Genomic DNA, 57,671 nt, shown 5'->3' on the forward strand with positions numbered 1-57,671 from the left:
ACCGAACTCATTTAGAGAAAGCTGCCTAATGAAATAACCGTGTCTAACTTTTGGGGGTCACTTCATACCTTGGGGCTTTTTTCGTTCTAAACGTATTATTCCACAATCAGACTGTATGCCGAAATCTTGTTAATTCTCCGCGCTGCCCACATGGATATAATGTAGGCGAATAACACGACGATCACACACAGAAGAACAATGGTCGGCAGATGAATATCAAGTTTGGAGTTGGTTACACCTACAGTATACAGAAGCATAGACAACAGCGGATTCGTACCCAATCCTCCGAGAACACCACCCAGCATCGCCCCGAAAGCCACAACAGGAACGAAGCTAAGCGCAATCTGTGTTTTCAGCTGATAAGCAGTATAACCTAAGGATTTGTAGATGCCAAGATCCATCTTTCGTTTCAAGATCATCGCATGAATGACAAGATACAGAATTAAAGTGACAACAATAACGGTTACGATTAGCACAACGGTCATCAGTAATTTGATAGCGCTGGTATAGGTGCCCAGCTGTGTATCGCTTAGATCACGATAATTTTGAACTTGAGCGATCCTCCCGTTATAATCCTGCTTCAACTGCCCTATAAAGGCCTCGACATCTTTAACCCCGTCCTCCAAATATAAATTTACAGCCTGGAGTTTAAAGTCAGGATCAATCAGATGCATACCGGACAGCGTCATGAATGCCTCTCTCCCACCGTTTCTCATCGTTTGCGTGAGGCCTGTGACCAGATATTTACCAACCACTCCATCCTGCTCAATTTCAAGCGTATCACCTATTTTTTTGCCCAATATATCAGATAACACACCTGTGATCACAATCTCATTATCATAACGCGGCATTCGTCCCTTATATGCAGACAAATTCTCCATCTGACTGTAATCATCCGAGACTTGGACAACCGAATCTTCCCCCGCCAAGCTTAAGATCACCATATCCAGTTGTGTTGTCTTGACAACCGACGCCTCATTCTTCAGATCCGAGAACAATTGGAATGTGTCTGTTTCCGGATGTGCATTCACCACTACATCGGCTATTTCACTACCTGCCATATTGTAAAGCGCGCTCTGATCCACCGCCATGTTGTAATACGTAATAACCGAGAATACCGAAGCAAAAGTAACTCCAGCCACAATGACCGCTACAATTCCGTTCTGCTTCATATTTGCTGCAATCGTTTTGAGGGCAGCACGAGTTGAAGTCCTCCTCGTGACTTGTCTAGTCGAAAATGGTTCCTGCGGAAACTATGCGTATTCACCCCGCCTCGAAGCGCAATGACCGGGGGTAATTTTTTGATGCGCCGACTGGCAATCAGCGTTACGATCAACACCAGCATCAGTACTGTCAAGACGCTGATCATATCGATACCAGGATGAAACGCGTTATCCCACCGAAGTCCGGCCAAGCTGGACATCATTCCACCCACCCAAGGAGATACAGCGTACGATAGCCCGATCCCAAGCACAGACCCTATGACGCCGAGCAGCATAAATTGAAGCACCATGGATGCCGTAATTTGTCTACTCGTATATCCCAGTGCTCCCAAAGCACCGATGTTAATCATCTGATCCTCTATACTATTGACGAGCCGGAATCGTATAACGATTAGCGCTACAATAACAATAATCAAGGCAAAAGCGGCGAGCAGCATAGCAAAGATGCTGATCATCATCGTGCTGGACATCGACATGCCCATAAAATCAATCACATTCGTCTTATATAAAGAATGGGTACCGGAAAGCGGCACATCGGTCTTCATTTTAAAATCACTCAGCAGATCGGATGATTGCTCCGGGTCGTTCATCCTAACGGATAACATGGTACTTCCAGCAAGCTCCCCAATCGCTGCCTCAAGTTTCTTATATCCTGCACCCGTCAGGAAAAACTTTAATGCTCCCGCATTCATCATACCGAATGAAGCAGATTCATAGTAACCTGCCACGGTAAATCGATATTCCTGATTTAAATACGTGACGGTATACGTATCTCCCAGCTCATACCCCGTACTCTTCAAGGAAATGGGTACGTATATAGCCTCTTCGGAAGGAACCTCAATCTGTTCAATCGGCTCGAACGGAGCAATCTGGCGTGGATGATCCAGGTTTAGAAAAGCAGTTCCCAGTCCAAGCTCACTACTGCCGACCCGGATACTCGCCTGCCCCATGTAAATCATACTCTCTGCTTCCACTTGCGTAACTTGGGGTTCATGATCCCAAAAGTCCTTGTATTCTGGTTTATATAGATCGTTACTGAGGATCACAATGGTGTGTGCCCCCTTCGTCTCTTCGACTTTATCAAGGAAAAATGGCTTTACCTTCACAAAAATCCCGAGACCCACGTTAAGCAGCATGGCAGCAATCAGAATTAGAACAGCAAGTGACACGGCTGAACCTTTATTTCTTCGGAGATTCGCGGCAGTCAGATTCAGAATCCTCATGCTTACCACCCCATCTCATCCAAAAACACATTCAGCTGCTCATGTCTGTCCGTTTCACTTCCTGATCCGAAAGGCGCAAGTCTCAGCTCACCACATACAATGCCATCCCTTAAATAGAGGATACGGTTTCCGCGCAAAGCGGTTTTGATATCATGGGTCACCATGACAATACTCTGCGCCCCTTGGTTAACTTCAGTCATGATATCCAGCACACTGCTGCTTGAAGCGGAATTTAAAGCTCCCGTCGGTTCGTCCGCGAACACGATAGCAGGCTCGTTAATCAATGCCCGAACAATGCCTGCCCTCTGCGCTTCCCCTCCAGAAAGCTGTGACGGGAACTTTACCCAAGCCCCTTCATCCAGACCAACCCGAGCAAGCAACTCCTTGGCCCGCTTGATGATGGCTTTCTTATTCCGACCCAGCAGCAAGCCGCTGGTCAGTACATTATCTAGCACACTCATGTTATCCAGCAGATAAATATGCTGGAATACGAACCCACAGTGATCCCGCCGGAAGACCGCCAACTGATCATTGCTTAGCTTGGCAATATTACGATCATTAAAATGAATATCTCCAAGCGTCGGCTTATCCATGCCTGAGAGCGCGTACAGCAGCGTCGATTTTCCCGAACCGGAGCTCCCCATGATGACAGTAAAGTCACCCTCCATAATTTGAAGATCCACATTTTTCAGCACATGCTGCTGGTGGCCTCCCCGGGAAAATGTTTTGCACAATTTTTGCGTGGATATCATAACTTTCGGCATACACTTACCACCCCTATATATAAAAATAAGACTGTAACGTTAATGACAGCCTTATCATACACAAACAGTTCTTAATGAAGCTTTGTCTAATCCTTAACCGTTCCTTAATTCTATTAGACCAACCGGATTTGAAGCTTAACGGTAAACCCGTCTTCCCGATTGTGACATGAAATGTCACCCTGCATTCGCTCCATCAGGTACTTGGAAATATACAGTCCGAGCCCTGATCCCCCAAGGCCCTCCGAATTGCTTCCCCTCTGGAACTTATTGAATAGCAGCGGCAATTCATCTGTAGGTACACCATCTCCAAAATCCATAATGCTCATCACCAGAAAATCTCCTGCCTCGCTCAATCGAAATTGAATATGCAGCTCCGTGTCCGCATACTTGTAGGCGTTACTGATGACATTATCGAACACCTGCTGTAAACGTCTCACATCGGTGAGCAGCATAACGTCCGGAATGATACCGCAATGGATCTTATCGTAGTGGTTAACGTTCTGAATCATATCAGAGAGCACCGTACTGTACACCTCGTTAACCGACACCTTCAACTCATCAAGCTCCTCCAGTGTCGTATGGAACATGTCGGTAACGAGCAGATCAATCTGCTCGGCCTTACTATGTATCATTCGCAGCTGCTTCTGCTGCTTCCCATCCTCCGCCAGCACCAGCATCAACTCACTCACTGCTTTAATAGAAGAAAGCGGCGTCTTGATATCATGGCTAAGGCTTGCAACCAGCTCCTTCTTACTTCGGTTCGCCTCATACTCGCTCTGCCGCGCCGCTGCCAGCTCCACTCGCATGATGTCGAAGCTTTCGCTAAATGCTCCAAACCAGTTATTTCTATTCATTTCAAGCGGTGTTTCCAGCTGACCACGAGCAACCTGCTGTGCAAAATGCTGGAGCTTCCGAAATGGACGGATAACCGTCCGATTCACGTACACAAGATATAGGACACACAGAAGCGCAATGGTGATGTAAATCAAGAGTGCCACTGTAAAAATCCACCTGCCGGATTCCTCAGCTACGCGGCGGCCGTCATTCGGTATAATCAATTTTCCAACAATCGTACTCCCCTGCTTAATATCAACAACCGTATCTCGATTTCGGATCGCATCATTTACAGTAGTCGCTCCACCTTCCGAACTGCTGAATAATACCTGCTCGTCCAGGCTTAACACAACAAACGGAAGCTTCAAGTCACGAAAGCTCGCCTGGTCTAGGTCATCCCACGAAGCTTCAATCTCTTTAACGGTTTCGTTGACAGCAATGATGTCTACGCCAGCGCCGCCCCATTCTGTCCGATTCATGAGCTGCCATGATAATAGAACGCCTCCGGCAAGAATGATGCACATGATGACAATGATCCGCTTCATCTTCATCAGTTCTGCTCCTCAAACACATACCCTGTTCCCCAGACGGTCTTGATATACTGCGGCTCGTTCGGGTTCTTCTCAATCTTCTCCCGCAAATGCCGGATGTGCACATTCAAGGTACCGTCACCTGTAATAACGTCACCCCATACATTTCGGAACAGCTCTTCCTTCGTCACCACCCGGTTCTTATGCTGAACCAGATACGAAAGCAGCTTGAACTCCAGCGGCTTCAACCGGATCTCTTCGCCATGTACACGAACACGGTATAAATCAGCATCCATAACGACAGCTTCTGTCTGCACGGACTCGGACCGATTATCCACTGTACTGGCCTGATACCGTTTCAGAACCGCTTTCACCTTGGCTAACAGCACGCTTAACGTATACGGCTTCCGAATATAATCGTCACCGCCAATATTCAAGGCGATAAGGATATCGTCGTCACTTGAACGGGCACTAATAAATAGTATAGGAACCTCCGTCGTCTGCCGCAGCTTCTTACATAGTTCGAATCCAGAATCACTGCCCAGATTGATATCTAGCAGAATTACGGAGGCTTCATTCTTCTTCCAAAAATCCATACAACCAGCCGCATCCGTCACGAAGGCCGATTTCACATCAAACATATTTAAATATTCGCATGTCGTTTCTGCGAGAATCGTCTCATCATCGACGATCAAACAATCATATTTCATGAACAGAATACTCCATTTCTAATTGAACTTATTCCGTACTGGGAACCATCGGATTATAGTTAATTACCATATTATTCATCATACAATATTTTCTATTGAAATCATGCCTTTCTCTACCAACTTATTTATATGGTGGTCTGGATATGGTAGATTAGAGTCCATAAAACTATTAGCTCTCAGGAGATGGATTTACCATGAACCTTATCCAGCCACTGGATGATATACAATGGCAGACACTTATACAAAATACAGCCGCATATTTCAGTGATTTAACGATCAAACGCGGATTTCAGTACTACAAACAGGGACGGGTGGGCCCTCTGCATCATACAAGTGATGACCATATCGAAGCGATCGTTCAAGGAACCGATGACTATCATGTCAACCTTGTTCCCGGTTCACTGGAGGATAGCCGCTGCACATGTCCTGTCAGACATAAGTGTAAACATATGGTTGCCGTCCTGCTGGACGCCGCAAACAAGCAGGGACGATCTGTTCACGCACTTGTAAATGCCCACTCAACAACACTCATAAGGTATGGTGAAATGTCTTCCGGAGAACCCGAGACTCGACTACATTCATCCCAGTCCAATAACAGACAATCGGGAGTCTTCGCAGCGATCAGGGAACAGGCCCGAAATCTGCCCGAAATGCCTATCTCCGCTTGGCACCAACTATTCGGTCAATGTGTCAGTACCCTTGAGGTCAACACCCTAAATTCCCTATACTCCAGAAATGCACTGGAAGCCCTCTACAGCATCAAGCCTTCTCTTACCGGAATCATGGATTTGCTGTTTGAGCTTCATACACGTTTATTTGTGCTCGACAAGCTGGTAAAGCAGCCTCCGAACCAAGGCATCGGTGCTGGTCTCTTTATCGGTTATCACGTTCAAATTGCTGCGGATGATATTCAAAAGGATATTAAACAGCAGCTTTCCTCTGGGCATTTCTTCATTCCCACAGAGGCCGAGCTTTCGCTGCGTGTAACCGAGACGCTGGATTATCTGCGGGAAAAAATGCTGACCGAGTCCCGGTATCATCCTTTCTTCTCTAATATATACAATCAGCTCTGGCTGTACGGATTCCATCAAGATGGTGGAAATATGGAGTTGTACGCTAGAGAGTTGCAGCATTTGAAAACAGCTGAAACGGAGCTTGGAAACGCCTATTCACGGGCTGCCGGCATGCTTGCCCAAAGCCTGATGCACTTCTATCTTGTACAGGATCAAGAAGCCTTTGATTTGCTCCGGGCCGCCGACAAAGCACTCTATATCCAGCCAGAACAGCTAATCCATTTCCTCGACATGCTCTCTGAGGCGGAAGATTGGCCTCGCTTAACCAAATGGCTGGCTGTGACCGGTCCTCTGCTTGCCAACTACCGGAATCATAAGCTGAATAGTTACATGGCTTACTGGGATCAAGCCGTACAGCAGCTGCCCGAAGCAGAGCAGTTCCTATGGGACACACTCGTTGACATGCTCCCTCACTCCAAGGACATCTATCAAGAAACTCTCCTTGCCCATGGGAAGTGGCAGCAATGGATGGATTATCAGCTGAGTACCGGAAGAGAGCCGCTGGAGTTTCGTGTTAGCGTCCTGCAACCTATTGAGAAACATGCACCAGAGCTGCTGCTGCCCTTTTACCATCAAGCTGTAGATCGGTATATTCTTCAAAAAAACAGATCCAGCTACAAATCAGCGGTCAAGCTGCTGAAGCGGCTGTCCAAGCTTTACAAAAAACTGAAGCGAGAACAACGTTTTGAAATCTTCATGGAAGGATTCGCCGGTCGCCATAGCCGGCTTCGTGCACTCCAAGAGGAGCTTCGGAAAGGGAAATTGATATCATGAGCCAACATACCGAAACTATCACCGTCCAGATTACCTTAAGTGCCCATGGGGATGCGCTCATTTACGGATCGACCCTGATGAAGGGTTATCTGCCCGGTCAAACACTGAAGCAATTGCTCTTCGCATGGCATGAAGTATCCTTTTACGGAACGGAACTGGAGATTCAGCGAGTTCAGGAGGTTGAGCTCGTTGTGCTGCCCGCAGAGCAGGTTATTCCTTTCTTCGCTGATTTAAAGCTGCTGAGTCATATCGAATGGTTGTGGGGTGAGGAAAGTGCTCCATTCATCCAGCTTGCGCCTATGCTTCATGAATGCATTGAGAACAGAGCATTCGTCCCGAGCTTTACCGCCTATCTAGATGGAAAGCTGCAATGGATCTGGGATTCCGAAGCCCTTGATCCGGAAACCCGAGCCAAACTGTCACAGCTGCAGCAAGACCCATTACTTGGCGAGGGCCTTAATGCCGCCTTCTCTGCATCTGTCTTTGAGCGCTGTTATGGAACAGAAGCCGAAGCCGTCGATTTAAGACGTGAATATCCGCTTCTCTTCACAAAAGACCGTTCAGCAGCTGCAGGAATGGATGCTCAGTCTTGGCTGATTGCGATGGGATGGAAAGCTGATACCGCTCCCTTCCGTCCTCTACTCCAGCTTATGGAGCCGGACGAAGAAGAAATGGAGTGGCGGCTGAAGCTCGTCCTTCAAGACAAGCGTGACCCGGCCCTGCTCTGCCCTGTTCGGCTGTCTCCGGATGGCGATGTTACCGGTTCATGGCCAGAATCATGGACATCCCATGTTCAGGAGAGAGCAGCCAGCTGGATAGAACGTCTCCGCGCTGCACTCCCAGCACGAATGCTCTCAAATGACGGACAAGACATGATCAGTTCAGCATTATCTGATGAGGCAGCCTGGCAGTTCCTAACCGTAGACAGTCAGAGACTGCTCCAGACCGGTTGGCAGGTACTCCTACCGGCTTGGTGGGAAGCAGCGACACGCAAGAAACCGAAGCTACGCGCCAAGGTCCGCTCTGGAGAAGGCAGTGGTCAGGAGCGCAGCATCGGAAACTCCCTGTTCGGGCTCGACTCTATCGTGAACTTCGATTGGCGAATCGCCATTGGCGATTCTACGCTTACAGAAGCCGAATTTGCTGACCTCGTGGCACGAAATGAGCGGCTCATCCGTTTCCGTGGACAATGGATAGCGCTCGACCCTGCACTCGTCGCTCAAATCCGTCAGGCCATGGAAGGGATGGATGCTTCGCAGGGGTTATCTTTTCAGGATATTCTTCACCTCCACTTGCTAGGAAACGAGGATAAGCAAGAGAACCAAGAGCAGGAAGACGAAGAAAAAGGTCCTGATCGCATTAAGTTAGAGGTTGAGCTTAATGAGCATTTGCTCGGTCTAATCAGCCAGCTTCAAAGACAGAGTGAATGGCCGGAGCTCCCTGTACCCGAAGGCCTTCGCGCGGAACTTCGAACTTATCAGCGTGAGGGATTCGCATGGCTTGCCTTCTTGCGGCGTTTCGGGCTCGGCGCCTGTCTCGCAGACGATATGGGTCTTGGCAAAACCGTACAATTCATCACGTATTTGCTCCATGTCAAAGAAACGACGGCGAATCAAGGAACAAGGCTCCCTTCTCTTCTGATCTGCCCAACTTCCGTACTCGGCAACTGGCAGAAGGAACTGAGCCGTTTCGCTCCGTCCATACAGGTTATGCTTCATTACGGAAGCAAACGGTACAGCAGTGAGGAGTTCCATGCGGAAGCAAGCCAGTCTGACATCGTCCTGACCTCTTATGCTACCGCTACTCTGGATCAGGAATTGCTTAAAGAGTTCAAATGGGAATCGATCTGCCTTGATGAAGCTCAAAATATTAAAAATGCCCAGACCAAGCAGTCCACAGCGGTTCGCAGCTTTCCGGCAAAGCATCGTATCGCGCTGACCGGTACGCCAATTGAAAACCGCCTGTCTGAATTATGGTCGATTTACGATTTCATCAATCCGGGATATCTCGGGAATTTGAGGGCCTTCACGAACCGCTTCATTCAAGCAATTGAGAAGGATCATGACGAGAAGAAAACGGCCGATCTGCAAAAACTCGTTAAGCCGTTTATGCTTCGGCGCAAGAAGAAAGACCCAGCGATTCAGCTGGATCTGCCAGAGAAGAATGAGATGAAGACGTATATTCATCTCACGACTGAGCAAGGTGCGCTCTATGATCAGAGCGTAAATCAGCTCATGGAGCGTATGCAGAAGCTGGAGGGAATTGAACGGAAAGGTGCCATTTTGTCGGCGCTCACGCAGTTAAAGCAGCTATGTGACCATCCGCTGCTCCTGACTAAAGAAGCTCTCCCGGAAGTAACGGGGCCTTCTGGCCGCATACTTGATACCGAGACGCTCATTAACCGTTCATCCAAGCTAGAACGTCTCCTAGCCATGGTAAAAGAGCTTCGGGAAGAGGACGAACGGTGCCTCATCTTCACCCAGTATATCGGTATGGGTGAGATGCTGCAGCAGGTGTTGCAGCAGGAACTTGGCGAGCCTGTACTTTATCTGAACGGCAGCACATCAAAGACCGCACGCGACCGCATGATCGACCAGTTTCAGTCGCGGACACTTCCAGCATCCGAGCAGCCTAACGTATTCATTCTGTCGATCAAAGCCGGCGGTGTCGGCCTGAATCTAACCGCAGCGAATCACGTCTTCCACTTCGACCGCTGGTGGAATCCGGCGGTAGAGAATCAGGCAACCGACCGCGCCTACCGTATGGGACAGACGAAAGATGTTCAGGTGCACAAATTTATCTCCCTCGGTACACTGGAGGAGCGCATCGATGAAATGCTAGAGAGCAAGCAGCAGCTCAGCGATAATGTCATCTCCAGCAGCGAAGGCTGGATTACTGAGCTATCGACGGATGAACTGAAGGATCTGTTCACCTTGAGAAGAGATTGGGCATAAGGGTCTACACCCTTATGCCTTTTCTTCCATCAACTGCCGCATCTTCGCCTCTGTATTCGTATCCGGCGCAGGTGTATAGATGCTGCAGCGTAAATCATCGCTTCCATATGCGTGAAGGGATGTAAGCTCAAATACCATTTTCCCGGCTTTAGCATGTCTGAATTCAAGATTCACTTCGGGAGCATAGCTCACCTGACTCTGCTCCCACATGCGAGTAAAGCCGGGATGATCTCTTTTCATTTCATCCAAAAATGATCCATACCATTTATCCTCCACATATTGTCCGTAATATGAACGGAACATCGCCAGAAATCCGCTGGCAAACTGGTCCCAGTTCACCGCCAAACGTTTAAATTCTCTCCGGGTGAAGAGCAACCGGATCATGTTTCGTTCTTCTGGGGGAATTTGTTCGAAATCCATGAACACTTGCGCTGCAGCGCTATTCCAGCCGACGATATTACACATGCGATCGGAGATAATAGCTGGACAGCAGCGGAGTTCTTTAATAATTTTTTGCAGGGAGGGGCTGATCTGGGCCGCTTCCTGTTTGTACGTGTAGGTGTTTGCACTTGATTCATAGGCTAGTGAGAACAAGTATTTTCGCTCATCCGCACTGAGTTGCAGCGCATTAGCTATGCAATCCAGCACGGACGAAGAGACTTGTATATCACGTCCTTGTTCTAGCCAGGTGTACCATGTTGTGCTTACGCCTGCTAGTTGTGCAACTTCCTCTCTCCGCAGTCCAGGCGTTCTTCTCCGGGTTCCTGCCGGTAATCCTACGGATTCCGGGGAGATTTTAGCCCGTTGGGATTTCAAAAATGCTGATAATGCTTGAAGTCTGGCCTGTGAGTTCATCATAATCTTCCTTTCGCAGTCCTATAGGATGGCAGTAATTATACTAGGATAAACCGTATCTTGTAATAGGATATTATACATGACATCATAACCCTAGGAATGACAAGTTATATATTCTAGGAGGTTGATCCTATGGAAAGAGTCGTCATCACCGGCATGGGCGTGATCTCGCCGCTCGGTAACGATGTAGAAACATTCTGGTCCCAATTGGTTCAGGGACATTCCGGTATTTCACATATAGAAGCATTTGATACAACGAAGCAGAAGGTGAAAATTGCGGGGGTCATCCGGGATTTTGATCCGGTTGAACGTTTTGGTGTGAAGGAAGCAAGGCGTATGGATCGATTCTGCCAATTCGCTCTAGCAGCGGCAGATGAGGCGTTTATCAGCTCTGGCCTCCAGCTTGAGCAGATTAATCCAGAACGCATGGGTGTATATATCGGCTCCGGGATTGGAGGCATCCAGACCTTGATGAATCAAAGTGTTGCTCTCGCCTCACGCGGACCGGAACGCGTCAGTCCCACACTCGTTCCGATGATGATTCCGAATATGGCGGCGGCCATGGTCGGTATTAAATACGGGGCTTTGGGCTCTTCCCTCTCACCAGTAACCGCTTGTTCGATCGGCAATACAGCGATCGGTGAGGCTTTCTTCAACATCCAGGCGGGAAGGTCCGATATCATTTTTGCTGGAGGAACCGAAGCTGCAATTACTGACATATCTCTAGCCAGCTTCGCCAATGCGACAGCCTTGTCCACCCGTAATGATAATCCGGCAAAAGCAAGTCGCCCCTTCGATGCAGGACGGGACGGGTTTGTTATGGCAGAAGGCGCAGGCATCCTCATACTCGAGTCTCTGACACACGCCCTGCGAAGAAATGCGGTGATCTTGGGTGAGGTGATCGGTTATGGTGCCAGCTCCGATGCTTACCACATGGTTGCAACACCAGCAGATGGTCACGGAGCAGCCCGGGCGATGAAATTGGCGCTTGCAGAAGCCCATCTCTCACCCGATCAAATCGATGTGATCAGTGCCCACGCAACGAGTACAGAGATTGGAGACCGTTCAGAAACCGCGGCGATCAAGCAAGTCTTTGGAGCGGACGCTTTGCGCATTCCCGTAACAGCCAACAAATCGATGACCGGTCATATGCTTGGTGCTTCCGGTGGTGTCGAGGCTATTGCCCTTGTGAAATCCTTGCAGGAGGGAATCATTCCACCTACCATCAACCTTGATACCCCAGATCCCGCCTGTGACCTGGATTATGTCCCGAATGAAGCCAGAAGAGCCAATTTACACATCGGCATGTCGAATTCATTTGGCTTCGGGGGACATAACTCCGCTATTGTGATAAAGAAGTTTGAGATGTAACTCTTCAGATAACCCTTAATCTACCTAAGCCCCTTCCCAGGGGCTTTTTTTATGTTCCATGTTGTGACCTATTTTTCGAGTAGTGACAAATCATATTTTAAGATTTATGCGATTCATATACGATAAGCATTACAATTGGAAGAAATCGGAGGTTTGGAGCAGTGAAAAAAATCGTCTTTTCTCTTTCTATAGTCGCTATCTTCGCATCCCTCATTGCTTTCGCTGTTTACAGCCAGTACCAGCTTCGTCAAGAACCTGTAGTATACAGCTTCGACATCCAAACGGAAGATTTCTCTATCAATGATATCGTGCTCGTGGCTTACCCTAATTCGTTATATGTAGCAGGAAACTATTATTTAGAGATGATCGGGGACAATAAACAGTTTGACGGAATTGGGTTTGAGTTGTCTATCCGTGAAAGATCTATTATGTCGCTCAGTCAGGCTGGCCACCAATTTGATTTACCTCATGCTGCTGCAGGGAAAATATACGTCGACAGCTATGGCGTGTTGAATGGCATTACCATTCGCAAAAATGATATTGTAGACGTGGATATTCGCTATAACATAAACGGCAGAGCCAAGAAGGTTGTCGGCGAAATCAAATTAATCGATGTTGTGAAGCCTTTTTCTTCAACGGGCGATAGGGCTCCAATAATTTTATAGACAATTCTCTAGACCTGTAACAAGTCTATTTTAGCTCCAGGCTATATGGGAGCCATAGAGTTTGTTATTCCGACGGAAGTGCTCGCGGATGTGCTCGTTAGCAGCGAATATATTAAGTAGCCATTCTGTATTAAATCAGCGGATCAGACAGATTTGATCAAATATAGCCCGCCATAATTCCTTTCCTGAGGAATCCGTAGCGGGCTTTATGCCGTTATTTGAACATGTTTTTGACAACCATCATTAAATTGGCGGGTTTCTCTGCCAGACGCCGTGTGTAGTATGGATACCACATCATGCCGTAAGGTGTATAACAGCGAATACGATACCCCTCACGAGCTAACTCAGCTTGATCATTCATGCGAAGTCCGTAGAGCATCTGGAATTCGAATGCGTCCTTCGGGATGCGATGACGTGCCGCATATTCCTTCACCCAGTTAATAATTCGGTCATCATGACTCGCTATTGCTGTATATTTCCCTTGGTCCAGATGCCGCTGAATCATTTTTTTATACCTGATTATAATATCGCTCATACGCTGTGATGCTATAGTCGCAGGCTCTTTGTATGCCCCCTTAACCAATCGTAGATTAACTCCGGCTTTCATCAACGCTTTTACATCATTGTCCGTGCGGAACAGGTACGCCTGAAGAACAGTACCCACATTGCTCATTCCTTCGGCATGAAGCCGTAAGGTCATATCAATTGTGGCCTGCGTAAAAGTCGAGTCCTCCATATCCAATCGCACAAAATTACCGAGCTCCTTCGCCCGTGCTGCAACCGACCGTACATTGGCATAACAAGCCTCCTGCTCCAGTGACAGTCCCATCTGTGTCGGCTTTAAAGATACGTTCGCATTGACTCGATGGCCGCTAATTCCCTCCAGCAGGTTGATGTATTGATTCTTATAGCCGGTCGCTTCATCTAATGAGGTGATCCCCTCCCCAAGATGATCCAAAGTCACCATGATGCCGAGCTGATTTAGACGTTTTGTCTCCTCCAACGCTTGTTCGAGTGTATCACCTGCAATAAATTTCCGGGCCATTTTCTTGCCATATTTAAGGGTTAACCGTTCCACCAGCCTGCTTCCGGACACCGTAAGCAGTACTTTTCGGTAGAGCTCTGTACCGTCCATCCCGTCCCCCCTTTTTCATCCCTTATATGGTTAAGAAATGCATTTCCCAAGGAAATATGCCGGAATTATCGTCTTTTACTTCGGATTTCATATCATCTCTCATATCCTATAGAAACGTATCCTTATTCGTCAGGATGTTGAATCATTGGTAATCGTGGCCTGACTCTACGTACATAAAAGGAGGAACCTTGGTCCATGAAAACACCTTTTCAAAATGAACCGTTCACTGACTTTTCTAATGAAGCGAACCGCAAAGCCTATGACACCGCACTTTCGGAGATTGAAGCCACCCTCGGTAAGACATACCCTCTAATCATAGGAGGGAAAAAGATCGATACAACGAACTCCAATCAATCCGTTAATCCCGCTAGAAAAGATCAAATTATCGGTATCGTGTCCCAAGCGGATACTGCCCTTGCCGAGCAGGCGATCCAAAGTGCCGCTGCCACCTTCGAAACGTGGAAACTAACAGATCCAAATGAGCGCGCACGATACCTGTTTAAAGCGGCAGCGATTATGCGCCGCCGAAAGTTCGAATTCTCCGCGCTGTTAACGCTTGAAGCTGGTAAGACCCGTGCTGAAGCCGATGCCGATACTGCGGAAGCCATCGACTTCCTTGAATTTTATGCCCGTGAGATGCAGCGGCTTAGTCAGCCACAGCCCCTGACCCGCTTGGACGGGGAAGATAACGAGCTCTATTACATTCCGCTCGGTGTAGGCATCGTCATCCCGCCGTGGAACTTTCCACTCGCCATCATGGCAGGGATGACAGCCGCTTCCATCGTCTGTGGTAACACCGTTGTCCTTAAACCAGCCAGCACCACACCCGTGATCGCTGCCAAATTCGTGGAACTGCTAGAGGAGGTCTCCTTGCCACCAGGCGTTGTGAACTTTCTGCCTGGACCTGGCAGCGAGGTCGGTGATTATCTGGTCGATCATCCACAGACCCGATTCATCAGCTTCACCGGTTCGCGTGATGTTGGTCTTCGGATTAATGAGCGTGCCGCACGAACGGCTCCCGGTCAACGCTGGATCAAACGGGTCATCGCTGAAATGGGCGGCAAAGATTCCATCATCGTTGATAATGATGCAGACCTTGATCTCGCAGCAGACGCGATCACGGCCTCAGCGTTCGGCTTCTCCGGCCAGAAATGCTCTGCTTGTTCAAGGGCCATCGTCCACGCAGAGGTATATGATTCTGTAATCGAGAAGGTCGTGGACCGGACGCGTAAGCTGGCAATCGGCGATCCTGCAGAAGCGGCAACACAAGTCGGGCCCGTGATCGATGAGAAAGCATATCGTAAGATTCAAGATTATGTGGAGATCGGGCAGCAGGAAGGCCGGCTGGTTCATGGTGGTGGCACCGGTGATCCAAACGGGTATTTCATCGAACCGACGATTTTCACTGATGTGGATGCCAGAGCGCGGATATCTCAAGAGGAGATCTTCGGGCCAGTGCTCACCTTTACCAAAGCACAATCTTTCGAGGAAGCGCTGGAGTTCGCCAATAACACCGATTACGGCTTAACAGGTGCGGTGATTTCGAACAACCGAGCTCATCTGGAAGACGCAAGGCGGCATTTTCATGTCGGCAATTTATACTTCAACCGCAAATGTACTGGTGCACTCGTGGGTACCCATCCCTTTGGCGGCTTCAATATGTCGGGCACCGACTCCAAGGCAGGCGGACGAGACTATCTCCTTCTGTTCACCCAAGCGAAGCTGGTATCGGAGAGATACTAATCCCCCTCGAATTTCTGTATAAATAGCAAATAGGCCGCGTAACCGCGGCCCTCTTTGTTTCAATAACATGAATATTTAATAGGATTAAATATTCACCTCTACTGTAATCGTCCATCTTAGATTCTTACTTACTTTTCAAAAATTGAGATTATTACCTAGGTCTTTCAATGGAAAAAATATCACCAATTGTCGCATAATCCGAGCCTGCTAAGCGACTAATCGCATTTAAGCCTCTAGGGTCGATTCGTCCATCTTCATAAATTGCTTCATCCACATGAAACCGTACAACTTCCCCAATAAACAGATCACTACCTGGTCCTTCTTCCCCCAGTGTAATAGCTTGCACAAGTCTGCATTCCATTCGAAATTTTGATTCTTTCACTCCCGGTACAGATACATTTTCGCTTGGTACAAGCGTTAGATTCGCCAACTCAATTTCACTTTCATTTGCAGGTAATGAGGCTGCGGTTTCATTGATTTTCGCCACATTCTCCTCATCCACAATATGCACTACAAATTGGCGATTTCTATAAATATTTCGAGCAGTATCTTTTAGGTGTTCATTAGGTCTTTGGATAGCTAGTGAAACCATCGGTGGGTTTGATGAAACAATATTGAAATAACTAAATGGTGCACCATTAACGATACCATCCTCGGATTCGGTAGTAACAAAGGCAATGGGTCTAGGGATTATAGAACCAATGAGAAGTTTATAATTATCCCGCTCACTATTTCGTTTTGGATCAATCGAAATCAATTTCTTCAACCCCCTTATTAGTCGATTGGACGCACTTGAATTGGAATAAGCGAATTAATTAGTTGCTCACGGTATTGTTCATATTGTACAGGTAACATCAACTGAGATCCCATTGTTTCCGCAGTTTCATCATGTGCAAACCCTGGTGGATCTGTTGCAATTTCAAATAGTATTTCCCCTGATTCTCGGAAGTACAGCGCGTTAAAATAATTACGATCTTTCAACTCAGTTACATGTTGACCATGATTCATTGCATGTTGTTGCCACTCAAGATGATCTGCATCATCTTTTGCACGCCATGCAATATGGTGAACGGTGCCAACCCCCATCGAGCCACGAACACCAGTGACCATTTTTAAATCTATCGTATTTCCGATAGCAGCTGGAGCTTTATAGCGTGTATAATCACCTTCAGTTCCAACCAATTCGAGCCCCATTACATTCGTTAGGGTCTGGGCAGTTTCTTCCGGTCTGCTTGAGTATAGTGTTGCACCGCCGAATCCTTTAATTGCGACTTCTGCCGTTACTCCGCCAAATGTCCAGTTATTTTGTTCACCTTCTGCACGTTCAACAAGTTCTAAATGTAAGCCATGTGGATCATCAAATTGAATTACTTTTTCTCCAAACCGCTCTGCTTTTTTAAATGGAATCGCAAGTGTTGCAAGACGATTGATCCAAAAAGGTAATGCTCCAGTTGGGACTGCATACGTTGTCACGCCAACTTGCCCGTCTCCGATTCGTCCTTTATAGGCATTCGCCCAAGGGAAAAATGTAATAATTGTGCCTGGCTCCCCTCCTTCATTTCCAAAATAGAGATGGTAGGTGCCGGGATCATCGAAGTTAACGGTTTGTTTAACTAAACGCAGTCCTAGTACTCCTGCATAAAAATCAATATTTTCCTGTGGATGACCTACGATTGCTGTAATATGGTGAATACCCGCGGTTTGTTTTTTCATTATGATATCTCCCCTTATCAATTATTCGATGGCGTACTCACGTAAGCATCGACGATTTAACTTTCATTTCCTTCAAAATATATAAAATCATACTATCTTTACATCACTATATCTTACTATCTTTAAATAAAGTATCTTTGTTTAGAGATAAATTTAACATGGGTTTACTGCAACTGTCAATACTTTAGTTATATATAGTGGAAGCGAGGTCACATTTACATTTTCAGATAAAAACACAATTCGTGTTTCATATTATTAGAAATAAGGGAATAATACCTTTAAACTCCAGCTTCTTTCAACGTGAAAAAATACACGTGCTATGATAAAATACAAAATTGCAAAGCATGCAACCTTAGGGAGGTTAATGAAAAACATCATGCTCATTATTGGTATAGCAGGTGGTACAGGCTCTGGTAAAACAACGGTAGCGCGGTCCGTCATTGATCGACTAGGACCCGGAAAAGTAACCTTTATCTCGCAGGATAATTATTATAAGGACAACCCTCACCTCACTTTCGAGGAACGGGAGAAGATCAACTATGATCATCCGTTTGCTTTTGACAACGGACTGTTAATCGAACATTTGGAGATTTTAAGATCAGGACAAGCTGCTTACGCTCCTGTGTATGACTTTACGGTCCACGCCCGCTCTAAAGACAAAACGCTGGAACTTAAACCTAGGAACATTGTCATCATTGAAGGGCTTCATGTTTTGTCTGACGAAAATCTCCGTAAACTACTCAATATTAAAGTATTCGTCGACACCGATCCCGATGTGCGAATACTCCGCCGGGTAGTCCGGGATATTGAGGAACGCGGCAGAACCATTCAATCCGTCCATGATCAATATTTGAGTACGGTAAAGCCTATGCACGAAGCATTTATCGAGCCATCCAAAAAATATGCGGACATCATTATTCCCGAAGGTGGGGAGAACGAGGTTGGCATCCAGCTCTTATCTGTGTTAACCGAGAAGTATTTAACGGGTGACCGAATTTAAGGCAGTCCTAAATGACAGCAAGAACCCACAGCATCTGAAAGCTGTGGGTTTCTTTATGATCTTTATTACTCCATTGTAAGCGTTAATCGTGTATCTATTCCAGCGCTATCTGAGACCGTTTGACCAGAATCATGATATAAGCCCGCAATCTCGAGAGCTGTCTTCCGTACCTCTGCTGCGATATGGGCAGGCTCCAGTATGAGCACATCGGTTTTCAATTGCAGCAAAAATCTTAAGACCCATTTCTCATGCGGCAAGGTGGCACGTACCAACAGCGATCCGTCCTCCATTCTCTCCATCTGATTCTCATCAAAATGATCTGCCGCATACACCCTCGCATCTCCTGAAATCTTGAGCACAAGCCGAATCATCTGGCGTCCTTCCGGCTTCACCCACCGCTCGTTCAGAACAGAAAGCGGCATCTCGCGGCGGTTGAAATCATCATTCAGTACCTGAAGGCCGCGTATCCGTGAAAGCTTGAATGTCCGATAATCCTCGCGTTCTAAACAATATCCGTGCAAATACCATGCGTATCCTTTCAGCACAAGACCCATCGGTTCAATGGTACGTTCCGTTTCGGCGCCTTGCGCATCAATATAATAAAAGGAAATTAACTTCGTATTCTTCACCGCTTGATGTACCGATTCATACTTGATTCGTTCAGCCTCGCTGTTTCTCCAAGGTGTAAAATCGATCTTTACTCGATCGCTATCAGCCAGCCGTCCTTGCTCTGCTTGTGCAACGAGTGCACCTACCTTCTCAAGCAGACGATCTATATTAGAGGGATCTAGCGCCTGAGTCGACTGAAGACCACGGAGCGCAGTAAATAGGGTTATCATCTCATCTAGTGACAGCATCTGCCGATCTAAACGGAAATTGTCCATTATTTCATAGCCGCCTTCCATTCCCGTATACGACACAATTGGAATCCCGGCAAGATTAAGTGACTCGAGGTCACGGTAAATGGTACGCAGTGAAACCTCCAGCTTATCTGCGAGCTCCTGTGCTTGCACGCGTCTACGGTTTAATAGAATCATTGTGATGGCCATGAGTCGTTCGAACTTCATTGATTTGCTCCCCCATTTTTGGAATCGATTTATTCCATCATAAACCATGTTTTCCTTTAGGGGGATGATGATCCGGACGCATTTGTATGGAGATATGATTGCTATCATGCATACTCCTGGACTGTCGTCAATGAGAAGCGGCGTAACCTTGTTGACCATAGTGTGGCAAGAATGAAATCGAATGGTTTCCTAATATATTCTTTTTCTTGTTGATAGACGCTACGCGTACGAATCATTCCTCCCATCGCTGTTGTTATCCAATTTCCTGAACTAATTTTAGTTAGATGTAGAAATTGGATAACAAAGGCGACCGCGTTCGCTTGTCCGGAAACGCTTCGTCCCCTCCGCTGCTTTGTGCAATATCTATCTCACAACAAATACCAAAAAGAAACCGCCCTTACATAGCATGGAAGTGTTCAAGCTACCATGTAGAAAGGAGCGGTTTCATTTGTATCACCAAACCCGTCGCCGGAATTATATAAGACCTTGCGAAAAAATGGGGTTAATCCTTACTTAATTGAATATAATGCAGCATCTTATCATTCAACGCCTTTACCTGAGCAAACTGCTCATCAGCAAGCAAAGGCAGCGGCATGCGTGGAATGCCGACTTCAAATCCACGCAGACGAAGTATTTCCTTGCAAGCACCATATAGCGATGATGTACTGAGTAGCTCTGTGATGAGTTCATTCACGATAAATTGCCAATGCTGTGCCGCAGGGACATCCCCTGCTTGATAACACTGCTCTATCTTATGGAACAACTCCGGCATAACCCCGTAAGTTCCACCTATCCCTGCTTCAGCTCCCATGACCCGTCCCGCCAAATACTGTTCATCACTTCCACGTTTTAATCTTTGAATCAGCATTCAATTCGTTTCCTCCTCTCCTTCTGACTTCTATGTTGCCATTTGTTCTTAATCAAGCGCTGCAGCTTATATTCTCATTTTCGTTCAGAGCATGCAGCCGGACAACCTGTGTACTTTTATATCGATACAGGAGTAATTTTAGTTTTTATAAGCACATGCAAAAAAAACAGAGGTCTGTAGATCAAATCTACAGACCTCTGGTTAATAGAACATCTTAATTATTACCCAGCCAGCTTTACTCTTGGCAGCATATTTTTACGACGATACATCGACAGTATAATACCTACCGCTGCAAAATATAGAATCTGCGTCGTTCCTCCAAAAGCAATGAACGCCAGCTCAATACTCGCAAAAGGAACCAGGCCAAATGCCATCAGTATGGGCCACAGCATGTGGAAGGCAAGGACAGTCGTAAACGCGATGGTCACTCTTTGGGCAACCGGATCATGGAGTGAAGTGGTCATACGCCAGATTTCCTTCAGGAAGAGCAGAACCAACAAACCGATGAGAATCGCAGCTCCCCAGCCGAAGCAGTAAATGAGATAAGGAAATAGCGACTCACTCTGGATATAAGGTAACATATCATTTGGTGCCGCAAACCCGTTTCCGGTCCATCCGGCCGACCTTATTGCGTTAGCGGTTTGAATCAACTGATAATCTTCACCATTTGTCGGATTGAAGAAAGCTGCTATTCGATAGCGTACCTGACCCACTTGAGATAGAAAGAGAGCGAATAGCCCAACTATAGGTAACCCGAAGATAAGCAATTGCTTCCTGCTCTTGTTAGTATGCCAGGTAATAAACAGATACCCGATGACATAGATCAGACCGAGCGGCATCGAACCGCCCAGACTAAATAGCCATATCGGCACCAAGCCGCGGAACATAAATTGAATGGATCCTTCGAGCCATCCAAGTTGACGATCAGACTTCATACCAGCCAGTGACATGAGGAGCATCAAAAGGGAAAGTTCCATTGTATTAATGCCAAAGTGCCCTAAACGGAGATATGCCGCGCTTCCATTAACTGTCGTTTCGTTTAATAGCGTGACAACCATAAGACCAAGTGACATCAAAAATATCGTATCAGCGTATTTCAGCAGCTTTCGGTAATCTGAGAAATAAAATCCCACAAGCGCTATCAATCCGATACCGGTAAGCAGAGCCTTTTTCTCTAATAAACCTGAAATGTGAGGTACTGAGCCCGAATACTGTACATTGAGCGCTGCGAATATACCGATCATAGCCATGAGTGCAATAATCACGAGCATTTTCCAATTCAGTAAGGGCCTATGTGCTTGTTGCAGACTTTTGCCAATAGCTTCAGATGACCCCATCTGGTTCACAGCCTCCCGCAATGCCTCCTCTTCTGTATACCCTTCTACCTGTAACCATTCTGCCCGGTCAGCGATATGCCCGCCTAACTCCTCCCGAATCTCGGGGTGCAGTTCCTTAGCCCGGACATGCCGACATACGTCATCCAGAAACCGACGAACGATTGGATCTTTCTCTACCATGAATTAGTTCCCCTCCCCGATGACGGTGTCTACCGCGGTTCGGAATCGTACCCATTCCTCCGTCTTTTCCTTGATCTGGTCACGACCAAGGTCGGTTATCCGGTAATATTTCCGTTTACGTCCATCATGCTGGCTCCAGTACGCCTCGAGCCACCCTTCCGCCTCCAGCGTATGCAGTATAGGGTATAGCGTCCCTTCTTTCATCATAAACACACCATTTGAACTCTTCTCAATTTCCTTGATCAATTCATAACCGTACATTTCTTTCCGGCTTAACACACTCAGCAGTAATATAACGGTGCTTCCTTTAAGAAGTTCTTTATTAATCGCCAATTTCTCTTTTCACTCCTTATACCTAGTAAATCTATGTATCGTAAATCTATGTATATAATAGTGGATTTCCTCTGAAATAACAACATCTAACTTCATTCGCAAAATATTGTCCTCACGTAGACTCCCTTCATCTAGTGAAATTCATTTAGATAATCACATAAAGGTCTCCTTATACCAAACCCCAGCGAAGAAAATAATTTCAAATAAAAACAGAAGAGCGAAGATCAGCAAAATAAGTCCGAGCATGAACCATGCTACAGCTTTGATTGATTTCATAAAAATCACTTTCATTGCTTCATTCCCCCTCACTTAATATCCATAATTATACATCATCTGAGTTTGTAGACTCCAACAAGAACAAAAGACCAGTACTACGAATACGTAGTATTGGTCCTCAAATATCCTACTTCTGTAACTCAATTGTAATGGGTTCTAGTGTAAATTCTTTAAAATCCTTAGCTTCGGTAGTTGAGGTAGTTGTCACGGATTCACCGAATGAATTTATTTCTTCTTTTTGTTCTCCAGGAGTTGTTGAAAAAGCCACCAATCTTAGATGAGGTACGATTGTAAGTTTTGTCGCTCGATCATCAATTTTCCCGAACGTCTTACCGGTACTTAAATCATTCACCTCGCCTCGAGAACCGAGTCCAACCCCCTCGTATACATTCCCTACATCGTCCGTCATGGTGAAATCAAGATCGATATGATCCCACTTTTCCAAAACCTTTTGCTCAATCTGCTGCCTTGCGTACACGATGACAGACATTGGCGTTTCTGTGATTTGTTCTATACTCACTTTGATTCCATCTTCTTCTAAGGATTTATGAACTTGTTGTGAGTGCTGCTCCGTTGCGTCGACAGAAACAGCAAAGCGCCAATTTCCTTTAATCCTTGTATCAGTTTCTTCTACAACTATACTATTAATATCCCATACTAAATGAGCTGTATCCCCTACGTCTTGTCCAAAATTCCCTATGGTAAGCATCCCAACATAGTTGTGATCGTCTACCTTGGTGGTTTCTGACCCCCATGTCATTCCATTTGCATCTTTTAAAGAAGAAGTGACATCATGTAAAAAGGGGTTCTCTCCTAATGGTCGTTCACTTTGAATGGAGTAAGTAAGAACAATGCTTTCACCATCATAAATGGCATCATTAATCGTAATTTCAACACCCTTACTTTTTTCAGAAATCCCAATGGCTGTTGAAAATTGTTTATAGTTTTCATATAATCCAGCTCGATCACCATCGATAAACTTAAAAATATCTCTAACAATCGGAATACTGCCTGCATAGGCTGGATAAGCGAGCCCTATTAGAGTGGCAGATATGCCCATCACTAGGCTTGCTACGACGACAGCTTGTACCCTGCCCATACGCTTTCTTTTCTTTTTCACGATTCTTTGTTTCAATTGATTCTTAAATTTTGCTTTTTCGATATCATTAACTTCAAGCTGAGTGAATTCTTTTTCATCCAATTCAACTTCATTTAATAGTTTATAGAGTTGTTCATTCATATAAGACTACCTCCTAAGCTCAATTGAATGGCTTGCTGTTGTAATTTCTTTTTCCCCCGATATATGCGATTATCTACTGCGGCACGTGTTAGACCAAATCGAGATGCGATATCCTCTGTCCCTACACCGAGATAAAACTTCATCATAAAAATTTCTCGATCCATTTCATCCAGTCCATATATCAATTGAAGTAACTCTTTACTATTCTCGATCTGAATGAAGGCATCCTCAGCTGACTCTTCAGTAAGTGTATCTGTGTGCTCTGATGAAATCTCCATGTTCTTTACAGCTTTCCTGTAATAATCTATCGCCTTAAATTTCGAAACGGCACAAATCCACTTTCTAAAATCAGAAGAATCACCCTTAAATTGCTCCGCATGATCCCAGACACTTAAAAATACATCATTCATACATTCTTCAATTAAATGGTCTTGTTTAAGCGGCGACAATACTTTATACACAACACCTTTCACCAAGGAGAGATAGTTGTCCACGACATATTCAAGCGCCTCTTCTTCCTGTCGTTTTAATCGCCTTATAAAATTTCTTTCATTCGATTTCATGGCTTCCGTTCCTCTCAGTACTCGTAATGGCCACTACACTCTATACAACGAAGGAAAACTCCATTTCTCTCACGTGAAGCTAAAAATTGTGTAATTGTTCTGTCTAGCATAAAATAAAACGATATTAACAAAGGAGACAAGCCATGCGAAAAACTAAAATTGTCTTACTCCCTCTATTATTGGCTATGTTCATATGGTGTACTGTGCCCGCTCATGCAGCCGAACTCGATCAAGAAACCATAGATAGAATTACTGAAGCATATGGATTGGACAAGCCACAGACACAAAACAATCCCGATTTGTGGATGAATGGCGACTTTGGAACAAGCGCCTCGCCAGAAGATATTCTCTACTTCGTAACCGGTACCCTCCATCCGATCCCATTCATGGTGCGTAATCTGGTTTATTTCCTCAAGCATTAAATTTCCACATGAAATTACAACTAATTATTCATGTATTAAGCGTTTTCATCACGCGTTATGATAAAGTCGGAGAACTTAAATCTTGTAGAAGAGATTGAGTCTGAACGACTATTATCACTATGAAAAGAGGTACTACAGATGAAGCATCCTTTTCAAAACCCTGATCTTCCACTCCAGGAACGCGTGAATGATCTAATATCCCAATTTACACTAGACGAAAAAATCGAATTAATGTGCCAATATCAAGCGGAAATCCCGCGGCTTGGTGTCAAACCTTATAAGCATGGAACAGAAGGCGCCCACGGTGTAGCCTGGCTGGGCGAAGCTACTGTATTCCCGCAAAACACGGGGCTTGCCTGCACTTGGAACCCTGAGCTTATGAAAAGAATCGGCTCTGTGATTGCGGACGAGGTTCGTGCCTACTATCAGCGTAACCCCGCTATAAACGGCCTGACCGTATGGGCACCCACCGTTGATATGGAGCGTGACCCACGCTGGGGACGCACAGAGGAAGCTTACGGTGAGGACCCGCATTTGACAGGAAGACTATCTACAGAGCTCATTAAAGGGATGCAAGGTGACCATCCGTTCTACTATAAAACGGTAGCCACTCTGAAGCATTTCTATGGTAACAATAACGAGATAGACCGCGGGAGCGCTTCGGTCAGCATCGATCCACGGAACAAGCGCGAGTATTATCTGAAAGCGTTCGAGCCCGCATTCCGTGAGGGACACGCAGGTTCCATGATGACTGCTTACAACGGTATCAATGGCACACCTTGCAACCTGAACCATGAAGTGAATGAAATCGTCAAAAAGGAATGGGGTATGGACGGTTTTGTTGTCGGTGATGCCGGAGATGTTCTCGGCACCGTCATGGACCATAAGTATTTGGAATCCTATGCCGAATCCATTGCTGGCTCCGTCAAAGCTGGTATCGACAGCATTACGGACGATCAGGACATCTCCTTCCGCGCGCTTCGCGATGCCTTGGAACAGGGATTTCTAGAGGAATCAGACCTGGATCATGCACTGCGTAATACTTTCCGCGTCCGCTTCCGGCTCGGTGAGTTTGACCCAGTAGAACGTAATCCTTACAGCGATGTCTCTGAATCGAAACTATGCGCTCCTGAACATGCAGCTCTTTCCTTACAGGCTGCCCTTGAATCTGTCGTTCTACTGAAAAATGATGGGCTGCTACCTCTGCCAAAAGATTTGAAATCCACTGCTGTCATCGGACCGCTGGCAAATGAAGCGTTCACCGATTGGTACAGCGGAACACCTCCCTACCGTGTGACTCCACTACAAGGAGTAACCGAGAAAATGGAGGGTCGTCCACTTCATTTCCATACCGGACTGGATCAAGTTCGCCTTCGTTCAGCCGTTAACGGGAAATATGTCTCTATCCTATCCGGTGATGAGGCCGAGCTTCTCGCTGCTTCGGATGACGCCTCTCAAGCCGAAGTATTCCAGCTCAATGACTGGGGCTGGGGAAATATTACACTTCGTGCATTAAGCCGCGGCACGTTTGTAACGGAAAGTGAAACTGGCTTGAATGTTACAGCGGAAGAGGCACGTGGCTGGTTTGTTAAAGAAGCTTTTAGCTTTGACACACAGGCAGATGGAACTTTGATTATGAAATCATGGGAAGGAAAACCGATTGTTTTGGATGAAGATGGGCGATTAGTGGTCAGTAAGGAACAAAACATCCATGGCACACCTTGGGTAGTTGAAGTCATTTCTGATGGTATCGAAGAAGCCGTAAAAGCAGCTAAATCAGCTGAAACGGCGATCGTGTTCGTTGGCAACAGTCCGTTCATTAACGGTAAAGAAACGATTGACCGCCCGGACATCACACTCGCTCCTGCTCAGCATAAATTGATTCAGGCCGTTCATGCTGCCAATCCGAACACGATTGTAGTCATTGTTGGAAGTTATCCGTTTGCTGTGAATTGGGAAGATGAGCATATTCCAGCCATCCTGTTCACATCCCATTCCGGGCAAGAACTCGGACATGCGGTAGCGGATGTCCTGTATGGCGATTACAATCCAGCGGGTCGCCTTAACATGACCTGGTACAAGTCGGTCGAACAGCTTCCGGATATTATGGATTATGACATTATTAAAGGAAAACGAACGTATCAATACTTTGATGGAGAGGTTCTGTACCCGTTCGGGCACGGTTTAAGCTACACCCAGTTTACTTACGATGATCTAAGCCTCAGTGAACCTATCATCTTAGCCGATGGTACGGTGACAGTATCGGTTAATGTACACAATACAGGTGACTTGGCTGGTGATGAGGTCGTGCAGTTGTATGTCAGAGCTGAGAATTCTCGTGTAACCCGCCCGCTTCGAACACTGAGAGGCTTCCGCCGCATCCATCTGGAAGCAGGAGCATCAGAAACCGTCAGCTTCAACCTGAAAGCAGAGGATTTGGCGATTTGGGATGTCACTAGGGAACGTTACTGCGTGGAGACCGGATCATACACACTGATGGTCGGCCCTTCTTCAGCAGTTATCGCTCAGTCCATCACACTTCAGGTAGATGGTGAAGTCATTCCACCGCGTTCGCTAAACGAGCGGATCAGAGCCGTTAACTACGATGACTATTGCGGGGTATTCGTGGATGAGTGCCGCGAAGGTGGAGAAAGCATCCGTTTAACCGGTGATCATGGATGGATTGCCTTCCATGATGTAGAACTTAGCCAAAGCATTTCTACCTTTGAAGCGAGAGTATCCGGCCATATTAAAGGCGGAGAGATCATCATAACGCTGGACAGCCCAGATGGTCCCGAAATCGGAACTTGTAAGGTCCTTCCTACAGGAGGACGCCAAGCCTGGACGACGGTAGCGGCTAAACTTGAAGGCCAAACAGGTAGCCGTAGCGTATATTTATCTATGCGTGGTGAAGTACAGATTAGCTGGTTCTCGGTCGTCTAAGAGATGTTAGCAATATAACGAAAAGAGAAGGCGAATTTCCCGCCTTCTCTTTCTTTGTTTTTAATAAGCTTTTGTATATATTACTTCTTAATCGGAATCTCAAAATTAAGCTCAGGGATATAATGCTTAACCAGCTCTCCATTCACATCAACTACAAACAGTCCCGACTGCTTATCGGTTATTTCATATTTATATGGTTTAATAATCAGCTTTTCAGGTGTAGTGGTGAACGGTTCAAACCGCATATCGGACATACTTTCTTTCCCTTCAGATTCGTTCGAACCATTACCTCCTATCCCTTTAACCTGATTTCCTTTTTCATCAAAAACATCAAAATCTATACTCGACATTAATGAATCATAAGCAAACGGAGGAGATATTTTAGTCGTTATATTGGTCGTTATCGGAGTAAGTTCAATCTTGCTAATCGTTAACGTGTATATACCGTATTTCTTCGTTTCATTCGATACAATCTCGACATTATTTTTATTATTTTTGACTACAGGCATAGTGAATAGCAAAGGATCTGTAGATTCTGAGACATTGAAACTGAGTGTTAGCTCAAAATTATCTGGAAAAGGAATACTGTTCTGATTTCGAAGATCTGAAAACTCGACAAACATAGAATCATTAGTCGGCCCCGGTTTCATAAATATGCCACTGAAATTGATGCTTCCATTTTCAGAGGAAAACTGCTGCACATCTTGACCATCAATTTTGATATCGATGTTGTTAATATCATCAATTAAACTATTGTTATACTGTACGCTGCTATCCACATTAGAACGCTCAATACTTAAAGATACACGCGAACCATCATATATTAATTCAGGCACTGTATACGTGGTATCACCGCGAACAACACTTACATTCGGCTTATCCATAAGATTCTGTTCTGAAGCAACTTTTAATCCCAGATCACCAGCGATTTTGAAAATCCCTTTTATACCGGGCACTTGCTGCAGAGAATCAGCCATCGTCGGTGACACGAAGCCACTCCCTACTACAATCATAAATGCCGCTGCTGCAACAACCGTTGTAACTTTAAATCTCTTCTTCATATTTCCCCTCCTCTTGTGCTCGGTTTTAGGATTGTAAATCTGGTCCATAACCTGATCCGTAACATCGATGGAACTTTTCTTTTGCCTTATCATGTTGATCACTTCAACAAGCTCGTCATCTGGTTGTTTTAAGTGATTGTTCATGAAGATAGCCTCCTTCTAAGTTTTTTTGTACAAGCTTTTTTCGAATACGCTCATATTTTTTTCGTGCGGTAGCCGGTGTAATATTCATGACATGTCCAATTTCCTCGAAAGAGTAATCCTCAACAGCTCGTAAAAGCAGGAGATGTCTCTCATTAAAAGTTAAGTGACTTATCAAAGATTCTAAGCCTTCTTCTATCGAGCTCCTCTTAGCAAAAACGATGGATTGATATGTATTCTTGAAGACCTGTAGTAATTGGACATCTCGATACCTCTTCTTATTGAGGTTCATACAATGGTTGTAAGCAATTTTATAAATCCATGCCGAGAAAGATACGGTCTGCTTGTAGTTGTCTATATGCTGATAAGCTTTTACAAAAATATCTTGCACAGCATCTTGGGCATCTTCCGTCTGTTTTAACAGGTAGTAGCAATACACATACAATTGCTTCTGATATTGTTCGATGATGACTCTGTATTGTTCTATATCACCTTGTTGGATGGACAATATTGTATTCTCTACATCTAAACGCTCACGATTGCTCGTATTTTTGTGATGTGTAGATTCCAAAGTGAACCACCTCCTTTCAAGCACCTATATAACAATCAGGGATAGCAAAATGTGACACTCTTCGTAAATTCTCTAATTATAGTGCAATAAAACCTACGTTATCATAAAAAAAGAGACCCAGCTCGGGTCCCTTTAATAACTATATAACAGCAATCCTCATCGTTGTTACTTCAATCTGTTTGCAGAGTGATCCGTTTACACAGCTATTTTATATACGATTTTCTTAACCTCTTGAGATTTATCTTCATGTGCGCCAACCAAGTGGGTATCCTCCGGGAAACAGATCAGAAAATACCCTGGCTCTAAATAACCGCAAAACTTAGCGTTCGCTGTCACATCACCAAACCAGATATCCGATTCTGAGTCATATGCTGTCGTGTTTACTAAATTATCGACATGACTCACCTCTACATATTCTTTACCTTCCACCACAATATGAATATCAATATAATTCCGGTGTGCCTCGTAGCGTTTCTCTATCTTTGAAGTTGTCGTAAAAACAGCAGCGTTCTTCTTGAATGAACTCTCCTCAGGAGCCGCTCCATGTAAGTTCTGCATCATATCTCTCATTGCGCTTTCAAGTGCTGGATGATCAAATTTATATTTCTTCGCATCGTTTATTTTACCTAGAATCATTGCTTCTCTACCTCCCTCATTAATCGCGTCGCAGCTCAGAAAAGAAAGGACTGCACACATAGCAGTCCCTTCTTCTTATGATTTCAACCAATCCAGTGTAAATGTCGCGAATTGAATGTCCATATTGTTCCAGTCAGAGGGATCATAGACACGTTCATATAGAATACCGATCTCCCCGTTCTTCAAGACCGTCAAGCAGGAGTAACCGAACCCTTCTTCCTCAATCACCTTGCTGTAAGACCACGTTGTTCCTCCGTCTTCACTAAGCCGAACCGTCCCCTTAACTCGATGATCTTCATCGTTCGGATTCGAGAACAAGAGCCTCACCTTACCATCTCCTGTATCCGGATATCGAATAACACTAGATTGGCAAATCGGGTCCACGAGGTTCATATCAAACGTGATCTCGCCCCAAGTCTCCCCGCCATCGTTACTTGAAGCTACTGCTGTTCTCTGTAACCCATAGTGATTTCTCATATAGTATGTAAGCTCTCCAGTCGGAAGTTCAATGAGCTGCGACTCGGTCAAATACTGTTTGCCGTCCGAAATGGTCTGGGCAGTTAATATTTCACCGTTCCACTGCCTGCCATCGTTCGGAGAATGACCGCGCTTCCAAGTAACACCGTGATCATCGCTATAAATACAAGCACAAGACAAATGCCTGCCTTCATTCGAAAAATAGATTGGGAATACCAAACGCCCCGCTTTCTCCCCATTCTTCAGTTGTATACCGCGACCCGGTCCACTTCCTATAAACCGCATCCACTCTTCCTTTATCATCAAGTTCAGTTCTTTAGGTTCGGACCATGTTAACCCATCGTCATCACTCTGTATCATCTGTAAAAATGAAGTTCGAGCCTCCAGCAAACTTTCCTGAGGATCAATCCCTCGTTTATAATAAATATTCCCTCTGGCTTCACCATCATGGAATACATAACCTTCGCGATCTACAAAATAAGGAGTTGGCTTGCCTTCGGAGTCAGTGACGGTACCGTTCTCCGATAGCAGATACAGTTGACCATTCGGGTCATACAACTGTCTGCGCCCTACGGGATCAAACCCAATACCCGGTTCGCTGGCATGTAATCCAATGCCTCCAGGCGTATGGCTGAATATCATCATTAGTGTTCCAGTCTCTTCATCCTCTAGAAGCGCTGTATCAATGGCAGCTGCCCCATTCAATCCTTCACCAGCGTATTGCACCAGCTTCTGAACAGGTCCCCACGTCTCTCCATGATCCTCACTTCGCCGGATCGATACATCAATCTCATTAGGATTATCCGTATGATCCGCTATTCTGGCGTCAATCCCAGCGATAATGGTCCCTTTACTTGTCGTAATCATCGACGGAATGCGATAGGCCTTTGAACCTGCTAAATTCGGATAAAAAATAGCTTTCTTCTCAATATTCACCATCGTTAGCCTCCCATGTATGCTGCGTGAGTACATCCATTTCCTCCCTAATGGTATATCAAGATATTTAGGCTAACCATGTAAATTTTGATTTCATTCTTGTATATTTGATACTTTTCGACTTCAACTTCCGTCTGTTGTGTGATGCTCCAAGTACAAATCGTTCCTCCAATCGCTCTTGCTCCCTAATTTCTCGAATTAATCCTTAAAGGAAGAATTTCGGTAGCAAATGCGACCGCTATCGCTTCTCCGGAATCGATTTGTCCTCTCCGCTGGTCCGTGCATATCCCAAATTTAAAAATACAATTAAAGAGTTCCCTTAAGTAAATAGCAACAATTAACCGAGATGATAATAAGGCGGTGCAGGAATTGCCTCCTGTACCGCCTGTTCTTAAAACTTTTGAATCCTTTGAAGATAGAGAATCTATCTCTCTTACATTTATAAAACATCCTCTTCTTTCAATACTGTACTAATCCTACTCCCCAAGCAAAACCTCAACATCCAGCTTATTTAACGCCTCGACCCATTCCTCGGTACAGCCTGAGTCCGTTATAATCATGGATATTTGCTCAATCGGTGCAATTTGGGCAAACGTGGTGACGCCGAATTTCGAATGATCCGCAACGAGAATAGCTTCTTCCGTTCTTAACATCATTTTTCTCGACAATAAAGCTTCATCCAGGTTGTATTCAGTAATACCTTCTGAGAGCGATATTCCGCCTGCTGAAATAAACGCTTTGTTTACCTTAAACTGATCCAGCATTTGATGGGCAATCGCTCCTGTTGCCGCTTGATAGTTTATATTCACTTCACCGCCAGCAAATATAATTCTTCCCTTAAACTCTTCCAGCGCACACGCCAGTATGGGAACGGAATTGGTGATGACCGTAACATCAGCCCGGTCCTTAAGATGACGCATAATTTCCAAGGTCGTCGTCCCGTTATCCAGAATAACCGTCTCCCCTTCCTTGACAAGAGAAGCGGCTAATTTTCCAATTGCCTGTTTTTCACTGCGATACATTTCAGATCTCTTTAGAAAAGTCGGCTCAATCCATTCGGAACGTGTCTGTACCGCTCCTCCATACACCTTGCGCAGCCTTCCTTCTTTCTCGAGTCGATCCAGGTCACGACGAATCGTTTCAGTCGAGACGTTAAATATATTGGCAAGTGCATGCACTTGCACTTTGCCCTCTGTACTTAACTGGGCAAGAATCGTTTGCCGGCGTTCCTCATAGGTTAGAGACATCTCCTGATTCCCCCTGTTATGTTTATTCATTCTTATTGTGTTTGTGTGTTTTTTTGTTGTTTTCACTCAGTTTATCGTTCTGTATAGTTTTCTGTCAAACTTCTATATTTAGCAATGTAAACCCAATGTAAAAATGAATTGACAGATTAGTAAACTGGGAATACAATCAACACAAAACCACATCAATACAACAAAAATCAACTACATAACTAACATGAACCCAAGGGGGAAGCGAAAATGAGTCGCCAGTTATCTTTTCGTCAAGACGGGACATTTAAAATCATGCAATTTACCGATCTACATTATATGGACGGGAGAGCCGAGGATCTACAAACCCGTGAATTAATGGAGATCACAATGAATTTAGAACAACCGGATCTCGTTGTTTTCACAGGAGATGTTATATATACAGGTGGAGTCTCCCCTGGCAATGTCAGATGCGAAAATCCGGAGCAAGCTTTTCGTGATGCCGTAGCAGTAGTGGAAGAAAAGGGTATTCCTTGGGCCACTGTATTTGGCAATCATGATACCGAGCACGGGAGCGGAATCACTCGCAAAGAATTATTCCAAATCGCGGCTTCACATCCGCATGCTGTCATAGAAGCTGGACCAGATGAAATTACAGGTGAAGGCAATTATGTGCTTGAACTCGTTGACTCTACAGGAAATCCAGCTGCCAATCTGTATTTCTTAGATTCAGGCGATTACACCCCTCTTCAGCATATTCCAGGCTACAACTGGATACGCCGGGATCAAATTGAATGGCTAACGAGCGAATCGGCTCGGTTGAATCCACCGGATCGGGAAAGCAAAACACCTGCTCTAGCTTTTTTCCATATTCCAATTCCAGAATATCAAGAAGTATGGGATACACAGGTCTGCTACGGGAACAAGTTCGAAGCGGTTTGTTGTCCTGTCATCAACTCCGGATTGTTTGCAGCTATGGTCGAGATGGGCGATGTTAAAGGTACATTCTGCGGGCATGATCACATCAACGATTTTGAAGGCACATTGCATGGAATACGCCTCTGCTACGGACGGGCAAGCGGCTACAACACCTACGGTAAAGAAGGTCTCTTGCGGGGAGCACGCATGATCCAACTGACGGCAGGAGAATCCGATTTTAAGACTTGGCTGCGACTAGTAGACGGCTCGGTTGTTACAGAACAACCGATTCATCACCCAGGCACCGCAGTTAACGTTTAAACGAGGATCATGTTACTACCTATTCTTCTCGTTATCGCATCTGGTATGGCTCACGCGGTCTGGAGTCTCTTTACGAAGAAGAGCCTGAACAAGAGCGTGTTTCTATGGATGATTATGATGATGTGCACCGTCCTGCTGCTACCAACATTAATCATAGAACTATGGCAAAATCCATTAACTCCAAGTGCATACGCTCTGTTACTCGTGTCGGTTATCCTTCAGGCTATCTACTCCTGGCTCTTGTCCCAAACGTATGAGCTGGGCGATTTATCACAGATCTATCCCATTATGCGAGGAACTAGCACCTTACTCGTACCGATCATTGGGGTTGTGTTTCTTCATGAATCGTTATCCATTTTCGGATGGATCGGAATCATCTGTATGCTGGGTGGATTCTTCGGTTTAAGTGGGGTAGGATCAAGCAGCATCCGTCCAGGAACGCGGTGGCAAAGTTTAAAGCCATTCATCATGGCGCTATGTGTCGGGTTGTGTACGACCAGTTATGTCTTTGTCGATAAGCTGAATCTGCAGCATATTTCTCCACTCGCATTGCTGGAAGTGACGAACATTGGCTTTGTAGCAGGCCTGACTCCCTTGGTTCTCAGGTCCAAGGCTGTTAGGAAGGAATGGCAGGCTAACCGTCCCACGATCTTACTCGGCGCTATCTTGAATCCGGGATCTTATTTATTATTTCTCTTTGCCATGCAGCAGGCCCAAATGGCCCAAATTAGTCCCCTGCGTGAAACTGGAACGGTGTTTGCTACCTTCCTTGGCATTCTCGTTCTGAAAGAGCAGCATGGGGTAAAGCGAATTGCCTGCTCCATTGTTATTCTCTGCGGCATCCTGCTGATCGGGATGTGGGGATGAACGAGTTCATTGCGATAAAATGCAGAAAACCCGGCCTGATCAGGTCGGGTTTTCTCGCGCTTACGAGTAACTGAGTTACTACGTCTATCCCATTATGGCCTGCAGACGTACAATCGCCTGTGCCCGGTCAACCACTTCTAATTTCCCATAAAGATTACTGATATAATTACGGGCTGTCCCTTCGGCTATGTGTAATGTATCTGCGATTTCACGGTTATTCAGTCCCTGAATAATAAGATGTGCCAACTCCTCTTCCCGCTCAGTTAACTTCATTCGGTTCAGATTCGTTTTCTGGAAATGGGCATAATCATCAGTAAAACGATTCAACCTTCCCGCTAATTTGGCCGCAACGGTTGCCGGAAGAATGAATTGACCCGATACGGTATCTCGAATCGAAGCGATCATCTTATCCGTATCCATGTCTTTCAGCATATAGCCGCTTGCTCCATTCGCCATGCCTTCAACAATATAGTCTTCTTCAATAAAAGTCGTTAATATCAAAATAAATATATTAGGATAGCTAATCTTAATCCGTTTGAGTGCACTTATCCCATCCATAATTGGCATTTGGATATCAAGCATCACCAGGTCTGGTTTAAGCGTTTCCACCAGCTCACAAGCTTCTTCGCCGTTCTTGGCTACGCCTACGACTTCAATATCATCTTCCAAATCCAAAATCGTTCGAAGCCCTTCGCGCGTCAACATCTGATCGTCAGCGATTACAATCTTAATCTTTCTCATTACCTATCCCCACTCCATCGCATAGGATACGGCAGGTCGATGCTTAAGATACAGCCCTGACCAGGCTGTGACTTGATGGATAAGCTGCCGTCCAGGTGTTCCACACGTTCTTTCATCGTATTTAATCCAAATCCCATGGAGACATGACTCGTACCCGTTCCTCGATCCTCAAGCCTGAACTGCAAGCTTGACTGGTCGAGCTTCAAACTAAAGCTGAACTCTTCACTCCCACCATGTTTTATTCCATTGGTCAACCCTTCTTGAAGTGCGTGATAAATCGTCTTCTTATAGGCTGCTGACAAATCAGGAAGATCATCAATGGTCGTGTGGATAATAACTCCCGTGTTCCGCTCTGCATCACGCATCAACTGATTCAACATCTGTCCAAGATCGGCATATTTATCTTGTTTCAGCATATGAACAGATCCGCGGATTTCATTCAAACTGTGACGGACAAGGTCCTGTGCTTCTTTCAGCCTCAGATTAGCACTCACCGGGTCCTTTTGCAGCAGTCTTTTTCCCGCTTCAATCTGAAGGATTGTCGATGTGAGTGTATGCCCCACAATATCATGTATTTCTTGAGCAATCCGGTTTCGCTCTTCATATACAGAAACCTCAGCCAAGGCAGCGGACGTCTCACGCATAGAACGCTCTAGACTCCGTGTCCTTTCTTCAACTTGTTCTTCTAGATTATTGCTAAGCTGTTGAATCCCCGAATAAAGTCTGGCATTCTCGATCGAAATCGCACACTGTGAGCCGAGTAATTTCAATACATCAAGACGCTCTGGAGTAAACACCCCTGTGGACAGCTTGTTCTCCATATAGAGCAGACAGATCAGCTTCTTCTGATGCATAATCGGGAGACATAGAACTGATTTCAAAGCTTTTTTCTTAACATACGCGTTCCGTACAAAACTCCCTTCTCTAGACGCATCATGGAGCACAACTTCCTCTTTAGTTCTTGCTGCATATGCAATAACAGCTGCAGGAACCAAGTCAGGCTCTAGTTCCACAGGGACTGACTTCACGTACAACTCCTCTGCTGAACCATAAGCTTCAATAACCAGTCCATCCCCTTGTTGGAAAATAAGCGCTCCAGAGTCCGCTCCCGCATTTTGAAGCATAATGCGCATCAACGTTTCCAATAGGCTGCTCATCTCCATCTCTCCCGATAATGCTTGTGCGGACATCACAACAGAGAGATAATCGACACTTTCTAAGCCCGATTCACGTCTGGTACTCAGAAGATGACCATACTTTTGCTCCAGATCCGCCGTTTTCGCGGTCGCTCCCCACTTTAGATAAGCTTCGTATGCTTCAGTCATGTAAGTTCTCGCAATCTGCATCTTTCCGTTACGAAGGCCGTACTTGCTGTAACACTCTGCAGCCATCGCTAAATCGTGAATATGACCATACTTACGGGCAGCCTCAATCGATTGTTCATACAACTCTTCTGCCTGACGATTCTTTTGACTTAGCCTTGAGATTTCCGCTTTGATCAGCAAATATTTATGCAAAAAATTTTCCGGGCAACGGTCAGAAGACTGCTTTATCTTCCTTATACGTTTACGCAATTTCGCTCTATACTCGCTTTGTTCTTGAGTTGTTGCATCCTCATAAAGCTGAGTCCACACAAGCGATTCATATGCATATTGAACGGTGTATTCATTGTATCCTTCCCGTGTCTTTAAGATCGCAGCAGATTTCTTCAAAGCTTCATTAGCTTCATGGTACTGACCAAACAAATAACCAGGCACATACTGAAATGAGCAGACAAGCTCTTCTATTATTCGAAACTCATCGCCATGAACCAAATGAGCAAATTCCTCATTCGTTACACTTTCGATCTCAAATGGATCATCTGGTGCACGGTATCCAGTCAACCGTACAAGCAGAGCGACAAGCACCGTAGCCTGCTTCCAATGAAGACTATTATAGTTTCGAAGAAGATCGTCCGAGTGTGCAATCATTCGTTCATAAATCTGCCCAAGTGGATAACCAAATTGCAAAAGTGCTGCACAATTAATCAACAAACTTTGATTGCTGTGCCACAAATCTCCGGATTCTAATCCCACCTTACCGGCATACTCCGAAAATGTCTCAAACATTGTAGGGTCATAACGACGCCAGCTATCGTAACACATGGTAAATGCAGAAATGGTCTTTACGTACAACGTGGGATAAGGTTTAGATACACGACAGGCAAGCATCCCCCATTGATACGCTTGTTCGTACTGACGAAAATGATAATACAAGAACATGGCATATCCAATAAACCCAATCGAAGCCTCCGGCGTCAAGCCGTGATCCAGCGTCAATTCGACAATCGTAAAGTTGGCAGAGAGCCAGGCTTTACGGTTCGTGAAAAAACAAGCATTACCTGTGTGAACCAGTACGGATATCGCTATTTTACGAGCCTCATCGTTCATAGGCGGCAGATCAGCAAGGGAATCGATAGAATATTTTTTTATTTTCCGACTCAAACGCAGCCATTGAAGTGTCAGTTCAAATGAACTTGGATCAAAGTTATGACTTATATTCAATAACTCCAAGGTTTGTCGGCCTAAGGAAATGACTTCTTTATAGTTATCATAGGCTGATTCCAATTGGATTTTCATTGTACACACAATTGCTCGGTCCAAGTTGGTTCTGGCCTTGCTAATCAGCAAATCAAACAACTCAATAGCTGCCGCATAATGTGAGCATAAATACTCTACCTCAGCCCGTTCTCGAAAAGCCCGGAAGACTAGTGAATAGTGATCTTCAAAGCGATCTTCCCCAAGCAGTTCTGTAGCGTTTCTTAAATATCCAAGTGATGTTTCATATGCAGTTAGATGTTTCGCTTTCAAACCTGCTCGTAAGTTTAACTCCGCTACTTTCAGCTTCTCTTCGGCAAGATCTATTCGTGCCCATCCTTGATTCAAATGGTTCACCGCTTCAAACAAATTCGTATTCTGTCCCCCTGGGATCCGTTGTGCCAGAAGTAACCCAATTCGCAAATGCAGGTCGGGACGTTCCGCTTCAAATACGAGGGCATAGGCTGCCTGCTGAATACGATCATGCTGGAATTGATAGGAATGAGGTTCGTCATTCCCCCTGTTGACTGGTTGAAGTAAATGCTCACGTACTGCAATGCGTAACACCTCCTCAAGTTCGTGGAGAGGATTACCGGTGATATGAGAGAGCATTTCCAGATCAAATCGGGTTCCTAATACTGCAGCTCGACTAAGCACATATACAGTTCGGTACGGAAAAAGCTTTAATTTATCCGATAGGTAAGCAGCAGCGGTATCCGGAACACTCATTTCCTTAATGAGTTGTAAATCCCATTGCCAGCATCGACTCGATTCATTAAAGACGATTTGTTTGCCGTCTATTAAATCCTGCAGAAATTGTTTTAGAAAAAAAGGATTCCCCTCTGTCTTATGCTGCAATACGGCTGCCAATTCCTCCAGTTGTTCAAGCTCTTCCGCTTCTGCTGTCCTACCATACATAGCATCTCTTAATAGTTGCTTCAGATCAGGAAGTTCGAGAGCTTTCAGTGGAATGCTGCTCATCACGATGTTGTGTTCTGCTAGATGTACCTCGAGACGATGAAGAGGATGATGAGTTGTAATCTCCTCCTCTCGATATGTTAAAGTAACTAGCAAGTGTTTGGTCTCCCGGTCCTCTAGAAGGTAAGCAAGATATTGAAGCGATGCTTCATCAGTCCAATGAAGATTATCTATAAATAAAACCAACGGATGCTCTTCGTGAAGAAACAGTTGGATGAATCGGTTCATCAGAAGGTGCAAACGCCGCTGAGCTTCAGCAGGTGGCAGTTGCGGTACAGATGGCTGTTGACCAATAAACAATTCCAGTTTCGGAACCAGATCAATAAGCAGCTGTCCCAAACCGTCAACCGCATTCAATATACGAAGCTTCCAGACTTCGGCCTGGATCTTATTTTGCATGAGCAGTTGAGTAATCAATTCTTCCATGATTTGAATCCATATATCATATGGGAGTACGCCATGATGGCTGTCGAACTTACCCATAGCAAAAAAACTGTCAGAGGGTCGTGATTTTTGAAACACTTCCTTTACTAATGAGGTTTTTCCAATCCCCCCCTTACCTCGAACCCAGACCACCTCTACAGCACCATTCGAGACTCTCTGTAGCGCATCTCTCAGACTTTGCTGTTCTGCTTGGTGACCATAGAAATGCTCTGGAAATGACCACTGTTCTGAAGTGTCACGGCTTGCAAGGGTAAATGAGTTCACTTCCCCATTAACACATCTGGTTAGACACTCCTCCAGATCCGACTTCATTCCGAATGCACTCGCGTATCTTTTCTCAGGCATCTTCTTCATACATTTATCAATAATGTCGGACACCGACTCAGGTATAGAAGGAAACCTTCGATGAAGAGGATCGGGTGTAATGGCAAGATGATGATATACAATATCCATTGCATCCTGGGGATCGAAAGGTAAACTCCCGGATAACCATTCGTATAAAACAACACCAAGAGAATAAAAATCCGATCTGAAATCTGGCGTTATCCCTATTCTCCCCGTCTCTTCCGGTGATATATACGGCAGGACAGAGTCCGGCCGACCACTTAACATCGATAAGGGACTCTTGCTCAGGTCTGTTGTGCTCAAACGGATATCTATAAACTTCACTTCACGTGTATTCGGATTAACCAACAGTGAAGAAGGAGTTATTTCATGTAGTGTAATGTTCTCGCGATGGAGCTGCATTAGACAATCAGCTGCAGCGGCAGCGATACTTAACCGATCCGGTAGCCCTAAAGAGTGAGCATTCGTGCTCAGTATCCATTCCAATGTGCTTCCCCCGATGTCGTGCAAGAACAGGACAGGCCGATTCGCAACATATTCTAGGCTATATGCTTCTACCGTTCCTCGCCCCTCAAGTCTAGTCAGCAAGTCGTACTCGTAACGAAAAGCATCTATCATATCAGAGCCAGGATACTCTTCACATGTTGTCTTTGCGAGTACGATTAGACCATCTTCATGGCGGAGCAGCCTGCATATATAAATCTCTTCACTCTTGCCTATAACTTCTAACATTTGATAACCCGGCATTTCGATCATTAAGATGCAACTCCCCCGCTAGCATAAATATAGCCAGAACGTTAACTGAGCAATTCCATGTTACAATTTTCCAAATATATTTCTATCAAGTATAACATTGGATATCGCCTAAGATTAACCTCCTAAATATATGATAATGTGCGTCCGGCAAATAGTGAGTGCTGTCATGATTGTTGTCATATGACATCACATCAACAAAAACAAGCTGGTTCCTGTTAAGATAGGAACCAGCTTGTTTGGCAGTTATTTGATTGGGTTCTGTTGATTAAATAAGTTTATGTGCATACCACTTCTTCCCTCGGAAGCGCCACAAGAAGATTACTCCACGGACACCCCATTCACAGTTCATCGCAAGCCAGACGCCGAGTATTCCAATGCCCATCACAATACCCAGCACATAACCTAGCACGACCCGGAACATCCACATGGTCATCATTGAAGTAAGGGAAGTGAACCGTGAGTCTCCCGCCGCCCGAAGTGCGGAAGGTAGAATGAAACTGATCGGCCACAGTGCGATCTGGACGATAGTGGTGATAAGTAGAAGCAAGAAAATATCATTCACAATTTCGGCAGGAGGATCAAATATACCTACAAGCGGCCGGAACAATGGCATTAAGATTAAACCGATCACAGCCAGCGAACAAGAGCCCAGCCAGAGAAAAGATTTAATAAACTTTCGGGCATCTGCAATATTCTCCCGTCCGATGCATTGTCCAACAACCGTGACAACGGTTAACGATAACGCACTTGCCGGCACTTGAAACATGCTAGCGAGAGAGGAAGCGATCGCGTTCGTCGCTATAGCATACGTGCCCAAGCTAACAATAAATACTTGAGTTAATATCTTCCCACCGTTAAAGAACATCTGCTCCGCTGCAAATGGAAGACCGATAAACATAATCTTACGCAGCATCGACAGAGAAATGTGAAACAGATCGCGAACACGCAGATGAAATGTAATATCCACTTTGAATAAGTAATAAAGAGCACAAAACGCCCCTACATACCGGGCGATATTTACAGCGAGTGTCATCCCAAACACACCCATCTGCATAAAGTTGATGAACACCACGTTAAGCACAACATATATCAAATTCATCGTTAAGGAAAGAACCAGAGACGCCCGGGTCTTCCCAATACCTCTCAAGGCCCCGCAAACTGCCTGAACGATGGCGATGCCTACATAAGAGGCACTACTTCCGATCAAGTACACACGTGCATTCTCCAACACGTCAGGTGAAGCTGAACCAAACAACATGTGGAGCACAGGGTTATGTAATCCCATGATCAACAAACCGATTCCCAGAGCCATCAGGGCAACCGATGTTACCGTTCCGGCCGCAGCCCGGGATACCATCTGGTCATTGCCGCTTCCTTTATACTGTGCTACCACAACCGTTCCCCCGGTCGCGACGGCTACAAACACATTGATCAAAAAAATATTCAGCGAATCAACCATGTTTACGGCGCTGACCGCTCCCACTCCTGACGAACTGATCATAGCGGTATTGACCAGATTCAGTCCGACAATAAAAGCCTGATCGATCAAAATCGGAAGAAACAGAGCAAATATCTGCCTGTAATCCATCGACTCCCCCGAAAAGTGCTTCTCCAGAAAGCCATTCATTCGTAAAATGGACTGTTTCAAGTCATCACATTCTTTTCTATTGAAATGGAAAAAACCCTTCAATCGAAGAGCTTCTTTGCATAGGTATTCTTAAATAAATTCAGGGCGGATTACCCTCATTATTTGATTGAGGATATCACTACTGCCGTATTCTGTCAATGAAACAAGCTACACTTTAACCGCCTAATGTACCATGAAAAAGGGGTATCCCGCAGGCTATGAATTAGCTGTTTGGAATACCCCTGCTTTTTGTCACTCACGCTTCCTTCGTTCTGTTCATTCGTACGAATACTTTAATAACCTCATTGATAATAAGCGGAATTAACGCTAATCCAATGACAAGCAGCCAATCGGCCAGATGAAGATTTTGCACCTTAAATGCTTCAGCCAGGAATGGAATGCTGATCGAAATATATTGCAGAAGTAAACCTGCAACCACAGCACCAACCAGCAGTTTATTTGAGAACAATCCAACTTGAAAGATGGATTTTGTTGAACTTCTCTTCGAAAAAGCGTAAAACAGCTGGGAAGCCGCAAGGACAACAAAGGCCATGGTTCGTGCATAAGTCATCGCATCATCAGGGATAGCATCCGAACCTAAGCTATACCCGTACTCCTGTAATCCCAAATGAAAAGCGAATAACGTTAATGAACCGATCAGAATTCCTCCAAGTACGGCATTCAGAGCAGCGCCCCCTGCGAAGAAGCTCTCTTTAGGATCTCTAGGCTTCTTCTTCATCACATCCGGTTCGCCTGGATCAACACCAAGTGCAATCGCAGGTAATGTATCTGTCACCAGATTGATCCAAAGAATCTGAGTCGCAAGAAGCGGCAGAGGCCAGAAGAACAGAATGGATGCAAGGATCGCAACAACCTCGCCGAAGTTACACGCCAGCAGAAAGGTAACTGTCTTTCTTATATTAGAATAGATGTTTCTCCCTTCCTTGATCGCATGAACGATCGTCGTGAAGTTATCATCGGTCAATATCATGTCACTTGCGCCTTTGGATACATCGGTTCCCGTGATACCCATAGCAACACCAATATCAGCATTTTTTAATGAAGGAGCATCGTTTACCCCATCGCCTGTCATGGAAACGATATTTCCTTGTGCCCTATAAGCCTTTACGATCTTCACCTTATGTTCTGGCGAGACGCGTGCAAAGACTCTAATATGTTTTATCTTCTCTTCAAACTCTTTCTCCGACAATTCATCAATCTCAGCACCTGTCATACTCTGCTCAATTGATGTTGCAATATCCAGCTCTTTTGCGATAGCGACAGCCGTATTCTTATGATCCCCTGTGATCATCACAGGCGTAATACCTGCCCTTTTCGCTTCCCGGATAGAATCTTTAACTTCAAGTCTTGGTGGATCAATCATGCCTACAAATCCAAGTATCGTAAGGTCTTTCTCCATTTCATCCGGGTCCAGAAGAACGTCTGTATCCTTAAATGCCGCAGCCAATACCCTCAAAGCTTCATCAGACATGTCTTCTGCTGCTTTCACATATTGCTGCTTCAACTCTTCAGTCAAAGGCACAACCTCTCCATTTACGACTGCAGAAGTGGAGATTTTCAGAAGCTGATCAATGGCTCCCTTGGTATGTACACGATATCCCTTTCGTGTCTGATTCAAGGTGGACATGAGCTTACGATCGGAATCAAATGGCTTTTCGGATACCCTCTTATATTCAGCTTCAAGAGATTTTTTTGAAATATTGTTTTCTTGTCCGTACACAACTAAAGCGACTTCCGTAGGATCTCCGGTCCCCTGTCCGTTCTCATAGGTAGCATCTGAACATAATACAAAGGTTTTAATGAGTTCTACAGGTGGTTCATCACCTAGCGGAGTCGCGGTGTGGTACTTCACCACTGTCATCTTATTCTGTGTCAGTGTGCCTGTTTTATCGGAACAGATAATATTGACGGAACCTAAAGTCTCAACAGCCGGCAGCTTCTTCACAATCGCGTTGATCTTGGACATCCTTGTCACACCAAGCGCTAATACGATAGCCACGATTGCCGGCAGACCTTCCGGAATAGCTGCTACCGCTAAACTGATCGCTGTCAGAAACAGCTCGAACAGATCCCTCTTTTGAATGAGGCCGATAACAAAAATAAGCACACAGATGCCAATCGCAATAAATCCTAAAGTCTTGCCGAGTTCCTCTAATTTCTTCTGCAGTGGGGTCATTTGCTGAGTATCTTCGTCAAGAATTTCAGCGATTTTACCCATTTCTGTGTCCATAGCAGTACCTACTACCACACCTTCCCCTCTTCCGTAAGTAACGAGGGTAGACATAAAGGCCATGTTAGACATGTCACCAATAGGTGTCTTGGGATCTTCGAGAAGCGCGCTAGCATCTTTATCCGAAGGTACGGATTCACCAGTTAAAGCAGATTCCTCAATTTGAAGGTTAGCACTCTCCAATAGCCTTAAATCTGCAGGAATATACCTCCCGGCGTCTAAGATGACGATATCTCCTGGAACGATCTCCACAGAATCGATCTCTTTCACTTCACCATCGCGCCTGACAAGTGATCTAGGTGTTGTCATTTGTTGCAGCGCTTCTATTGCTTTCTCCGCCTTATGTTCCTGGAACACACCGATAGCCGCATTAAGCAGTACGACGGCGAGAATGATGATAGCGTCCATGAATTCACCAACGATCACGGTGACTACAGCTGCACCCAAGAGTACATAGATCAGCATATCTTTTAGCTGTGCAAAGAACAGGGCGACCATGCTCTTCTTGGGCTTGCCCTTCAGTTGGTTTGGACCATACTGATCTAATCTGGCTCTCGCTTCTTCAGTGGTTAAACCTGCGTCAGGGCTTACTTTTAAGTTCTGAAGGACCTCTTCTTGCGATTTTGAATACCACATTACGGACACCTCTTATTATGGGTTGTTAACTAAACCGTATCTAAGGGTATTGTAAACCTAATGAAGGAAAAATAATCGCGAAATAAGACACAACCCCTCACTCCCAAATAAAAAAAGCCCATAATATTTTGCTTTTATGGGCTTGTGCAGGAACGAATCCTGCGACTATGCAATTATATATGCATTACAACCATTTCTTAGCCCACATTTCGACAGTTCGAAGTGAAGCTCCTAACTCATTTCCCATCCTAGTTAAAGAATACTCTGTCCTGACGGGGCGATCTGTGATTACATTTCGTAATACAAGTCCACAATCTTCTAGTTCTTTCATCCGCTCATTTAGCATTCGCTTGCTCAAATCAGGTATAGCAACATGAATTTCACTGAACCTTTTCGGTTCAGTCATTAAGGTATGGATGATTAAGCCCATCCACTTTTTACACAATATTTCGTAACATCTCTCTACTTTTTTGTACAATTCATGTTTCTTGTCCTCTTCAGTCATTTCGAACACCTCCAGACGATAAGAATTACAGTCTATATGGGTATCATTGGTAACTCAGGAATAAAAAATATCCGTATATTATTATATCATACAGTATCTTCCTGAAAAGAACTCTCAACTAAGTTCTTTAATTCACAAGATTGACACATATATATAAAAGGCGTAATATTGGTTACGTTAAGTAACTAATATATCTAAAGTGTCCTTGGTATGATCTCAGGAAGTGCCGACACGAAAATTGCGCTCAGTCGTATGATTGGATTAAAACCCGCTGGTTTCATTTTTGGGTGAATCCTTAATCAGTTTTACTATGGGTTTAATCAAGTGAAAGCGTTTACATTTTAGATATTTAACGGAATACATTTATCTTTACAAAAAGGAGCTCACAGCTATGAAAAAACTAGAAGGAAAAGTAGCTATTATTACAGGTGGAGCTGGCGGAATCGGTAAAGGCATGGCAACGGCTTTCGTTAAAGAAGGCGCTAAAGTAGTCATTATCGATCTTAATGAAGAAACAGGTAATCAGACGATTAAAGAATTGCAAGAATATCAATCTGATTGTCTCTTTATCCAAGCTAACCTCACTGAGCATGACAAACTAGCAGGTATTGTGGATCGTGTCGTTAAACATTACGGCAAACTCGATATCCTAGTAAACAATGCTCACGCTTCCCGAAATGTACCTTTCTTAGAAACAACACAAAAAGATTTCGATCTCTCTTTCAACACAGGCTTCTACCCAACATTCTACTTCATGCAAGCAGCTTTCCCTTATCTGAAAGAAACAAAAGGTAAAATCATCAACTTTGCTTCTGGTGCTGGTATTAATGGAGATGCTAATCAAGTTTCCTATGCGGCTGCTAAAGAAGCAATTCGTGCGACTACCCGCGTAGCAGCAAACGAATTTGGTCCTTTCGGCATCAATGTTAATCTCATTGCTCCGATTGCTAAATCCCCTGGTATGCTTCAATGGGCTGAAGAACACCCAGAATATTATCAATCCATGCTGTCTAAGATTCCTTTGAGAAGATTAGGTGAGGTTGAAGAGGATATCGGACGAGTGGCTGTATTCTTGGCTAGCGAAGATTCCGATTATATCACTGGACAGACGATTATGGTTGATGGTGGATCCATTAAACTGCGTTAATTTAAAATCAAATAGGAATGCCCTGTGCTAGAGAGCATTCCCAATTTATATCAATATATAAAATTTATATATGCCTTTAGGCTAAATAAGGAGTTAACATGAACAACAACAAGAAAAAGTTCCACTGGGCTTGGTGGATACTCATAGGCGCTTCAATCATGGTTGGTTTAACAAGAGGCGGTCTTAATAGCTCCGGCGGCTTGTTCCTATCACCAATCACAAATGATTTAGGTATTAGTATGGGAAGTTTGACGATTTATTTCAGTATTGCTGCTATTGTTACGATGGTTTTCTTGCCAATCGCCGGTAAACTTATGGCTAAATACAATCTACGAGCATTATTAATTGTTGCAGCTGTATTGCAAGCAGGTTCATTCGCTATGTTCGGTTTCATGGATTCGGTATGGGGCTGGTACTTGTTCTCGATCCCTATGGCCATCGGTGCGGTATTCATGACTCAAATGGCAGGTCCGGTACTCATCAACAACTGGTTTAAAAAGAATAAAGGATTAATGATCGGTATTATGATGGCTGTATCTGGTGGATTAGGCGCTGTACTTCAACCGATTATTGGTAGCTTAATTGTTAACCAAGGCTGGAGAAACACGTATTTCATCATTGGACTAGGCGTCCTGGTTATCATTATTCCAGTTATATTCTTTACCCTCAGATTGTCTCCAAAAGAGAAAGGCTTACAACCTTATGGAGCAGATGAAGTAACTAATGAAGAACAAGAAAACAAAGCACCCGCACTAGAAACAGGAGTTACACTTAAAGCAGCAAGGAAATCCTCTGCATTCTTTGCACTAATTGTATTCTTCTTCTTTATTACTGCTATTGGTTGTATCGCACAGCACATTCCAACCTACGCAACAGAAGAACTAGGTTACAGCGGCACATTCGCAGGTAATGCAATGGCTGGTTGGATGTTTGGTGCATTAGTCGGAGCTTTGGCGTTTGGCTTCTTAACCGACAAAATCGGTGCGAAAAACACAGGAATCTTTGCTATGATACTTGGTTTAGTTCCTGTTGTGATGTTAATAACATCAGCAAGTAACCCTACGATATTCTCCATTGCTATGGTTATATTCGGATTTGTCGTTGCATCGATCGGAACATTAGGGCCCTTGCTCACATCTGCATTATTCGGTAATAAAGAATACAGTCAGATTTATGCGAATATAGCTCTAGGTTTGGCAGTTGCATCGGTTGTTGCCTTGCCAGCTTACGGATATGTTTTTGATGCTTTTCATTCTTATAATCCCGTACTATATGCTATCGCCGTTATGCTAGTGATTAACATCGTACTTCTTATCGTTGCATTCAACGGTAAGAAAAAACTCGAAAAAGCAGGCGAGTGGAACTAATACAAATAGAGATTTCCTTTCGAGGAGATCTCTTTTTTATATAAAAAAATATTAACTTCGCATTAGACGTTTACCACTATAACATTTTACCTCCCTTTCCCTTATACACATATGAGATATAGCACACATCCCGCTTCCAATAATTGAAATTGTAGTGAATCGTTGAACTGCTTAAACGGCTTCTATGACCTTCTCTTTGCAGCTAAATAAGTTCTTTTATTCACAAGATTGACACATATAAATACATAATGTAAGATGGTTACATAAAGTAACTAAATATTAAAAAGTAAATTATGATTCCGCTCAGGAGGTACTTCAATGAACGTTGCGCTCACCCATTGGGGAACAGGAAAGAAACCTATTTAGAGGTAATATTCCCCCACTCAAACAAGTACGAACCAAGCGTTAATAGTTAGAAAATATGCATTTAAATGAACCTTACCATATATCACAGAGGAGATTACTACAATGAAAAAACTAGACGGAAAAGTAGCGATTATTACTGGCGGAGCTGGCGGTATTGGTAAAGGAATGGCAACGGCTTTCGTTAAAGAAGGTGCCAAAGTCGTTATTATCGACCTGAATGAAGAGTTGGGCAACCAAAGCATATTGGAACTGCAAGAATACCAGCCTGACTCGATGTTCATTCAAGCCAATCTATCTGAACATGACAAGCTAGCTGGTATTGTGGATCAAGTTGTTAAACATTATGGAAAACTCGATATCCTAGTAAACAACGCTCATGCATCCCGAATGAACTCGATCCAGGACACTACACAACAAGATTTCGATCTATCTTTCAACACTGGATTCTATCCAACATTCTACTTGATGCAAGCTGCATTCCCTTACCTGAAAGAAACAAAAGGTAATATCATCAACTTTGCTTCTGGTGCTGGTATTAATGGAGACGTTAATCAAGTTTCATACGCAGTTGCCAAAGAAGCGATTCGTGCAGCGACTCGCGTAGCAGCCAATGAATTCGGTCCATTCGGTATCAATGTAAACATCATTTCTCCAATCGCTAAATCTCCTGGAATGGTTCAATGGGCAGAAGCAAACCCCGAGTACTATCAAGGTATGCTAGCTAAGATTCCTTTAAGAAGACTGGGTGAACTGGAAGAGGATATCGGTCGTGTTGCTGTATTCTTGGCAAGTGAAGATTCTTCATATATTACAGGTCAAACCATCATGGTTGATGGCGGATCTATTAAACTACGTTAATGAATTAAATAGGATTGCTTTTGTGCTAGAAAGCAATCCTACCCTGATAAAAAATCACATAAATGCACTTAACAAGGAAATGAGGAGACAGCATGAACAACAACAAGAAAAAATTCCACTGGGCTTGGTGGATTCTAATAGGTGCTTCATTAATGGTCGGGTTTACAAGAGGTGGACTGAATAGCGCAGGTGGTTTATTCCTACCATCTGTTACAGAAGATTTAGGTATTAGTATGGGGAGCTTAACGTTATATTTTAGTATTGCCTCCATTGTTACCATGATATTCTTACCGATCGCCGGTAAGATGATTGCTAAATACAATATACGGATGTTACTGATTGGTGCCGTTATACTGCAAGCAGGTTCTTTTGCAATGTTCGGTTTCATGAATTCGGTATGGGGTTGGTATTTGTTCTCTATTCCAATGTCCATCGGTGCTGTCTTTCTTACCCAGATGGCTGGACCCGTACTCATTAACAATTGGTTTAAAAAGAATAAAGGTCTCATGATCGGTGTTATGATGGCTGTATCTGGTGGATTCGGGGCAGTACTTCAACCGATGGTAGGTAACTTGATTGATAGTGAGGGTTGGAGAAACACATATATCATCATTGGATTACTCGTTATGGCGGTCGTTATCCCGGTGGTATTCTTCACGATCAGAATGTCTCCTAAAGAAAAAGGTTTGCAGCCTTACGGTGCAGATGAAGTAAACGAAGACACAGTATCGAATACACCGGTTCTAGAAAAGGGCGTTTCGCTAGCTGTAGCCAAGAAATCTTCGGCTCTCTATGCGTTGATTGTATTCTTCTTCTTTATCACAGCGATCGGAAGCTTCGCTCAACACGTCCCAACCTTCGCAGACGGACTCGGTTATGATGTTAAATTTTCAGGAAATGCCATGGCTGGATGGATGTTCGGTGCGTTAATCGGGGCTCTAGCTTTCGGATACCTAACAGATAAAATTGGTGCGAGAAATACAGCACTCTTCGCCATGGTACTAGGTCTAGCTCCTGTCACGATTCTAATAACTGTTGCTGACAATCCAGTCATGTTCCAGATTGCTACGGTGATATTTGGATTTGTCGTAGCTTCGATTGGAACCCTTGGTCCCTTGCTCACATCTGCTCTATTCGGCAATAAAGAATACGGTCAGATTTATGCGAACGTAGCGTTAGGCTTGGCTGTAGCAGGGATTGTCGCTCTACCTGGTTATGGATATATCTATGATTTAACAGGTTCTTATTCTTCTGTCCTCTACGCGATTGCGGTTATGTTTATCATTAACATATTCCTCATCATCGCAGCATTTAAGGGTAAAAAGAAACTTGAGCAAGCTGGCCATTGGAATTAATCGAATATCGCATTCGTGTACGGCGCAATACAAACAGCAGGGATCTCCTCATGAGGAGATCCCTCTTTCTTTATTTTCCATATTTCGAAACATAATGACCCGGTTTACCGTACATATAATCAATCAGAAGAATAATAGGAGGAATTTCACCCATGATATCCCAAGGGCCGTCTTTCGGTGGAGGATTTGATTTCATGTTCACACTTATCCCCATAATCATTATTATTGTGTTCGTCATTGTTATTATTGGTGCAATTTCAAGAGGTGCCCGGCATGTCAAAAATGCCACATCACCCCAAACATCCCTGTATGCAAAAGTTATCGCCAAGCGTATGGAGGTTCGTAATCATTCCAATCACCATAACCATAACGACATGATGCATTCTCATAATTCTTCCAGAACGTATTACTACATCACCTTGGAATTCGATAACGGTGAACGTAAGGAATATCTTGATGTGAAGAATTTGTTCGGTCTCGTAGTGGAGGGGGATACTGGATATGCGGCTGTCCAAGGTGAATGGATCGTCGCTTTCCAACGCGAGCTTGAGAGTCGGTAATTGTGCTCACCTCTACTAATAAAAAGGCGACCCTTGCAGGTCGCCTTTTTCAAATTCCAAAGCATCTTATACCACATACCAGCCATGGCCGCTAATCAATCTGCTCCACCGGCTCATCGAGCACAGCTCGCTGCAGTGAGGCAAGCTCTTCCTTTAACTGCTCCGCAATCTCCGCATAGTCCGGATTACCGTACACATTATTCATCTCATAATGATCCTTCGCAAGGTCGAACAGTTCCCATTCTGGCGGTCTATTCTCATCCTTGGAGCCTGCCGTTCCTAATGCTTCCGCGTAATAATAGATCAGCTTATATTGGCGCGTGCGTATGCCGTAATGCGAATATACATTATGATGGTCGTCCAGATGCATCCAGTACCGATAGTACATTGCCGTTCGCCAGTCATCCGGTGTGGCGCCCTCTAGCACAGTGCGCAAGCTATGCCCCTGCATATCAGAAGGAGCTGCGATGCCTGCATAATCCAGAAACGTCTGTGCAAAATCCACATTCAGACTCATCGCATCCGTTACCGAACCAGGCTTGATGCTGCGCGGATACTTAACAACAAACGGCATCCGGAGCGACTCCTCGTACATGAACCGCTTATCGAACCAGCCATGATCGCCAAGGAAGAAGCCCTGATCGGACGTATAAATAACAATGGTATCCTCTGCAAGACCTTCGCTTTCCAGATAATCGAGCAGCCTGCCGACATTATCATCAATGGACGCAACACAGCGAAGATAATCCTTCATATAGCGCTGATACTTCCATCGCTTTTCCTCAATCAAAGACAATCCTTCTGGCGGCTTCCCCTTTGTGTCACTCTCCAGCATATCTTCAATACGCATATTGGCTTCAACCGCTGCCTGTGCGCGTGTTGCATAGTCGTCATAGAAGGTATCTGGCTCTGGGATATCAACATCCGCATACATATGCCGATGCTTCTCATCCGGTACCCACGGTCGATGCGGCGCTTTATGATGGCACATTAACATGAAGGGTTTTCGCTCATCCCGCTTCTCCAGCCAATCCAGACAATGATCTGTAATCAGATTGGTCACATAACCGCTATACTGCTTCTGCTGTCCCATTTCAATAAATGTCGGATCATAATAATCACCTTGTCCTACAATCACATTCCAATAGTCGAATCCGGTAGGATCAGCATTCCCGCCATGCCCTAAATGCCATTTGCCAACCATAGCTGTCTGATAGCCGCCTTCTTGAAGAAGCTTCGGAAATGTCATCTGTCTCCCGTCGAAATGCTCATCTATCGACTTTACTCCGTTTAGATGATTATACTTTCCCGTCAAAATAGCGGCCCTGCTCGGCGAACATATCGAATTCGTACAAAAGCAGTTATCGAAACGAATACCCTCACTTGCAATCCGGTCAATATTCGGTGTTGTGTTCACCTTACTCCCGTAACAACTCATGGCATGTGCAGCATGATCATCAGACATGATAAATACAATATTCGGTTGTTTCATGATTAGAAATTCCCATCCTTTCGCACTTTACATCTCGGGTAATAACACCGGTTCATCCTGCAATATGTCGTTATGATTGTGCATCCAGATCGTCAGCTCAGCGGCAAGCCGCTCTATCACTTCGGCATGCGCTACCTCTCCTGACAAATCTTTCGTTTCCCATGGATCCGTCTCTAAATCAAATAGCTGCAGACGATTAACTCCTGTATCCGTAGCCGGTGAATAATAATACCGGATGAGCTTCCATTTTCCATCTGTCACCATACGCTGCACATCGCGATAGACAGAGCATACGACGCGGCGCAAGTCAGCAGAGGTATCGCCGATAAGGCTAGGCACCATGCTAATTCCCTCCACCTCCGGTGGGATTTGAATACCGCATAATTCCGCAACCGTCGGAAAAATATCGATGTTGCTGACCGGCACGAGCTCCCTCTCCCCTGCCCTGACCTTCGGTCCCTTCACGATGAGCGGAATTCGAACACTGTGTTCATACATGTTCTGCTTGCCCATCAAGCCGTGTTGCCCTATCGCAATGCCATGATCCGCGGTATATACAAAGATCGTATCTTTATAAATCCCTTTCGCCTTCAGTGCTGCAATCACTCGGCCAATCTCCGTATCTAGATGAGTAATGATCCCGTAATAATCCGCAATATGCTGACGAATCTCATCCTCATTCCTTGGGAGAGCTGCTAAATGTTCATCTCTGACTGTCATATCTCCGGTATCAAAAGGATGCTTATCCTTATAATTGTGAGGTAATGGAATATCCTTCGGATCGTACATACTCGCATAAGGCTCAGGTGATGTTCTAGGATCGTGAGGCGCCGTATAAGCCACGTACAAATAAAACGGCTCTTCTTCTTTATAATCTTCAATGAAACGAACAGCAGCGTTCGTGAATAATTCGGTTGAGAAGGTATGCTCCACATACTGCCTCTCTAAAGGATATTCACCCTTTGGATCAAAATCCTGAACCGGAACCTCCGTGTGCTCGCTCATACCATGAAAGAACAGTTTGTCGCCGCCAACAAAGCTGCGGGCAAAGCTTCCCTTATCGTTATGCCATTTGCCGATTGCATGCGTATGATACCCTGCAGCCCGCATAGCCTGAGGCATGAGCGGTACATCTGGCCTGATGATCACACTATGATCCCATGACATCACATCTCTGCCGATCATGGCATTAAAGACTGACATTCCCGAATTTACGCATGCACGGCTCGGTGCACACACCGCTCCGGTCAGACCGCCAAAAATATGTGTATTTCCAAATGACGTCCCTTCTGCTGCCAATGCATCCAGTACGGGTGTAGATATCACATCATTACCGAATGCCCCAATTGCCTCTGCACGATGATCATCAGCGATAATAAATACAACATTCGGCTTACGTGTCGTGCTCGCTTGATTGTCTTTCATTGCTATTTCTCCTTTAGTGGCTAGTTAAGTTATGTGTATGTATCAAGGTCTAGTTCACTTCATAGCACTACGTGCAGGTCTTGTTCGACCCGCTGCAATCAGCTGTTCCAGCTCATCTCTCAGCTGGCTAACAAGCTCCGGATATTCGCTATATCGATTCGTTGTTTCCCGAATATCATCCCGAATATCATACAGTTGCTCCTCTGGATCTCCTGCGTGCACATCAAGATCCGGTGTATGCGGTATACCAATAATGCCTCGTCCCTTCTGGTCGAATCCACCGCCGCCTGCTCCCCTAATGTACTTCCAATCGCCGCGGCGAAGTGCAAGCATACCGTCATAGGATTGGAGTATGACCGATTGCCGCAGTGGACTACCTGAACCTTCTCCGAGCAGACCCGGCAGCATATCTATGCTATCCTCTCCCGCATCGTCCGGTAATTCATCTTCCAGGATAGAAGCGCAGGTTGCCATCCAATCGGTCAGGCAGACGACCTCATGACTGGTCGTCTCTCTAGGAATTTGACCAGGCCAGCTAACTATAAAGGGAACACGGTGCCCCCCTTCCCAGATATCTGCCTTCTGACCACGCAAATGGCCAGAAGGATCATGACCATGAACCGTGATCTCCTCGCGGAACGGATCAGGACCGTTATCGCTTGTAAAGACGATCAAAGTGTTGTCCCGAATGCCTTTCGCTTCAAGTAAATGTATTAAGCGGCCCACGGTATCATCGATCTCAAGGATCAAGTCGCCCCTAGGTCCGATCCCACTCTTTCCTTGGAACGATTCGCTCGGTGCCCACGGCGTGTGCGGACCTGTTAAGGGCAGATACAGAAAGAACGGAGCATGTCCCATATTCCCTTCAATAAATTCAAGCGCCTTATGTGTTAATGTCTTGTTTACATCCTCGTCTCTCCATCCTGGAACCATCAAGCCTCCACGTCCTCGCTGACTGAAGTCCTCAGGATCTTTCGGGATACTCGGTATTCCAACCGTCCGATCATTCTCGATAAAAGAGTACGGCGGCATATCAAGAGAAGCTGATATCCCAAAATAATAATCAAATCCGCATGATATCGGTCCGTTCTGAATCGGCTGACTGTAATCGAACTTATCGGGTGATTCATCTACACATGCCCAATCCATCCCTAAATGCCACTTCCCAATGCAAGCGGTTTCATAACCGTGCTCTTTCAGATACAAGGGCAGCGTCTTACGCCCTTTCTCAATAATGGATGCATCATGTCCATACAGAACACCGCTCTTAATTTCACCTCGCCAGCAGTATCTACCTGTCAGTAATCCATATCTAGACGGAGTGCATACAGCGGAGGATGCATGCGCATCCGTATACATTCTGCCCTCTTCAGCCAGTCGATCAATATGAGGCGTTTGGAACCGCTGCGCCCCATAACAGCTTAAATCGCCATAACCAAGATCATCCGTTATAATGTAAATCATATTAGGCTTTTCCATAAAGAAACTCCTTTTCAGGTAAATTTGTATCTTTATTAGATCCATCCTAACATGCAAGATTACGGCTTACTATGGCATCAGCTACGGCCTTTTTGACATTTCTTATGACCGTTACATACCTATGAAAGGGGCTCTATTACGTGTTTGTTCTAGGTGAATCATTTCATATCGATTATTTATACATACGTGTTCACTGGATACGTAATATGAACAAGCAGGCTAGCTTCTATGTTAGCCGGATGCGGGTGCCCTATACATTGATATGGCTTGTCCTGGATGGCGAGCTTCTCGTCGAGATCAATGGCGAACAATATATCGCGACTCGGGGAGATTTAATTATGTGTCCTCCCAATACACAATTTGAACTGATCCCCCAAGGCTCAGAAGACCGCATTCACTACCTATCCTTTTGCGCGGACCTGAAGATCAGCAATATGGATCTCGTCTCCTTATATGGACTACCTACCTTAGTGAGTGTAAATCCGTCTGATAAGCTAGAAAAGTGGATTTATGAATGGAAAATGCTCATCGAGGAATTTGATCATTTTGGTGAGCTTGTTGGGGAAAAGGCGTCACAGCAAGGTGACGAGGGGATGAATACCTATTTGCTTCATACCGATATCCCCATACACTACTGCGGACTACAAGGGCTTATCTACAGGTGGGTACAACAGTGGCTGACCACCCTCCGTCATATGCTTCCCGACGAACCGCTCCGCTTTGACCACCGGGTGATGAAAGTGTGCGATTATGTGCGTGAACGCCTGGAACAGCCACTTCATTTGCAGGAGCTTGCCGACCATGTCCATATCAGTGTCAGTCAGTTAAGTCATCTATTCTTGGAGACATTAGGGACGGCGCCTATGGAATTTGTGAGACGAAGCAGGATCGATTATGCGAAGCAGATGCTGCTGAACAACACACTGAGCCTTAGGGAAATTGCCGAAAGAATTGGTTATGAGGATCAGAGTCAGTTAAGCCGCGCCTTTAGGCGGGCGGAAGGCATCAGTCCAAGCCAGTATCGTAAGAATCTTGCCCTCTCTCGTATGAACATTTGAATGTAAATATAATGGGGTTGCTTGTTACTTGTTACTTGCTAGTTACTTGCTACTTATCTCTTGCGGACTGACATTCCGCTATTTGCTCTGTTTTTATCATTTTGTGCATATGAGCGGACAGAAGATCCGTTATTACTTATAAAAAAGTGAATATATACGTGTATGGAGTAAATAACGGATTCTGTGGCCGCTTAGTTTCCATTATCGGTTCATTTCAGTAAATAGCGGATTCTCTGTCCGCTAGATGTTACGAGTAAGGCTAGTTGAAGATTACTTTAACAAGCCTGAGAATATCAGGCGTTGAATTTTGAAAGGGACACCCCAATTGGGGTGTCCCTCTGTCATCTTATAATCCCAGCTTCTGCCCTTTCTCCAACCGCAGTATTTGTTGTTCCCCATTATCCGCTAGTTCTCTAAACTGAACAATCGTTTCGCGCATTTTAGGAAGTGCTTCCTGTTTATATGTGCTGATCGAATCCAGCGCAGATAATACATCGGTGAAAGCTTGCTTTAGTGTATCTACAGATATACTTGTTTCGAGCGATTGCTTATGGATTGCGGCCCCCTGATCTTTCAGCATTCTTGAAGTGCCGCTTATCAGATTGTCTGTTGTTTGATTGAGCAGCTCAATCTTTTTCAGCACGATTCGTTGATTATAAAGAGCACTTGCAACCGTAACCGAGATTTTCAGCGCTGATACGGTCACATTTCTCGCCCGATCTACACCCCGAATTAACTCTTTGTTATTTCTGATGACAACCTCAATT

General features: G+C 44.9%; 47 protein-coding genes (1 of these 47 running past the window's edge). 16 read left to right on the plus strand and 31 right to left on the minus strand.

Going from position 1 to position 57,671, the window contains the following annotated elements; translation table 11 throughout:
* Positions 1-95: 95 nt before the first annotated feature.
* From ACFQV5_RS08680 to ACFQV5_RS08700, 5 genes are all read right to left on the minus strand, one after another.
* Positions 96-1,172 (minus strand): FtsX-like permease family protein, encoded by a 1,077-nt coding sequence (locus ACFQV5_RS08680; protein WP_379245713.1) that lies wholly within the window; start codon positions 1,170-1,172, stop codon positions 96-98.
* Positions 1,169-2,446 carry an ABC transporter permease gene (locus tag ACFQV5_RS08685; protein WP_379245715.1) on the minus strand — a complete coding sequence of 426 codons (1,278 nt, stop codon included), beginning with the start codon at positions 2,444-2,446 and terminating at the stop codon, positions 1,169-1,171. Before ACFQV5_RS08685 ends, ACFQV5_RS08680 begins: the two co-directional genes overlap by 4 nt.
* A gap of 2 nt (positions 2,447-2,448) precedes the next feature.
* The gene (locus ACFQV5_RS08690) at positions 2,449-3,210 is read right to left on the minus strand and encodes an ABC transporter ATP-binding protein (protein ID WP_379245717.1); all 762 of its coding nucleotides are present in this window, start codon (positions 3,208-3,210) and stop codon (positions 2,449-2,451) included.
* Positions 3,211-3,323: 113 nt separating this feature from the next.
* Positions 3,324-4,595, minus strand: coding sequence for a HAMP domain-containing sensor histidine kinase (locus ACFQV5_RS08695; RefSeq protein WP_379245719.1), 1,272 nt, complete (start codon positions 4,593-4,595; stop codon positions 3,324-3,326).
* Positions 4,595-5,284 (minus strand): response regulator transcription factor, encoded by a 690-nt coding sequence (locus tag ACFQV5_RS08700; protein WP_379245721.1) that lies wholly within the window; start codon positions 5,282-5,284, stop codon positions 4,595-4,597. Before ACFQV5_RS08700 ends, ACFQV5_RS08695 begins: the two co-directional genes overlap by 1 nt.
* Before the next feature lie 194 nt (positions 5,285-5,478).
* On the opposite strand from ACFQV5_RS08700, the gene ACFQV5_RS08705 reads away from it, so the two are divergent.
* Positions 5,479-7,131 carry an SWIM zinc finger family protein gene (locus tag ACFQV5_RS08705; RefSeq protein WP_379245723.1) on the plus strand — a complete coding sequence of 551 codons (1,653 nt, stop codon included), beginning with the start codon at positions 5,479-5,481 and terminating at the stop codon, positions 7,129-7,131.
* Positions 7,128-10,085: a DEAD/DEAH box helicase gene (locus ACFQV5_RS08710; protein ID WP_379245725.1), complete on the plus strand. Its 2,958-nt coding sequence runs from the start codon at positions 7,128-7,130 to the stop codon at positions 10,083-10,085. Before ACFQV5_RS08705 ends, ACFQV5_RS08710 begins: the two co-directional genes overlap by 4 nt.
* 12 nt (positions 10,086-10,097) lie before the next feature.
* Here ACFQV5_RS08710 and ACFQV5_RS08715 read toward each other — a convergent pair whose 3' ends face one another.
* The gene (locus ACFQV5_RS08715) at positions 10,098-10,940 is read right to left on the minus strand and encodes a helix-turn-helix transcriptional regulator (protein ID WP_379246186.1); all 843 of its coding nucleotides are present in this window, start codon (positions 10,938-10,940) and stop codon (positions 10,098-10,100) included.
* Between the two features lie 132 nt (positions 10,941-11,072).
* Between ACFQV5_RS08715 and fabF the strand changes: the two genes are divergently transcribed.
* On the plus strand, positions 11,073-12,311 hold the full coding sequence (fabF, locus tag ACFQV5_RS08720; protein ID WP_379245727.1) for a beta-ketoacyl-ACP synthase II: 1,239 nt from the start codon (positions 11,073-11,075) through the stop codon (positions 12,309-12,311).
* Positions 12,312-12,472: 161 nt separating this feature from the next.
* Positions 12,473-12,976 (plus strand): hypothetical protein, encoded by a 504-nt coding sequence (locus tag ACFQV5_RS08725; RefSeq protein WP_379245729.1) that lies wholly within the window; start codon positions 12,473-12,475, stop codon positions 12,974-12,976.
* Positions 12,977-13,190: 214 nt separating this feature from the next.
* Here the strand turns inward: ACFQV5_RS08725 and ACFQV5_RS08730 are convergent, their stop codons facing one another.
* On the minus strand, positions 13,191-14,111 hold the full coding sequence (locus ACFQV5_RS08730) for a proline dehydrogenase family protein (protein ID WP_379245731.1): 921 nt from the start codon (positions 14,109-14,111) through the stop codon (positions 13,191-13,193).
* A gap of 195 nt (positions 14,112-14,306) precedes the next feature.
* Here ACFQV5_RS08730 and pruA point away from each other — a divergent pair, with 195 nt between their 5' ends.
* Positions 14,307-15,854: an L-glutamate gamma-semialdehyde dehydrogenase gene (gene pruA / locus ACFQV5_RS08735; protein ID WP_379245733.1), complete on the plus strand. Its 1,548-nt coding sequence runs from the start codon at positions 14,307-14,309 to the stop codon at positions 15,852-15,854.
* 151 nt (positions 15,855-16,005) lie between these two features.
* On the opposite strand, the gene ACFQV5_RS08740 is transcribed toward pruA, so the two are convergent.
* On the minus strand, positions 16,006-16,611 hold the full coding sequence (locus ACFQV5_RS08740; RefSeq protein WP_379246187.1) for a flavin reductase family protein: 606 nt from the start codon (positions 16,609-16,611) through the stop codon (positions 16,006-16,008).
* Positions 16,612-16,628: 17 nt separating this feature from the next.
* Positions 16,629-17,567, minus strand: a complete 939-nt coding sequence (locus ACFQV5_RS08745; RefSeq protein WP_379245735.1) for a ring-cleaving dioxygenase — start codon at positions 17,565-17,567, stop codon at positions 16,629-16,631.
* 376 nt (positions 17,568-17,943) lie between these two features.
* Between ACFQV5_RS08745 and udk the strand changes: the two genes are divergently transcribed.
* On the plus strand, positions 17,944-18,567 hold the full coding sequence (gene udk / locus ACFQV5_RS08750; RefSeq protein WP_379246189.1) for a uridine kinase: 624 nt from the start codon (positions 17,944-17,946) through the stop codon (positions 18,565-18,567).
* 65 nt (positions 18,568-18,632) lie between these two features.
* Here udk and ACFQV5_RS08755 read toward each other — a convergent pair whose 3' ends face one another.
* The 7 genes from ACFQV5_RS08755 to ACFQV5_RS08785 all read right to left on the minus strand — a co-directional run bounded on the left by ACFQV5_RS08755 (position 18,633) and on the right by ACFQV5_RS08785 (position 24,431).
* A complete protein-coding gene (locus tag ACFQV5_RS08755) occupies positions 18,633-19,634 on the minus strand; it encodes a helix-turn-helix transcriptional regulator (protein WP_379245737.1) in 1,002 nt (333 codons plus the stop codon).
* A gap of 502 nt (positions 19,635-20,136) precedes the next feature.
* On the minus strand, positions 20,137-20,502 hold the full coding sequence (locus ACFQV5_RS08760) for a dihydrodipicolinate synthase family protein (protein WP_379245739.1): 366 nt from the start codon (positions 20,500-20,502) through the stop codon (positions 20,137-20,139).
* 221 nt (positions 20,503-20,723) lie between these two features.
* Positions 20,724-22,019 carry an FtsW/RodA/SpoVE family cell cycle protein gene (locus ACFQV5_RS08765; protein ID WP_379245741.1) on the minus strand — a complete coding sequence of 432 codons (1,296 nt, stop codon included), beginning with the start codon at positions 22,017-22,019 and terminating at the stop codon, positions 20,724-20,726.
* 3 nt (positions 22,020-22,022) lie between these two features.
* Positions 22,023-22,352 carry a PadR family transcriptional regulator gene (locus ACFQV5_RS08770; RefSeq protein ID WP_379245743.1) on the minus strand — a complete coding sequence of 110 codons (330 nt, stop codon included), beginning with the start codon at positions 22,350-22,352 and terminating at the stop codon, positions 22,023-22,025.
* 153 nt (positions 22,353-22,505) lie between these two features.
* Entirely contained in the window at positions 22,506-22,643 is a 138-nt protein-coding gene (locus ACFQV5_RS08775) for a hypothetical protein (RefSeq protein WP_379245745.1), read from the minus strand.
* A gap of 112 nt (positions 22,644-22,755) precedes the next feature.
* Positions 22,756-23,868, minus strand: coding sequence for a DUF4179 domain-containing protein (locus ACFQV5_RS08780; RefSeq protein ID WP_379245747.1), 1,113 nt, complete (start codon positions 23,866-23,868; stop codon positions 22,756-22,758).
* Positions 23,865-24,431 carry a sigma-70 family RNA polymerase sigma factor gene (locus tag ACFQV5_RS08785; RefSeq protein WP_379245749.1) on the minus strand — a complete coding sequence of 189 codons (567 nt, stop codon included), beginning with the start codon at positions 24,429-24,431 and terminating at the stop codon, positions 23,865-23,867. The genes ACFQV5_RS08780 and ACFQV5_RS08785 overlap by 4 nt, the downstream gene beginning before the upstream one ends.
* Positions 24,432-24,574: 143 nt before the next feature.
* On the opposite strand from ACFQV5_RS08785, the gene ACFQV5_RS08790 reads away from it, so the two are divergent.
* Both ACFQV5_RS08790 and ACFQV5_RS08795 read left to right on the plus strand, forming a co-directional pair.
* Positions 24,575-24,853, plus strand: coding sequence for a hypothetical protein (locus ACFQV5_RS08790; RefSeq protein WP_379245751.1), 279 nt, complete (start codon positions 24,575-24,577; stop codon positions 24,851-24,853).
* 138 nt (positions 24,854-24,991) lie between these two features.
* Complete coding sequence (locus ACFQV5_RS08795) at positions 24,992-27,796, plus strand: glycoside hydrolase family 3 protein (protein WP_379245753.1); 2,805 nt, start codon at positions 24,992-24,994, stop codon at positions 27,794-27,796.
* Between the two features lie 80 nt (positions 27,797-27,876).
* Here ACFQV5_RS08795 and ACFQV5_RS08800 read toward each other — a convergent pair whose 3' ends face one another.
* The 5 genes from ACFQV5_RS08800 to ACFQV5_RS08820 all read right to left on the minus strand — a co-directional run bounded on the left by ACFQV5_RS08800 (position 27,877) and on the right by ACFQV5_RS08820 (position 32,865).
* A complete protein-coding gene (locus ACFQV5_RS08800) occupies positions 27,877-29,001 on the minus strand; it encodes a DUF4179 domain-containing protein (protein WP_379245755.1) in 1,125 nt (374 codons plus the stop codon).
* On the minus strand, positions 28,973-29,569 hold the full coding sequence (locus ACFQV5_RS08805; RefSeq protein ID WP_379245757.1) for an RNA polymerase sigma factor: 597 nt from the start codon (positions 29,567-29,569) through the stop codon (positions 28,973-28,975). Before ACFQV5_RS08805 ends, ACFQV5_RS08800 begins: the two co-directional genes overlap by 29 nt.
* A gap of 195 nt (positions 29,570-29,764) precedes the next feature.
* The gene (locus ACFQV5_RS08810) at positions 29,765-30,205 is read right to left on the minus strand and encodes a NanQ anomerase/TabA/YiaL family protein (protein WP_379245759.1); all 441 of its coding nucleotides are present in this window, start codon (positions 30,203-30,205) and stop codon (positions 29,765-29,767) included.
* 75 nt (positions 30,206-30,280) lie between these two features.
* Positions 30,281-31,621 (minus strand): sialidase family protein, encoded by a 1,341-nt coding sequence (locus tag ACFQV5_RS08815; RefSeq protein WP_379245761.1) that lies wholly within the window; start codon positions 31,619-31,621, stop codon positions 30,281-30,283.
* A 473-nt stretch (positions 31,622-32,094) separates the two neighbouring features.
* Positions 32,095-32,865: a DeoR/GlpR family DNA-binding transcription regulator gene (locus tag ACFQV5_RS08820; RefSeq protein ID WP_379245763.1), complete on the minus strand. Its 771-nt coding sequence runs from the start codon at positions 32,863-32,865 to the stop codon at positions 32,095-32,097.
* 237 nt (positions 32,866-33,102) lie between these two features.
* Here ACFQV5_RS08820 and ACFQV5_RS08825 point away from each other — a divergent pair, with 237 nt between their 5' ends.
* Both ACFQV5_RS08825 and ACFQV5_RS08830 read left to right on the plus strand, forming a co-directional pair.
* Positions 33,103-34,071, plus strand: coding sequence for a metallophosphoesterase family protein (locus ACFQV5_RS08825; RefSeq protein WP_379245765.1), 969 nt, complete (start codon positions 33,103-33,105; stop codon positions 34,069-34,071).
* 9 nt (positions 34,072-34,080) lie between these two features.
* Entirely contained in the window at positions 34,081-34,938 is an 858-nt protein-coding gene (locus tag ACFQV5_RS08830; protein ID WP_379245767.1) for a DMT family transporter, read from the plus strand.
* An 84-nt stretch (positions 34,939-35,022) separates the two neighbouring features.
* On the opposite strand, the gene ACFQV5_RS08835 is transcribed toward ACFQV5_RS08830, so the two are convergent.
* The 5 genes from ACFQV5_RS08835 to ACFQV5_RS08855 form a co-directional block, all read right to left on the minus strand.
* The gene (locus tag ACFQV5_RS08835) at positions 35,023-35,679 is read right to left on the minus strand and encodes a response regulator (RefSeq protein WP_379245769.1); all 657 of its coding nucleotides are present in this window, start codon (positions 35,677-35,679) and stop codon (positions 35,023-35,025) included.
* Positions 35,679-40,778: an AAA family ATPase gene (locus ACFQV5_RS08840; RefSeq protein WP_379245771.1), complete on the minus strand. Its 5,100-nt coding sequence runs from the start codon at positions 40,776-40,778 to the stop codon at positions 35,679-35,681. Before ACFQV5_RS08840 ends, ACFQV5_RS08835 begins: the two co-directional genes overlap by 1 nt.
* 265 nt (positions 40,779-41,043) lie before the next feature.
* Positions 41,044-42,405 (minus strand): MATE family efflux transporter, encoded by a 1,362-nt coding sequence (locus ACFQV5_RS08845; RefSeq protein WP_379246191.1) that lies wholly within the window; start codon positions 42,403-42,405, stop codon positions 41,044-41,046.
* Positions 42,406-42,661: 256 nt separating this feature from the next.
* Entirely contained in the window at positions 42,662-45,292 is a 2,631-nt protein-coding gene (locus ACFQV5_RS08850) for a cation-translocating P-type ATPase (RefSeq protein ID WP_379245773.1), read from the minus strand.
* Positions 45,293-45,476: 184 nt separating this feature from the next.
* Positions 45,477-45,797, minus strand: a complete 321-nt coding sequence (locus ACFQV5_RS08855) for a winged helix-turn-helix transcriptional regulator (protein WP_379245775.1) — start codon at positions 45,795-45,797, stop codon at positions 45,477-45,479.
* A gap of 391 nt (positions 45,798-46,188) precedes the next feature.
* Here ACFQV5_RS08855 and ACFQV5_RS08860 point away from each other — a divergent pair, with 391 nt between their 5' ends.
* The 4 genes from ACFQV5_RS08860 to ACFQV5_RS08875 all read left to right on the plus strand — a co-directional run bounded on the left by ACFQV5_RS08860 (position 46,189) and on the right by ACFQV5_RS08875 (position 50,890).
* The gene (locus ACFQV5_RS08860) at positions 46,189-46,944 is read left to right on the plus strand and encodes an SDR family NAD(P)-dependent oxidoreductase (RefSeq protein ID WP_379245777.1); all 756 of its coding nucleotides are present in this window, start codon (positions 46,189-46,191) and stop codon (positions 46,942-46,944) included.
* Between the two features lie 98 nt (positions 46,945-47,042).
* Positions 47,043-48,311 carry an MFS transporter gene (locus ACFQV5_RS08865; protein WP_379245779.1) on the plus strand — a complete coding sequence of 423 codons (1,269 nt, stop codon included), beginning with the start codon at positions 47,043-47,045 and terminating at the stop codon, positions 48,309-48,311.
* A 468-nt stretch (positions 48,312-48,779) separates the two neighbouring features.
* On the plus strand, positions 48,780-49,535 hold the full coding sequence (locus ACFQV5_RS08870) for an SDR family NAD(P)-dependent oxidoreductase (RefSeq protein ID WP_379245781.1): 756 nt from the start codon (positions 48,780-48,782) through the stop codon (positions 49,533-49,535).
* A 92-nt stretch (positions 49,536-49,627) separates the two neighbouring features.
* A complete protein-coding gene (locus ACFQV5_RS08875) occupies positions 49,628-50,890 on the plus strand; it encodes an MFS transporter (protein WP_379245784.1) in 1,263 nt (420 codons plus the stop codon).
* Positions 50,891-50,960: 70 nt separating this feature from the next.
* On the opposite strand, the gene ACFQV5_RS08880 is transcribed toward ACFQV5_RS08875, so the two are convergent.
* The gene (locus ACFQV5_RS08880) at positions 50,961-51,086 is read right to left on the minus strand and encodes a hypothetical protein (RefSeq protein WP_379246225.1); all 126 of its coding nucleotides are present in this window, start codon (positions 51,084-51,086) and stop codon (positions 50,961-50,963) included.
* Here ACFQV5_RS08880 and ACFQV5_RS08885 point away from each other — a divergent pair.
* Positions 51,043-51,450 carry a DUF2500 domain-containing protein gene (locus tag ACFQV5_RS08885; RefSeq protein WP_379245786.1) on the plus strand — a complete coding sequence of 136 codons (408 nt, stop codon included), beginning with the start codon at positions 51,043-51,045 and terminating at the stop codon, positions 51,448-51,450. The genes ACFQV5_RS08880 and ACFQV5_RS08885 overlap by 44 nt on opposite strands.
* Before the next feature lie 91 nt (positions 51,451-51,541).
* On the opposite strand, the gene ACFQV5_RS08890 is transcribed toward ACFQV5_RS08885, so the two are convergent.
* Genes ACFQV5_RS08890 through ACFQV5_RS08900 form a run of 3 tightly spaced genes read right to left on the minus strand, consistent with a single transcriptional unit; the run spans position 51,542 to position 55,846 of the window.
* Positions 51,542-52,942: a sulfatase family protein gene (locus ACFQV5_RS08890; RefSeq protein ID WP_379245788.1), complete on the minus strand. Its 1,401-nt coding sequence runs from the start codon at positions 52,940-52,942 to the stop codon at positions 51,542-51,544.
* 27 nt (positions 52,943-52,969) lie between these two features.
* Positions 52,970-54,367 (minus strand): sulfatase family protein, encoded by a 1,398-nt coding sequence (locus ACFQV5_RS08895; protein ID WP_379245790.1) that lies wholly within the window; start codon positions 54,365-54,367, stop codon positions 52,970-52,972.
* Positions 54,368-54,421: 54 nt separating this feature from the next.
* A complete protein-coding gene (locus ACFQV5_RS08900) occupies positions 54,422-55,846 on the minus strand; it encodes a sulfatase family protein (protein ID WP_379245792.1) in 1,425 nt (474 codons plus the stop codon).
* A 140-nt stretch (positions 55,847-55,986) separates the two neighbouring features.
* On the opposite strand from ACFQV5_RS08900, the gene ACFQV5_RS08905 reads away from it, so the two are divergent.
* The gene (locus ACFQV5_RS08905) at positions 55,987-56,904 is read left to right on the plus strand and encodes a helix-turn-helix domain-containing protein (RefSeq protein WP_379245794.1); all 918 of its coding nucleotides are present in this window, start codon (positions 55,987-55,989) and stop codon (positions 56,902-56,904) included.
* Between the two features lie 346 nt (positions 56,905-57,250).
* On the opposite strand, the gene ACFQV5_RS08910 is transcribed toward ACFQV5_RS08905, so the two are convergent.
* Positions 57,251-57,671 carry the 3' end of a toxic anion resistance protein gene (locus ACFQV5_RS08910; protein WP_379245796.1) on the minus strand. 719 nt of this gene lie beyond the right edge of the window, so 421 of the gene's 1,140 nt are visible here — the last part of the coding sequence; its start codon lies off the right edge, out of view; the stop codon is at positions 57,251-57,253.

The sequence above is a fragment of the Paenibacillus sp. GCM10028914 genome, assembly GCF_042666275.1.
In the GTDB taxonomy this organism is placed as follows: Bacteria; Bacillota; Bacilli; order Paenibacillales; family Paenibacillaceae; genus Paenibacillus_AQ.

Coding starts and splice junctions, on each gene's coding strand:
- fabF (WP_379245727.1), top strand. CDS start 11,073: ATGGAAAGAGTCGTCATCACCGGCATGGGCGTGATCTCGCCGCTCGGT.
- ACFQV5_RS08850 (WP_379245773.1), bottom strand. CDS start 45,292: ATGTGGTATTCAAAATCGCAAGAAGAGGTCCTTCAGAACTTAAAAGTA.
- ACFQV5_RS08865 (WP_379245779.1), top strand. CDS start 47,043: ATGAACAACAACAAGAAAAAGTTCCACTGGGCTTGGTGGATACTCATA.
- ACFQV5_RS08820 (WP_379245763.1), bottom strand. CDS start 32,865: ATGTCTCTAACCTATGAGGAACGCCGGCAAACGATTCTTGCCCAGTTA.
- ACFQV5_RS08685 (WP_379245715.1), bottom strand. CDS start 2,446: ATGAGGATTCTGAATCTGACTGCCGCGAATCTCCGAAGAAATAAAGGT.
- ACFQV5_RS08680 (WP_379245713.1), bottom strand. CDS start 1,172: ATGAAGCAGAACGGAATTGTAGCGGTCATTGTGGCTGGAGTTACTTTT.
- ACFQV5_RS08695 (WP_379245719.1), bottom strand. CDS start 4,595: ATGAAGATGAAGCGGATCATTGTCATCATGTGCATCATTCTTGCCGGA.
- ACFQV5_RS08840 (WP_379245771.1), bottom strand. CDS start 40,778: ATGATCGAAATGCCGGGTTATCAAATGTTAGAAGTTATAGGCAAGAGT.
- ACFQV5_RS08710 (WP_379245725.1), top strand. CDS start 7,128: ATGAGCCAACATACCGAAACTATCACCGTCCAGATTACCTTAAGTGCC.
- ACFQV5_RS08880 (WP_379246225.1), bottom strand. CDS start 51,086: ATGAAATCAAATCCTCCACCGAAAGACGGCCCTTGGGATATCATGGGT.
- ACFQV5_RS08730 (WP_379245731.1), bottom strand. CDS start 14,111: ATGGACGGTACAGAGCTCTACCGAAAAGTACTGCTTACGGTGTCCGGA.
- ACFQV5_RS08775 (WP_379245745.1), bottom strand. CDS start 22,643: ATGAAAGTGATTTTTATGAAATCAATCAAAGCTGTAGCATGGTTCATG.
- ACFQV5_RS08835 (WP_379245769.1), bottom strand. CDS start 35,679: ATGAGAAAGATTAAGATTGTAATCGCTGACGATCAGATGTTGACGCGC.
- ACFQV5_RS08745 (WP_379245735.1), bottom strand. CDS start 17,567: ATGAAAAAACAAACCGCGGGTATTCACCATATTACAGCAATCGTAGGT.
- ACFQV5_RS08860 (WP_379245777.1), top strand. CDS start 46,189: ATGAAAAAACTAGAAGGAAAAGTAGCTATTATTACAGGTGGAGCTGGC.
- ACFQV5_RS08815 (WP_379245761.1), bottom strand. CDS start 31,621: ATGGTGAATATTGAGAAGAAAGCTATTTTTTATCCGAATTTAGCAGGT.
- ACFQV5_RS08790 (WP_379245751.1), top strand. CDS start 24,575: ATGCGAAAAACTAAAATTGTCTTACTCCCTCTATTATTGGCTATGTTC.
- ACFQV5_RS08765 (WP_379245741.1), bottom strand. CDS start 22,019: ATGGTAGAGAAAGATCCAATCGTTCGTCGGTTTCTGGATGACGTATGT.
- ACFQV5_RS08830 (WP_379245767.1), top strand. CDS start 34,081: ATGTTACTACCTATTCTTCTCGTTATCGCATCTGGTATGGCTCACGCG.
- ACFQV5_RS08700 (WP_379245721.1), bottom strand. CDS start 5,284: ATGAAATATGATTGTTTGATCGTCGATGATGAGACGATTCTCGCAGAA.
- ACFQV5_RS08690 (WP_379245717.1), bottom strand. CDS start 3,210: ATGCCGAAAGTTATGATATCCACGCAAAAATTGTGCAAAACATTTTCC.
- udk (WP_379246189.1), top strand. CDS start 17,944: ATGCTCATTATTGGTATAGCAGGTGGTACAGGCTCTGGTAAAACAACG.
- ACFQV5_RS08715 (WP_379246186.1), bottom strand. CDS start 10,940: ATGAACTCACAGGCCAGACTTCAAGCATTATCAGCATTTTTGAAATCC.
- ACFQV5_RS08780 (WP_379245747.1), bottom strand. CDS start 23,868: ATGAATGAACAACTCTATAAACTATTAAATGAAGTTGAATTGGATGAA.
- ACFQV5_RS08760 (WP_379245739.1), bottom strand. CDS start 20,502: ATGCTGATTCAAAGATTAAAACGTGGAAGTGATGAACAGTATTTGGCG.
- ACFQV5_RS08810 (WP_379245759.1), bottom strand. CDS start 30,205: ATGATTCTAGGTAAAATAAACGATGCGAAGAAATATAAATTTGATCAT.
- ACFQV5_RS08895 (WP_379245790.1), bottom strand. CDS start 54,367: ATGAAAGACAATCAAGCGAGCACGACACGTAAGCCGAATGTTGTATTT.
- ACFQV5_RS08825 (WP_379245765.1), top strand. CDS start 33,103: ATGAGTCGCCAGTTATCTTTTCGTCAAGACGGGACATTTAAAATCATG.
- ACFQV5_RS08800 (WP_379245755.1), bottom strand. CDS start 29,001: ATGAACAATCACTTAAAACAACCAGATGACGAGCTTGTTGAAGTGATC.
- ACFQV5_RS08900 (WP_379245792.1), bottom strand. CDS start 55,846: ATGGAAAAGCCTAATATGATTTACATTATAACGGATGATCTTGGTTAT.
- ACFQV5_RS08885 (WP_379245786.1), top strand. CDS start 51,043: ATGATATCCCAAGGGCCGTCTTTCGGTGGAGGATTTGATTTCATGTTC.
- ACFQV5_RS08870 (WP_379245781.1), top strand. CDS start 48,780: ATGAAAAAACTAGACGGAAAAGTAGCGATTATTACTGGCGGAGCTGGC.
- ACFQV5_RS08875 (WP_379245784.1), top strand. CDS start 49,628: ATGAACAACAACAAGAAAAAATTCCACTGGGCTTGGTGGATTCTAATA.
- ACFQV5_RS08845 (WP_379246191.1), bottom strand. CDS start 42,405: ATGAATGGCTTTCTGGAGAAGCACTTTTCGGGGGAGTCGATGGATTAC.
- ACFQV5_RS08785 (WP_379245749.1), bottom strand. CDS start 24,431: ATGAAATCGAATGAAAGAAATTTTATAAGGCGATTAAAACGACAGGAA.
- ACFQV5_RS08795 (WP_379245753.1), top strand. CDS start 24,992: ATGAAGCATCCTTTTCAAAACCCTGATCTTCCACTCCAGGAACGCGTG.
- ACFQV5_RS08755 (WP_379245737.1), bottom strand. CDS start 19,634: ATGAAGTTCGAACGACTCATGGCCATCACAATGATTCTATTAAACCGT.
- pruA (WP_379245733.1), top strand. CDS start 14,307: ATGAAAACACCTTTTCAAAATGAACCGTTCACTGACTTTTCTAATGAA.
- ACFQV5_RS08855 (WP_379245775.1), bottom strand. CDS start 45,797: ATGACTGAAGAGGACAAGAAACATGAATTGTACAAAAAAGTAGAGAGA.
- ACFQV5_RS08705 (WP_379245723.1), top strand. CDS start 5,479: ATGAACCTTATCCAGCCACTGGATGATATACAATGGCAGACACTTATA.
- ACFQV5_RS08890 (WP_379245788.1), bottom strand. CDS start 52,942: ATGAAACAACCGAATATTGTATTTATCATGTCTGATGATCATGCTGCA.